Origin of the sequence: Flavobacterium sp. NLM (assembly GCF_002210235.1) — a bacterium.
Classification (GTDB): Bacteria; Bacteroidota; Bacteroidia; order Flavobacteriales; family Flavobacteriaceae; genus Flavobacterium; species Flavobacterium panici.
Map to the genome: position 1 here is coordinate 288,356 of NZ_LIAC01000007.1, position 42,310 is coordinate 330,665.

The 42,310-nt window shown below is 33.5% G+C and carries 42 protein-coding genes and 1 tRNA gene; 16 read left to right on the forward strand and 27 right to left on the reverse strand.

What is annotated here, in order from left to right; translation table 11 throughout:
* Positions 1–6: 6 nt before the first annotated feature.
* A tRNA-Pro gene (locus APR43_RS10920) sits at positions 7–81 on the reverse strand.
* A gap of 177 nt (positions 82–258) precedes the next feature.
* Between APR43_RS10920 and trxB the strand changes: the two genes are divergently transcribed.
* Positions 259–1,206, forward strand: coding sequence for a thioredoxin-disulfide reductase (trxB, locus tag APR43_RS10925; protein WP_053472378.1), 948 nt, complete (start codon positions 259–261; stop codon positions 1,204–1,206).
* A 157-nt stretch (positions 1,207–1,363) separates the two neighbouring features.
* On the opposite strand, the gene APR43_RS10930 is transcribed toward trxB, so the two are convergent.
* The 5 genes from APR43_RS10930 to APR43_RS10950 form a co-directional block, all read right to left on the reverse strand.
* Positions 1,364–2,197, reverse strand: a complete 834-nt coding sequence (locus tag APR43_RS10930) for a GIN domain-containing protein (RefSeq protein ID WP_053472377.1) — start codon at positions 2,195–2,197, stop codon at positions 1,364–1,366.
* 85 nt (positions 2,198–2,282) lie between these two features.
* A complete protein-coding gene (locus tag APR43_RS10935; RefSeq protein WP_053472376.1) occupies positions 2,283–3,020 on the reverse strand; it encodes a head GIN domain-containing protein in 738 nt (245 codons plus the stop codon).
* Between the two features lie 3 nt (positions 3,021–3,023).
* Complete coding sequence (locus APR43_RS10940; RefSeq protein ID WP_053472375.1) at positions 3,024–4,769, reverse strand: PspC domain-containing protein; 1,746 nt, start codon at positions 4,767–4,769, stop codon at positions 3,024–3,026.
* Between the two features lie 3 nt (positions 4,770–4,772).
* Positions 4,773–5,105: a PadR family transcriptional regulator gene (locus APR43_RS10945; protein ID WP_017498072.1), complete on the reverse strand. Its 333-nt coding sequence runs from the start codon at positions 5,103–5,105 to the stop codon at positions 4,773–4,775.
* 125 nt (positions 5,106–5,230) lie between these two features.
* Complete coding sequence (locus tag APR43_RS10950; protein WP_053472451.1) at positions 5,231–5,689, reverse strand: DUF4870 domain-containing protein; 459 nt, start codon at positions 5,687–5,689, stop codon at positions 5,231–5,233.
* A 251-nt stretch (positions 5,690–5,940) separates the two neighbouring features.
* On the opposite strand from APR43_RS10950, the gene APR43_RS10955 reads away from it, so the two are divergent.
* Positions 5,941–6,393, forward strand: a complete 453-nt coding sequence (locus tag APR43_RS10955; RefSeq protein ID WP_053472374.1) for a DUF4442 domain-containing protein — start codon at positions 5,941–5,943, stop codon at positions 6,391–6,393.
* Between the two features lie 433 nt (positions 6,394–6,826).
* Positions 6,827–10,222, forward strand: a complete 3,396-nt coding sequence (locus tag APR43_RS10960; protein WP_053472373.1) for a polysaccharide deacetylase family protein — start codon at positions 6,827–6,829, stop codon at positions 10,220–10,222.
* 246 nt (positions 10,223–10,468) lie between these two features.
* On the opposite strand, the gene APR43_RS24470 is transcribed toward APR43_RS10960, so the two are convergent.
* Positions 10,469–10,624, reverse strand: coding sequence for a hypothetical protein (locus tag APR43_RS24470; RefSeq protein WP_165590691.1), 156 nt, complete (start codon positions 10,622–10,624; stop codon positions 10,469–10,471).
* A 119-nt stretch (positions 10,625–10,743) separates the two neighbouring features.
* Positions 10,744–11,457, reverse strand: coding sequence for a heavy-metal-associated domain-containing protein (locus APR43_RS10965; protein ID WP_082356435.1), 714 nt, complete (start codon positions 11,455–11,457; stop codon positions 10,744–10,746).
* Between the two features lie 250 nt (positions 11,458–11,707).
* Here APR43_RS10965 and APR43_RS10970 point away from each other — a divergent pair, with 250 nt between their 5' ends.
* Entirely contained in the window at positions 11,708–11,938 is a 231-nt protein-coding gene (locus tag APR43_RS10970; protein WP_053472372.1) for a DUF2683 family protein, read from the forward strand.
* Entirely contained in the window at positions 11,914–12,195 is a 282-nt protein-coding gene (locus APR43_RS10975; protein ID WP_053472371.1) for a Txe/YoeB family addiction module toxin, read from the forward strand. Before APR43_RS10970 ends, APR43_RS10975 begins: the two co-directional genes overlap by 25 nt.
* A gap of 227 nt (positions 12,196–12,422) precedes the next feature.
* On the opposite strand, the gene APR43_RS10980 is transcribed toward APR43_RS10975, so the two are convergent.
* The 4 genes from APR43_RS10980 to APR43_RS10995 all read right to left on the reverse strand — a co-directional run bounded on the left by APR43_RS10980 (position 12,423) and on the right by APR43_RS10995 (position 14,975).
* Entirely contained in the window at positions 12,423–12,983 is a 561-nt protein-coding gene (locus APR43_RS10980; RefSeq protein WP_053472370.1) for a helix-turn-helix domain-containing protein, read from the reverse strand.
* A 2-nt stretch (positions 12,984–12,985) separates the two neighbouring features.
* Positions 12,986–13,516: a DUF3347 domain-containing protein gene (locus APR43_RS10985; protein ID WP_053472369.1), complete on the reverse strand. Its 531-nt coding sequence runs from the start codon at positions 13,514–13,516 to the stop codon at positions 12,986–12,988.
* Positions 13,517–13,687: 171 nt separating this feature from the next.
* The gene (locus APR43_RS10990) at positions 13,688–14,071 is read right to left on the reverse strand and encodes a hypothetical protein (protein WP_053472368.1); all 384 of its coding nucleotides are present in this window, start codon (positions 14,069–14,071) and stop codon (positions 13,688–13,690) included.
* 70 nt (positions 14,072–14,141) lie between these two features.
* Positions 14,142–14,975 carry an AraC family transcriptional regulator gene (locus tag APR43_RS10995; protein ID WP_053472367.1) on the reverse strand — a complete coding sequence of 278 codons (834 nt, stop codon included), beginning with the start codon at positions 14,973–14,975 and terminating at the stop codon, positions 14,142–14,144.
* Between the two features lie 103 nt (positions 14,976–15,078).
* On the opposite strand from APR43_RS10995, the gene APR43_RS11000 reads away from it, so the two are divergent.
* The 4 genes from APR43_RS11000 (at position 15,079) to APR43_RS11015 (ending at position 23,507) form a co-directional block, all read left to right on the forward strand.
* Complete coding sequence (locus APR43_RS11000) at positions 15,079–16,245, forward strand: MFS transporter (RefSeq protein ID WP_053472366.1); 1,167 nt, start codon at positions 15,079–15,081, stop codon at positions 16,243–16,245.
* A 636-nt stretch (positions 16,246–16,881) separates the two neighbouring features.
* Positions 16,882–20,094, forward strand: a complete 3,213-nt coding sequence (locus APR43_RS11005) for a SusC/RagA family TonB-linked outer membrane protein (RefSeq protein ID WP_053472365.1) — start codon at positions 16,882–16,884, stop codon at positions 20,092–20,094.
* 20 nt (positions 20,095–20,114) lie between these two features.
* Positions 20,115–21,896, forward strand: a complete 1,782-nt coding sequence (locus tag APR43_RS11010) for a RagB/SusD family nutrient uptake outer membrane protein (RefSeq protein WP_053472364.1) — start codon at positions 20,115–20,117, stop codon at positions 21,894–21,896.
* Positions 21,897–21,944: 48 nt separating this feature from the next.
* Positions 21,945–23,507, forward strand: coding sequence for a DUF5123 domain-containing protein (locus APR43_RS11015; protein WP_240514946.1), 1,563 nt, complete (start codon positions 21,945–21,947; stop codon positions 23,505–23,507).
* Between the two features lie 172 nt (positions 23,508–23,679).
* Here APR43_RS11015 and APR43_RS11020 read toward each other — a convergent pair whose 3' ends face one another.
* The 3 genes from APR43_RS11020 to APR43_RS11030 all read right to left on the reverse strand — a co-directional run bounded on the left by APR43_RS11020 (position 23,680) and on the right by APR43_RS11030 (position 25,438).
* The gene (locus APR43_RS11020) at positions 23,680–23,880 is read right to left on the reverse strand and encodes a hypothetical protein (RefSeq protein ID WP_053472362.1); all 201 of its coding nucleotides are present in this window, start codon (positions 23,878–23,880) and stop codon (positions 23,680–23,682) included.
* Positions 23,881–23,951: 71 nt separating this feature from the next.
* Positions 23,952–24,872: an AraC family transcriptional regulator gene (locus APR43_RS11025; RefSeq protein ID WP_053472361.1), complete on the reverse strand. Its 921-nt coding sequence runs from the start codon at positions 24,870–24,872 to the stop codon at positions 23,952–23,954.
* Positions 24,873–24,874: 2 nt separating this feature from the next.
* A complete protein-coding gene (locus tag APR43_RS11030; RefSeq protein ID WP_053472360.1) occupies positions 24,875–25,438 on the reverse strand; it encodes a DUF6642 family protein in 564 nt (187 codons plus the stop codon).
* A gap of 172 nt (positions 25,439–25,610) precedes the next feature.
* On the opposite strand from APR43_RS11030, the gene APR43_RS11035 reads away from it, so the two are divergent.
* Positions 25,611–26,213: a nucleosidase gene (locus APR43_RS11035; protein WP_053472359.1), complete on the forward strand. Its 603-nt coding sequence runs from the start codon at positions 25,611–25,613 to the stop codon at positions 26,211–26,213.
* 209 nt (positions 26,214–26,422) lie between these two features.
* On the opposite strand, the gene APR43_RS11040 is transcribed toward APR43_RS11035, so the two are convergent.
* The 4 genes from APR43_RS11040 to APR43_RS11055 all read right to left on the reverse strand — a co-directional run bounded on the left by APR43_RS11040 (position 26,423) and on the right by APR43_RS11055 (position 28,920).
* Positions 26,423–26,647, reverse strand: a complete 225-nt coding sequence (locus APR43_RS11040; RefSeq protein ID WP_053472358.1) for a hypothetical protein — start codon at positions 26,645–26,647, stop codon at positions 26,423–26,425.
* A gap of 370 nt (positions 26,648–27,017) precedes the next feature.
* On the reverse strand, positions 27,018–27,470 hold the full coding sequence (locus APR43_RS11045; protein WP_053472357.1) for a hypothetical protein: 453 nt from the start codon (positions 27,468–27,470) through the stop codon (positions 27,018–27,020).
* A 51-nt stretch (positions 27,471–27,521) separates the two neighbouring features.
* Positions 27,522–28,409, reverse strand: coding sequence for a DUF4145 domain-containing protein (locus APR43_RS11050; protein WP_053472356.1), 888 nt, complete (start codon positions 28,407–28,409; stop codon positions 27,522–27,524).
* Positions 28,410–28,677: 268 nt separating this feature from the next.
* Complete coding sequence (locus APR43_RS11055; RefSeq protein ID WP_053472355.1) at positions 28,678–28,920, reverse strand: hypothetical protein; 243 nt, start codon at positions 28,918–28,920, stop codon at positions 28,678–28,680.
* Positions 28,921–29,266: 346 nt separating this feature from the next.
* Between APR43_RS11055 and APR43_RS11060 the strand changes: the two genes are divergently transcribed.
* The gene (locus APR43_RS11060) at positions 29,267–30,526 is read left to right on the forward strand and encodes a putative DNA modification/repair radical SAM protein (RefSeq protein ID WP_053472354.1); all 1,260 of its coding nucleotides are present in this window, start codon (positions 29,267–29,269) and stop codon (positions 30,524–30,526) included.
* A 5-nt stretch (positions 30,527–30,531) separates the two neighbouring features.
* Positions 30,532–31,308: a TIGR03915 family putative DNA repair protein gene (locus APR43_RS11065; RefSeq protein ID WP_053472353.1), complete on the forward strand. Its 777-nt coding sequence runs from the start codon at positions 30,532–30,534 to the stop codon at positions 31,306–31,308.
* Positions 31,309–31,322: 14 nt separating this feature from the next.
* On the opposite strand, the gene APR43_RS11070 is transcribed toward APR43_RS11065, so the two are convergent.
* A complete protein-coding gene (locus APR43_RS11070) occupies positions 31,323–31,691 on the reverse strand; it encodes a winged helix-turn-helix transcriptional regulator (RefSeq protein WP_053472352.1) in 369 nt (122 codons plus the stop codon).
* Positions 31,692–31,854: 163 nt separating this feature from the next.
* Between APR43_RS11070 and APR43_RS11075 the strand changes: the two genes are divergently transcribed.
* Both APR43_RS11075 and APR43_RS11080 read left to right on the forward strand, forming a co-directional pair.
* On the forward strand, positions 31,855–32,304 hold the full coding sequence (locus APR43_RS11075) for an ester cyclase (RefSeq protein ID WP_053472351.1): 450 nt from the start codon (positions 31,855–31,857) through the stop codon (positions 32,302–32,304).
* Between the two features lie 17 nt (positions 32,305–32,321).
* Positions 32,322–32,990 carry an SDR family NAD(P)-dependent oxidoreductase gene (locus APR43_RS11080; RefSeq protein WP_053472350.1) on the forward strand — a complete coding sequence of 223 codons (669 nt, stop codon included), beginning with the start codon at positions 32,322–32,324 and terminating at the stop codon, positions 32,988–32,990.
* 73 nt (positions 32,991–33,063) lie between these two features.
* Here APR43_RS11080 and APR43_RS11085 read toward each other — a convergent pair whose 3' ends face one another.
* The 5 genes from APR43_RS11085 to APR43_RS11105 form a co-directional block, all read right to left on the reverse strand.
* The gene (locus APR43_RS11085; RefSeq protein ID WP_053472349.1) at positions 33,064–33,612 is read right to left on the reverse strand and encodes a nuclear transport factor 2 family protein; all 549 of its coding nucleotides are present in this window, start codon (positions 33,610–33,612) and stop codon (positions 33,064–33,066) included.
* Positions 33,609–34,019 (reverse strand): tautomerase family protein, encoded by a 411-nt coding sequence (locus APR43_RS11090; protein ID WP_053472348.1) that lies wholly within the window; start codon positions 34,017–34,019, stop codon positions 33,609–33,611. The genes APR43_RS11085 and APR43_RS11090 overlap by 4 nt, the downstream gene beginning before the upstream one ends.
* 52 nt (positions 34,020–34,071) lie before the next feature.
* On the reverse strand, positions 34,072–34,647 hold the full coding sequence (locus APR43_RS11095) for a Crp/Fnr family transcriptional regulator (protein ID WP_053472347.1): 576 nt from the start codon (positions 34,645–34,647) through the stop codon (positions 34,072–34,074).
* Positions 34,648–34,724: 77 nt separating this feature from the next.
* Positions 34,725–36,191 carry a glycoside hydrolase family 130 protein gene (locus tag APR43_RS11100; RefSeq protein WP_053472346.1) on the reverse strand — a complete coding sequence of 489 codons (1,467 nt, stop codon included), beginning with the start codon at positions 36,189–36,191 and terminating at the stop codon, positions 34,725–34,727.
* A 230-nt stretch (positions 36,192–36,421) separates the two neighbouring features.
* Complete coding sequence (locus APR43_RS11105; protein WP_235992008.1) at positions 36,422–37,324, reverse strand: LysR family transcriptional regulator; 903 nt, start codon at positions 37,322–37,324, stop codon at positions 36,422–36,424.
* A 59-nt stretch (positions 37,325–37,383) separates the two neighbouring features.
* On the opposite strand from APR43_RS11105, the gene APR43_RS11110 reads away from it, so the two are divergent.
* Complete coding sequence (locus APR43_RS11110; RefSeq protein WP_082356432.1) at positions 37,384–38,355, forward strand: alpha/beta fold hydrolase; 972 nt, start codon at positions 37,384–37,386, stop codon at positions 38,353–38,355.
* Positions 38,356–38,423: 68 nt separating this feature from the next.
* On the opposite strand, the gene APR43_RS11115 is transcribed toward APR43_RS11110, so the two are convergent.
* The gene (locus APR43_RS11115) at positions 38,424–39,995 is read right to left on the reverse strand and encodes a Na+/H+ antiporter (RefSeq protein WP_053472345.1); all 1,572 of its coding nucleotides are present in this window, start codon (positions 39,993–39,995) and stop codon (positions 38,424–38,426) included.
* Between the two features lie 4 nt (positions 39,996–39,999).
* Positions 40,000–40,893, reverse strand: coding sequence for a helix-turn-helix domain-containing protein (locus APR43_RS11120; RefSeq protein WP_053472344.1), 894 nt, complete (start codon positions 40,891–40,893; stop codon positions 40,000–40,002).
* A gap of 180 nt (positions 40,894–41,073) precedes the next feature.
* Between APR43_RS11120 and APR43_RS11125 the strand changes: the two genes are divergently transcribed.
* On the forward strand, positions 41,074–42,054 hold the full coding sequence (locus APR43_RS11125) for an aldo/keto reductase (RefSeq protein ID WP_053472343.1): 981 nt from the start codon (positions 41,074–41,076) through the stop codon (positions 42,052–42,054).
* Positions 42,055–42,310 lie beyond the last annotated feature (256 nt).

Here is a 42,310-nt window from a genome sequence, read left to right on the forward strand (position 1 = left end):
CTTTTGTCGGGGTGGCAGGATTCGAACCTGCGGCCTCCTGCTCCCAAAGCAGGCGCGATAACCGGGCTACGCTACACCCCGAAGATGTATTTGTTGTAGTGCCCGAAAGCGGATGCAAAGATATAAATAAAATTTGTTTACAAAAGGAAAAAATGAAAATAAATAAAACTTATTTTAACATAGCTATTTCAGATTTATTTTCGGTGTTATTTTTTATAATAAAGTTTACATTTGCATCACAAAAAAACAATACACATTATGTCAGATACAATCGAAAAAATTAAATGCCTTATTATAGGTTCTGGCCCTGCAGGTTATACTGCAGCAATTTACGCAGCCAGAGCAAACATGAATCCGGTTTTATATCAAGGTATGCAGCCTGGAGGTCAATTGACAACGACTAATGAAGTAGAAAATTTCCCTGGTTATGTTGATGGTGTTACAGGACCAGAAATGATGGTTCAGTTACAAGAACAAGCAAAACGTTTCGGAGCTGATATCCGTGATGGATGGGCAACAAAAGTTGATTTTTCTGGAGATATTCATAAAGTTTGGATTAACGATTCAATCGAATTGCACTGTGAAACTGTTATTATTTCTACAGGTGCTACAGCTAAATATTTAGGATTACCATCAGAGCAGCACTATTTAAATATGGGTGGCGGAGTTTCTGCCTGCGCTGTCTGCGATGGATTTTTCTACCGTAACCAAGAAGTTGTAATTGTTGGAGCAGGAGATTCTGCTTGTGAAGAAGCACATTACTTATCTAAACTTTGTAAAAAAGTAACCATGTTAGTAAGAAGCGAGAAATTCAGAGCTTCAAAAATTATGGAAGAACGCGTTCGCAAAACAGAAAATATCGAGATTTTAATGAATCACGATACTGTTGAAGTTTTAGGAGATTCAAATGTAGTGCATGCTATTAAAGCATTAAACAAAACTACTGGAGAAGTTATTGAAATTCCTGCAACAGGATTTTTCGTAGCAATTGGTCACAAACCAAACACAGATATTTTTAAAGATTACATCACTCTTGACGAAACTGGATATATCATAAATACACCGGGAACTTCTAATACAAATGTAGCAGGTGTTTTCGTTGCCGGAGATGCTGCAGACCACGTTTACCGTCAGGCAATTACTGCTGCTGGTACTGGTTGTATGGCTGCACTTGACGCAGAGCGTTATTTAGCTTCTAAAGAGTAAATTTTGTTTCAGGTTTCAGATTTTTTTTGTTTCAAGTTATTGGAACGTAAAACTTAAAATAAAAAATCCCGGTCTAGATTATAGACTGGGATTTTCTTTTATAATAAATATTCCTAATTTCAACTTGAAACCTGAAACAAAGAAAACCTGAAACAAATTATTTAATCTTCTTAATCAGCTTAGCTTCTTCAGAGAAACGGGTTAATTCAATTTTTGGATTTCCGAATAAAGATAATTCTGCTTTATCTCCAACGGCAATTGAAACAGTTGTTTCGGCTAAAATGCTTCCAACAGAATTGTTTTCAGCTGTTACATTAGCCTCTTTCAAAGTAAATTTTGTTCCGGTAAAAACCGAATTATTATCTAAACGTATTGTTGCTTTTTCAGCAATTCCTTCAATAGCGGCATTTGCTTTTTGGTACAAATCACATTTAAATTTAATAGCAGAAACCAAAGTTTTAATAGAAGCACTTTTGCTTAATTGTAAACTTCCATCATCAGCTTTTAAGTTTAACTCTGTTCTTGATTTGTCATCAGCAATTAAATTGAATTTTTTTGAATTGACATTCAGGTATAATCTGGAATAATCAAAACTACTAAAAGTAATATCATCTAATTGAACTTCCTGAATAGCATAAATTTTAGAATCATTTTTTGCAATTACTTTCGTTAGTGAACTCGTATAAGTAACCTTTACAGAAAGCTTTTTGAAAATTGTACTTTCTTTTGAGGTATATAAACGAAGCGTTTTATCTCTTAAGTCCATTCCAATGATTTCATGAAGATTGTCATCGGCTTCAATTTTGATTTCGTTTTTCTCTCCTTTTTCAAGATAAACTTCAATATTATCATCGGCTTCAAGAGCATCAAAACTTCCTACGTCTTTAATAGAGGTAGTTACAATTTTAGATCCTTTCACTTTTTCTCTCTTTTGAGCAAAAGTTAATGTTGTAACCAAAAGCAGTAGGAACAGGGCTGTATTTTTTTTCATTTATTTTAGATTTGATTTTGACAAATATAAAAAAATCATCCACTTTAGATGAATGATTTCTTTTATATTTAACAGTTTAAAAATGTTAGCTTTGACTAACGCTTCCTCCAGAACTTGCTGTTTTCTCGATAGTCTTAGGAACATTGTTATAGTTAATGTTTCCGCCGCTGCTCGCTTGTGCTTTTAATTTTAAAATAGGATGAACGTTTATTACTGCTCCGCTCGAAACATCGGCATCAACATCATTTGCTAATAATTTTCCGGCTTCGATTGAAGATCCGCTTGACGCTGAAGTCTGCACTTTTAATGCTTTTCCTTTGATGTCAATTGAGCTTCCGCTGCTTGAATTACAAGAAATATTATCAGACTCTACATCTACATGCATTGACGCTGCACTTGAAGTTTCTAACTCTATGTTTTCTCCCTGAAGTGTATTTTTACTTAACACACTCGCAGCGCTTGATGCTTCAACTCTGTTAACATGAGGCATTTTTACCGTTACTTTTTTCTGAGTTACATTACGGAAAGAAGAGAATTTGCATTCAATGATCAAAGTTCCGTTTTCAACTTTTGTAATGATTTCTTTCTGTAAATTATCATCAGCTTCAACAGTAATGTCTACCGAATCAGATTGCTGGATAACTAAATCTATTGCATTGCTTACTTCGATGTTTTTAAAATCTCCCTGAACAATTCTTTTTTCAGTGGTTACATTCCCGCTGCCTTCAATTGTGTTCAGGTTTAAGTTATTGCATGAAGCAAACAATAAAGCGGTAATAGTGGCAATAACAAATTTCGTAATATGAATGATTATTTTTATCATGGCTTAGTTAATTTTAATTATAACTCCGTTTTTATCAGTGGTTAGCTTTCCGTTAGTTTTTTTACCGTTTAGAATTTCTTTTCCATTTACTTTAATAGAAACTTCGTTTACAGTATCTTTTTCAATATGATTTTCTTCGTTGTAATCTTCATTATAATCTCCGTCATGATCTTCATCGTCCATTTCATCTGCAGGGCAGTTCAAACATTTAATTTTTGAACCTTCTACTTTATAGTTGTAATTCCCGCTAAAGTGTAAGTTAAAGAAATTATCATCAGTATCATCATATTCCTGTATTGATGCATCTGGTTTAAATAATTGACCTTCTGGTAAATATAAGAACACGTCTACTTCCTGACCTCTGAATTTGTTTTTAACATCTGTCAGAAAATAATTATCCAAAATTAAACGATTTCCATTAACCTGGTATTTAAAATTGATTTTTTCTGCTCTTTTTTTAGCGTTAGTTAATGAATTTCCTCTGGCGCTTTTTTCTATCTGAATATAAGGAGAAGCTTCATCAGTACGTAAAACATGTAAACGTACATCTGTTGAATAAATTAAATCATTTCCGGCTGAATCCTGTACAAATTGAAAATCTCCGTGACGATATAAATCTTTAGCGTAATAGTCATTGTATCTGAATTTTACATACAAAGTATCTTTTGGAGTAATGGCAATTATTTTCTTTTCTACCACTTTATTGTCGCGAGAGATTTCTGTAGCCTGCTTAATTCCAAAACTAATTGCGATTGCAAGAGCGATAATCCATACGGCTAATAAAGTATATTTTGTAATGTTACCGATTGATTTTAAGTTTGGAGACAACAATTTAAATCCTAATAATGTTAAGAAGAAAAACGGAATCCCAAATACAAAAAGCATTAATAAACCAAAAGACCAAATAGGATATTCTGTAAAGTTTCCGGCTTCAATAAAATTCTGCCATGGGAAATCAACAAAAGCATTCGTTCCTAAGGTAAAAACCCCAACCATTAACATGATTAAAACCGCAATACCAGACATAATTAAAACTACTCCTAAAAACTTAGCGAAGATTTTAAAAACCGTGATGATAAAGTCTCCAAATGAACTACTTATTCTCTCAGCTCCCGACTTTACCTGGTTTCCCATTTTATCATAATCTGCATTTTTAAATTTATCAGATAATGAATCTATTTCTTCACGAACTTTTTTTTCAATGTTCGAAATCGTAACCGGTTCACCTGTCATTTCTAGCTTTTCAGAAGTTGTAACAGCCTCAGGCGTTACAATCCAAAGAACGAAATAAGCTAAAATCCCAGTTCCAAAACCTGCAAAAACGAATATTAAAAATACGATTTTGATCCATACAGCATCAATTCCAAAATAGTGGGCCAAACCAGTTGCAACACCGCCAATCATACCATTTTCTTTGTCACGGTATAATTTTTTGTGACTTCTTCCACTATAATTATTAAAAGACTGATTTGATTTTTCTTCCTCGTCAATGATATAGTCTTCTGGTTGTCCCATCACCGCAATCACTTCGTCAACGTCTTTCAGTCCAACAACATGTTTCTCGCTTTTTTGTTTTTCTGTTAATAATTCAGAAACACGCATTTCGATATCTTTAATAATTTCATCCTGTCCAGACGAGTTGTTAAGTGATCTTTTTATAGCGTCAAAATAGCGTGTCAATTTTAAATATGCATCTTCATCGATGTGAAAAAACATACCGCCTAAGTTAATATTTACTGTTTTGTTCATGACTTATTGATTTTGATTGGTGATTAGTTTTACGGCGTCAGACAATTCAGTCCAGGTACCGCTAAGTTCGTTTAAAAATGTTTGCCCTATTTCGGTTAATCCGTAATATTTTCTAGGTGGTCCAGATGTCGATTCTTCCCATCGATAATTTAGTAAACCGTCGTTTTTCAATCTAGTTAAAAGCGGATAAACTGTTCCCTCAACAACTAGTAATTTTGCGTTTTTTAAAGTGTCTAATATTTCAGATGTATATGCGTCTTTTTCTTTTAGAACAGATAAGATGCAAAACTCAAGAACACCTTTGCGCATCTGTGCTTTTGTGTTTTCAATGTTCATAATTTCATTTTGTTTTTTTTAGATTGAACAATTCGTTTTTTGATTGATGATAATTGATTGATGATTGATTGTTTTTTGTGCTATAACCTTTAACCTGTTTTGTCACACTGAGCGAAGTCGAAGTGTTACTTTATAAAAGAAATCGTAAGCGGATATTTGTATAATTCTCCGTTTGAAGCTTTTATAGAAGCATAAATCACTAAAAAGAATTCAACAAATTTTAAAAGTCCAAAAAGTACTACTGCCGTAGCTCCAATACTTAAAAGGCCAATGTTTCCTTCAAAATTGAAATTTCTGATGTAGAAATCTTCATGGTCATTAAAAACAGCTTCGATTGGAAGGTTCTGTAAAAAAACCGTAACAAAAACCGGAATTGCGATTAAAGCTAAGATTAATGTGTAAAGCAATAAACTTAACTGAAAGTTCAAAGCTTGTTTTCCGTGATGATCTACAAACTCCGATTTGTCTTTATAACTTGACCAAATGATAATTGGAAAAATATAATTTCCAAACGGAATAATGTATTGACTTAATGTACTTAAATGTGCGAATGCCGAAGTATTCTTTTCTGATGATTTTTCCATGATGAGTGGTTTTGATTGAATGATTAAAAGCATATAGTAATTTCTTATGCAAATATATATCTAAAAGACAGTATCTTGTTTTGCATAGTACCAAATATTAACAAAATATTAACAAATACAAAATGAGTTTTTGAATCATAAATAATTGAAAATCATTGTTAAGTATTGATTTTACTGATGGTTTTAGAAAGTAATATCAATTTATTGTGCGTGCATAGTTTTTTTGTATTTTTACATAAAAAATATATCAAATGGCAATATCTGTATCTAAACTTAACAAATTTGTATTATTCAAATTACCGTCGGCATACTTTTGCGGCGTACGTGTAAAAGCAATCGATAAAGACAGATGTGTAGTAAGTGTAAAACACCGCTGGATAAATCAAAACCCTTTTAATTCAATGTATTTCGCTGTTCAGGCAATGGCTGCTGAGTTAACAACAGGCGCTTTGGTTATTTCACAAATTCAGCAAAGCGGTAAAAAAATCTCAATGCTTGTCGCTAATAATAAAGGGAACTTTACCAAAAAAGCAACCGGAAGAATAACTTTTGTATGCAACGACGGACATTTAATTGCCGAAGCCATTCAGCAGACAATCGCAACTGGCGATGGACAGACCTTCTGGATGAAATCTATAGGAACTAATGAAGAAGGCGTTCAGGTTTCTGAAATGGATTTTGAATGGAGCGTTAGATTGAAATAAATCTTTTTGCCACGAATTTCACGAATTAGCACGAATTTTAAAGTTTTAAATCTATGTAATTCAATTTGAACAAATAATTCGTGCTAATTCGTGAAATTCGTGGCGAAAAACAAACATAAAGAAAGACCTCAAGCAATTGGGGTCTTTTTTTTTGTATTTATTTGCTAATCAGTAAGTTTTGTTGCAATGCTTTGTTTTTTTGAGCTTTTTCTTTCGTAATTTTATTCTATAGTTTCTGCTTCCGGAAATATTTTGTCTGCTAATTTTATCTTCATTTATCAATACTAGTTTTGTATCTAAATTAAACTACATTTGTAAGATAAATATTTCATAAAAGTAAAACAGAATTTTATCAAGTTGTCTAAATCTTCAGGATTTACAAATAATGTTTTGATTTATCTTTTAATAGCATTTATCTAAAAAAGTAAAGTATATGGATGATAAAAAACAAATATTTCAGACGGTTACCCAAAAACGCTGGAAAACATTTCAATGGTCAAGCAGGCTTATTTTGTTTCTTCTTATTTTAATGATTCCTATTTTCTTTATTACTTTAAAAAGAGGATTAAAACCACCATTGCCGCTTTTGGCCAACAGCAGCCGAACCGGACATAGTCTTGAAAATCCCATTACGCCAAAAGACTTAAGTGATAAAGAACTCAAAAAGTTTAAAGGGTTTGATTATTTCTTAAGAGAAAAAAAGAAAATAGAAAAATTACGAAAACAACCTATTGTACCTAAAACAACTGAAGAAATTCGGTCAGCTTTTTATGTAGACTGGGATCCACAGAGTTTATTTTCACTCCAAAAAAATATTGACAAACTCAATATGGTAGTTCCCGAATGGTTTTTTATTGACCCAAAAACCGATTTACTCCGCACAGAAATTGATACGGCAGCATTGAAAGTAATGAAAAAAGGAAAGGTAAAAATCCTTCCGCTAATCAATAATATCAACGAATCTTTAGGCGAAGGTGAATTCGACGGCGATCTTATTCATCGCATTCTTCATGATAAAAATAAAAGAGAAAGACTAATTAATGATATTGTAAAAGCATTAAAAAAATATGATTTACAAGGAATAAATATCGATTTTGAAGAGTTTAAAGAAAATAGCGATGAACCAATAATTGCTTTTCAAAAAGCTTTATATGAAAAACTCCATCCGCTTGGCTATCTTGTTTCGCAGGATATTATGGCATCAGACGATGATTTTAATATAAAAGAATTATCCAAGTATAACGATTATATGTTTTTGATGGCTTATGATGAACATTATGCCGGCAGTGTTCCGGGAGATGTAAGCAGTCAGAAATGGATAGAACGTATTGTAGACAAAACGGCGCAGGAAATTCCATCAGAGAAAATTATTCTTTGTTTTGCCGGTTATGGTTACGACTGGCAGGAAAAACAAGAAGGCGAAACCATAACTTACGATCAGGCAATTGCCATTGCAAAGCAGCATAATGCCACGATAAAATTTGATAATAACAGCTATAGTAACTCTTTTAATTATACAGATAGTAATGGCAAAAAGCACGTCGTTAATTTTGAAGATGCAGCAACTAATTTTAATACCATAAGGTTTAGTGACGAATATGGTTTGGGAGGAACAGCTTTGTGGCGCTTAGGAAGTGAAGATCAACGTTTGTGGAGTTTTTATCAGCGCAGCTTAACAGATGAAAGCATCAATAAAAAGCCTTTCGATTTTAATGTAATGAAACGTGTCGATACCCGAATCGAAAGTCCTGCTTATATTGGAGACGGCGAAATATTAAATGTGATTGCAGCTCCTGCAGCGGGAAAAATAGAATTAGAAATCAATAATGACGAGGACATTATTACAGAACAGAAATATGTAGAATTACCCACAAAATACGTAATCAGCAAATTTGGAAACGTAAACAAACAAGTCATTTTGACTTTTGATGACGGACCGGATCCTGCCTATACACCGCAGATTTTAGATATTTTAAAAAAAGAAAAAGTACCCGCAGTATTTTTTGTGATTGGTATTCAGGGAGAAAATAATATTCCGTTGCTGCAAAGAATTTATAAAGAAGGACATGAAATAGGCAATCATACTTTTACGCATCCAAATATCGCTTTGGTAAGTCCGGAACGCGCGGCCAAAGAAATGGAAACGACCCGATTATTAATCGAAGCCGTTACCGGAAAAAGTACAGTTCTTTTTAGAGCGCCTTATAATGCAGATGCCGAACCCACAACAGAAGCCGAACTGAAACCAATTGCGTTAAGCAAAGCGCAAAATTATTATACCGTTGGTGAAAGTATCGATCCAAATGATTGGGAAAAAGGCGTAAGTGCCGATTCTGTTTACATTAGAACCATACAACAATATGAAGCAAATCCCGATAAAGGAATTATTCTGCTTCACGATGCCGGAGGAAACAGAGAAGCTACCGTTATAGCCCTGCCCCGAATTATTAAATATTTTAAAGACAGACATATTCAGTTTACGACTGTTGCTCATTTGCTTGGTAAAACAAAAGATGAAATTATGCCCGAAGCAAAAGGTCCGTTTATTTCAATTGACAATTTTATTTTTGATTTCGGATATTGGTTTGGACATTTTATTACGGCTACATTTTGGGTTGCCATTTTTCTGGGTTTTTTCCGAATTGCATTAATGGCAATTATGGCTTTTATTAAAAAATGGAAAGATCACAAATATCCGCCAATTTATAAACCTTCAAATGGAGTCCTTCCAAAAGTGAGTATTATTGTTCCTGCTTATAATGAAGAAATAAATGCGGTAAAAACAATCGAGAATTTATTGGGGCAGGATTATCCTGATTTTGATATTGTTTTTGTAGATGATGGTTCTAAAGACAAAACTTTTGCCATGATAAATGAAGCTTTTGGCAATAATCCAAAAGTGAAAATCAATACCAAACCAAACGGAGGAAAAGCATCTGCCTTAAATTACGGAATTAAATTAACCCAAAATGAGTATGTGGTTTGCATTGATGCCGATACGCAGTTAAAAACAGATGCCATTTCGCAATTAATGAAAGGCTTTAGGATTCAATTAAAAAACAATGAAGAAATTGGTGCGATTGCTGGAAATGTAAAAGTCGGAAACGAAAATACAATGCTTACCAAATGGCAGAGTATTGAATATACAACGGCGCAGAATTTTGACCGCAGGGCTTTTGATTTAATCAACGGAATTACGGTTGTTCCAGGAGCAATTGGAGCCTTTAAGAAAGAAGCAATTGAAAAAGCAGGAGGTTTTACAACCGATACTCTTGCTGAAGATTGCGATTTGACGATTCGGATTTTAAGAAACAATTACCGTATTATAAATTGTATTGAAGCCGTTGCCATAACAGAAGCTCCGGAGAGTTTGAAAGAATTTATGAAACAGCGTTTCCGATGGAGTTATGGTATTATGCAGGCATTTTTTAAAAACAGAGATGCATGCTTTAATCCGAGATATAAAGGATTGGGAATGGTTGCTCTGCCTAATATTCTTCTTTTCCAAATCGTTTTGCCAATCTTTGCACCTTTAGCAGATTTAATTCTTATTTTAAGTTTAATCTGGAATTTCAATGATCCGGACAGTCTTCATAAAATATTGGTTTATTATATCGCTTTTATGGTGGTAGATATGCTGGTTAGTGTTATTGCTTTTATTTTCGAAAAAGAAAAACTGACCAAATTAATATGGTTAATTCCGCAGCGATTTGTGTACCGACAATTGATGTATGTGATTTTATTTAGAGCATTAAGAAGAGCCATAAAAGGAGAAAGCCAAAGTTGGGGAGTACTTACAAGAACAGGAAATGTCGCAACAGTGAAATAATTTTTTTAAAGTTTTTTTGCCACAGATTAAAAGGATTAAAAAGATTTCTTAGGGAAGAACTTTGACAAAGTTGCACGAGTTTTCGCCACGAATTACACAAATTTCCACAAATTTTTAAAGTTAAAATTAAAATGCTAAAGCATTTTATAAAAAAATAATTCGTGAAAATTCGTGTAATTCGTGGCAAAAAAAACATAAAAAAAAGCCTCAAATATTTGAGGCCTTTTCAATTAATACATGTTGCGATTATTTCTTAGCGCAGCATTTTTTGTCTTTTTTTGCATCTGTTTTTTTACAGCAAGATTCTTTTTTAGCTTTTTCTTTCTTAGCAGGCGTTGTATCCTGAGCTTGTAATCCAATTGTAAATAACGCGATGGTTAAAACGGTAAATAATTTTTGCATTTTTTGTAAAATTTAATTGTTAATAATTTTCGTTTTTTGATTGAAGATGATGGTTCAAATATAATACGATTTAGTTTTGGAATTTGTCAACGATAAGTTAATATGAAAAATGATTTTAATTACAGCATGGTAATCAGCATAATTAAACTCATCAGGATCATCAAACCATCTTCAATAATCGTTACGGTACTCATAGGTAAATTGAAAACAGCTCCCAAACAAGCACACTGAATTTTCTTTTTATTTAATACCGATTGCAAAACACCAACGATACTAATGGTCATGACGATAAAGGTAATGGCATTGGTTAATAACGGATTAAAATTCAATAAATATGAAATTCCCAAACCAAGTTCAATAAAAGCATAGACATATCCCCAGGCCGGAATTTTTTTTGCCAGCACATCATACATCATATAACTTTCGGCAAAACCTTTTAGATTTAATAGTTTAAAAAACGAAAAAACCAGAAAAAATCCTGCCATAAAGTGCGGCATGGCTTGCATATAGTCAAAATGATGATTGGTATATTGTATTAATAAAGTAACTAAACTGATGTAGAAAAAAATTAGCAAAATAGGTTTATAAGTAGCAAACCATGATTTTACTTCTTCGATGTTTTCATTATGATTGACAGCTTTGATCTCGTATTTACTTTCTAATGCGTTTTGCAATTCGGCCAGTGCAACGTGCTTGTTCATCGATATTGTTGCGGTGTTGTTATCTTTAGAAACGGTAACATCGGTCACGTTATCTACAAGCTGAAGCGCTTTTTTTACTTTGTCTTCGCAGCTTGTACAAGTCATTCCGTTAAGTTGATATGTATGGGTCATTGTTTTATTTATTATATATTACAATGCAAATTTCCGAAGTAAGATCTACAACGGTTTGTATAATTTTGAGAATGATTTGTAACATTTACTAAAAGTGGTTTTTTACCGCAAAGGGCGCTAAGGTTTTTTGATATGCTGAGGTTTGTAAAAACGCAAAGTTCGCAAAGCCTTTCCTAAAAAACTTTGTTAAACTTGCGTAAACCTTTGCGGTTAAATTTTTTTGTACCTTTGTAATAATAAAATTAAGATTATGACAACTATAACTATAAATGAAAAAACAAAAGCTGGCAAAACATTGCTTGAGCTTGCGAAGTTGTTAGCTGTTACAAATAAAGGAGTGAAAATAGAAGAGAATGAAAGTCCTTATAATCCTGAATTTGTTGCTATGATAGAAAAGCGTTATGCAGATTATAAAAGTGGAAAATCTAAAACAATAACGGTTGATCCGAATGATGTATGGGGAAGTTTAGGGTTGAAATAATTCCAGAAGCAAAAAACGATATAGCAAAGCATTTAAAATCAGGTAATCAATCTAGCATAAAAAAAATTGCAAAAATTCTTGAAGAGCTTAGCGAAACTCCATTTGAAGGGGTTGGGAAACCAGAAGCGCTAAAACATCAGTTTTCAGGATTTTGGTCGAGAGAAATAAATAAAAAAGACAGACTTATATATAGTGTTGAGGAAGAAATTGTAACGGTTGTTGTGATTTCAGCTATGGGACATTATTCAAATAAATAAAAAAAACGTGCTAATAATTTTAGCACGTTTTTTTTAAGACAAAGTAATTCGTCATTTTTGTCATTTCGAGGAACGAGAAATCGCACTAGAAATTCCTTTCCTAAAAGCGTCAATCTTTGTCAATTTACGAGTGCGATTTCTCGTTCCTCGAAATGACAAACTAGATGCTTAATTGTTAACTTAAAAAAAACTTTGCGCTTTTGCGACTTTGCGAGAAATAGACTCTTTTACAAATTCTCGATCTGAATACGTTTCTTATCTTTAAGCTGTTTGAAATAAGTAGGCGTGAAGCCCGTAATTTTCTTAAATTGATTGCTTAAATGTGCTACGTTACTGTAGTTTAAAAGATCAGCAATTTCACTTAACGAAAGTTCATTATAAATCAACAGTTCTTTTACCTTTTCTATTTTCTGACTGATAAAATACTTTTCAATTGTAGTATTTTCAATTTCAGAGAAAAGATTGCTTAACGAATTATAATCCTGATGAAGGTTTTCGACTAAATAATCAGATAAATTGATTTTGAGTTCGTTGTTTTTATGATGAACCAAATCGACAATAAGATTTTTAATTTTCTCGATGGTTTTGGTTTTTTTATCATCCAATAAATCAAAACCTAAAGTCTGCAGATTTTTAAGTAAGAGTTGTTTTTGAGAATCGTTGAGATCATCTTGCAGTTCGACTTCGCCCAATTCAACAGAAATAGTCTGAAGTCCGAGTTTTTCAAACTCAGACTTCACAACCATTTTACAGCGGGCGCACACCATGTTTTTGATGTAGAGCGTCATATTTATTTGATGGTTTCTACCACGTTTCCGCAAGTTAACATCGAAGAACCGTAATACGGATTCTTAACTGCTTTTTCTTTGCTTAACCAATCTGCATCAGCCATTGGGCAATATTGTTTGTAAACAACTTCGCTTGATTTTGAAACTTTAATTAAAGTGTATGTGTTTTTTGAAAGAGATTTAAAAGTCTCACGTTGCTTTTTTAAATCTGTTGTAGTCGAAATACTTTTGGCATCGGCAGTTAATTTTTTTACCACTTTCATCCAGGCAGTATGTTCGTCAGTTTTTAATTTGTCCATTTTTATAGCAGTAATGGCATCTAATAAATCTTTGGCTTTCGCCGAAGTTGCTTTTGCATCGCTTTTAATTAAAGCATCTTTTACAGTAAAATATGCATCATAAACAGATTGTAACTGACTTAAATCAGCGATTTCAATTCCTGTTTCTGTTGTTTTTATTGTATTTGCCTGAATCGTGTTTGCAGTAAATAATAATGTAATTATTGCTGCTATAGTTGATATTGAGTTTTTCATTGTATGTAAATTTGATAGAGAATGTAATTTTTCTCTAAGTTAAATAATTTTAATTTTTTATAGGATGTTTTTAATTTCACAATCCCGATAGCTATAGGGAGCAAAGTTTTATATTTCTTCGAGCCTTTGTGCCTTAGCGGCAAAACACTATTATGGCTGTCAGAAATAGAATTACTTTATTTTAGGAATTAACCAAATAGAGGTGAAACCATCAGAAATACTGGCGGTTTTATAGTAAGAAATAGATTTCTCAGACGAGAAATTAAAGAGATTATTTTCGAATTCAAATTCGTTTGTAGTAATTAAACTAAATTGCAAAGCAGTAGTTGTACAACTCGAATGATCGCATTTTCCGCTGCAGCCGTGCTGATCTTTAGAATCATGGCCTTTCTTGCAACAATCTTCCTGACAAGAATGAGAACTCTCTTTTTTAGAAACAGCTTTCTTTTCGCATGAGGTTTTTTCAGAAGATTTTCCACACGCATAACCTGAATTCGACATCAAAAAGAAGCCAAGAGTTAAAAAGAAAAACAATATGTGGATTTTTTTCTTCAATGAAAATGCTTTGGAATTACAAATTTAGATATTTTTTTTAAGAGCCGTTACTTATTTAAGATTTCTAATTTTAAGATTTCTTAAAATCAGTCGGTTTCATGTTTTTCTTCTTTTTAAAATAATTCGAAAGATGGCTTTCATCGGTAAAACCAAATTCGTAAGCAATTTGTTTTATAGAAAGTTTGTCGTTATGAATCCGTTTTTCGATTAAAGTCGTTCGCAGGTTATTGATATAATCACGATAACTGATAGAAAAAGTCCTTTTAAAATAAGCACTAAAATAAGTTTCGGCAATATTAAAATGACTGGCAATGACTTTTATCTGAACCAATTTCGGGTTGTAAATATTCTGATGAATATAAGTCGCAATTTGTTCGTTGTCGATATGCGTCGATTCCATTCGCAGATTCATACATTTTATAGTTTCTTTGATTACGCCAAAAATCGAAAGAATCTGATAAAAGATAATAGGTGAAGTCGAAACATCGGTTTTACAATTATAAGCCGTAATATTTTCAATTGTATTTTTTAGAATCGTTTTGCACGGATCGTCTAATTTTAAAACGGTTTCTTTTAATAATTTATCCCGCATAAAATTTTCAGGCGTGTGAATTAAGAATTCATCGCAGGTTAAATTTTGTTTCGAATTAAAATAATTATCCGTGAATTTGATATAAACAAAGCGTGTTGATTTTTTAATATCAAAATAATGTTCGTCTTCTGGCGAAATCACAAATAAATCTCCCGATTTATAAGGAAGAAGATTATTGTTGAGGTGATGAACGCCGCTTCCTTTCTTTATATAGATGATTTCGTAATAGGTATGTGTATGCGGCGGAAGATGAAATTTTTCATCTTCAAACTCATGAATCACAAGAGTTTCAAACTGATTTAATTTCGGCATGTTTTATTATTACAAGTTTATGTTGTAAATGTACAACTTTTTTCTTGCTTAATGGTGTTAAATTTGCAACGTAGAAAGTCTTTCCCTTTCTCATCCAATCAAAATGAAAAAAAGTCTTATTGCACTCTCTTTTGGAGGCTTAACAATTGGTATAACCGAATTTGTAATGATGGGTCTTCTTCCTGATATCGCTTCAGATATGAAAGTTAGTATTCCTGTTGCCGGATATTTAATTTCTGCTTATGCACTTGGAGTCGTTATTGGCGCTCCTTTATTAGTAATACTTGGAAGAAATTTTCCACCTAAAAAAATGCTTTTAATTTTAGCTTTAATGTTAACGGTTTTTAACGCGCTTTCGATTATTGCACCTTCTTATAATTTTTTATTTGCTTCGCGATTTTTATCGGGATTACCGCATGGAGCGTTTTTCGGAGTGGGTGCGGTAGTAGCAAGCCGTTTAGCCGATAAAGGAAAAGAAGCTCAGGCGATTGCAATTATGTTTTCGGGTTTAACCCTGGCTAATTTAATTGGTGTTCCTATCGGAACTTATATTGGGCATAACTTTGTCTGGCGTTATACTTTTGTACTAATTGCCATTGTGGGGCTGTTAACCTTTTTACTTATTTCTTTATGGATGCCAAAGCTGGATAAAGGAGAAACAGTAAATATGAAAAAACAATTAGAGTTTTTCAAGAGAACCGAAGCTTGGTTAATTATCGGAATCACTGCCATTGGTTTTGGAGGATTATTTGCCTGGATTAGTTATATCGCTCCTTTATTAATTAATGTTTCGAAATTTGGCGAAGGCGATGTTTCGTATATTTTAATTCTTGCCGGACTTGGAATGGTAGTTGGAAATTTTGCCGGAGGAAAACTGGCAGATAAATATTCTCCCGCACCAACTACTTTAGCCTTGTTGTTTATCATGTCAATCGATTTGATTTTAGTTTACTTCTTTTCATCAAATCAATATGTTTCTTTGTTTTTAACATTCTTAACGGGTGCTATTTCTTTCTCGGTTATTGCGCCAATTCAAATGTTGATGATACGAACTGCAAAAGGAGCAGAGATGATTGCTTCAGCTTCTTTACAGGGAAGTTTTAATATCGGAAACGCTCTTGGAGCTTTCCTTGGCGGATTACCTTTAACAGCCGGATACAGCTACGAATCTCCAAATCTTATTGGAGTTGGAATGTCGATTGTTGGAATGCTTATCACAGTGACTTTAATTAAAATGCGCAAAAATGATTTGAAGCTTCAAAACGCATAAATTTTATATTTCTATAAATATCAAACCCTTAGATTATTTCTAAGGGTTTTTTTATGCCCAAAAAATATTTTAGGATTTGTTTAGGGTTTTGAGTGCTTGTTTAAGGACTGTAGTAGAAGTTTAAAAACAAGTTGTAGGTTTCTTTTTTGAAAGAAAACTTGTTAAAAATGACATGAGTTAAAAATTTTATTTAATTTTTTCATCAATTTTAAATGTTAAAAATACACTTAAAAATTTATTAAATTGTAAGCTTGTAATCGATTGTTTTTTTAGATAAAATCGTAACAAATTATCAAATTACGATAATATATTTAATATTTATATATCGGTAAAATTACAGAAGTCGTATAAAAAAGCTGTTTTATTTTTGATATATAATTCTATTTATGAAATTTTTATGAATTTTTTATGAATTTTAATTTTTTATATTAAAAAAATATCTATGTTTGTGTAATCGATTACAACTTTTTTAAGCTTTGTTAATAGAAGTTTCGATTCTTACAAAAACAGAATGATTAAAATTCCAAAATAGTGTAGACCTAATCTTTGTGAATAATTGCAGAAACTGGGCTGACAAACAAAAAAAGAAACCACAAAAACCACTTTTAAACAATTTACTAACTTAAACAAACAACCATGAATTTTAAAGATTTATTAAACAAGGGAGCAAATCATTGCTTTGCATTTGTTTTTTTATTGTGCTTGCTGTTGAGCAATCGAGCGAATGCTCAGACAGTGACAATAGAAGGAACCGTTAAGGATGCAGCCGGACTTTCTTTGCCAGGGGTTAATGTACTGGAGAAAGGAACGAAGAACGGGACTTCTACAGATTTTGACGGCCACTATAAATTAAAATTAACCAATCCAAAAGCGGTTTTAAGCTTTTCATTTATAGGATTTAAAACTATTGAAATACCTACAGAAGGAAAAGCCAAAGTAAATGCAACTATGTCTGAAGATTCAAATAACCTAAACGAAGTTGTTGTAATTGGGTATGGAACTTCAAAAAAATCTGATTTAACGGGTGCGGTAGCGACATTTTCTGGAAATGAAATGCGTAAAATTCCTGTTCCTAACGTAGCAGAAGCCTTAACGGGACGTATAGCGGGAGTTCAGGTAACTTCTTCGGAAGGTTCACCGGATTCAAACGTGCAGATTAGAATTCGTGGAAACGGTTCTTTAACGCAGGATGCTTCACCGTTATACATTGTAGACGGATTTCCGGTAAATAATATTAATGACATTTCTTCTTCTGACATTGATACGATGACAATCTTAAAAGATGCGTCATCTACGGCAATTTATGGCTCAAGAGGTGCGTATGGAGTTGTTATTGTTACGACTAAGAAAGGTAAAGATGGAAAAATCTCCGTAAACTACAATATGTTTTACGGTATGAAAAAAATAGCCAATACAATTGATGTTACAGCTCCGGAAGATTATGTCAAATGGCAGTATGAGTACGCTTTGCTTAAGGATAGTGCTAATTTAAACTCTTATGAGAAATATTTTGGTTCATGGAATGATTATGACATGTACAAAGGCATGAAAGGTAATGACTGGCAAAGACAGGTTTTTGGGCGTACAGGTGAAGTTCAAAGCCGTGACTTATCGATTCGCGGCGGTTCAGATAAAATGAACTATAATTTCAATTATGCTCATTATGATGAAAAAGCAATCATGGACGGATCAGATTTTAATAGAAATAACTTGTCGCTGGCTTTAAACAGTAAAGCTTCTGATAAAGTTGATTTGAGTTTTACAGTTCGTTATTCAGATACAGAAATTAATGGTGGTGGAATGAACGAGCAAAATGAAGTTTCATCGGCAGATTCTCGTTTAAAAAATATTGTGGGATATGCTCCAATTCCGGTTCCGGGTTTAACAACTGATGATACTGATGAAGCAGTTTCGGATAATTTAACGCATCCTTTTGTGGCTATTGCTGACACTGACCGCCAGCAGTTTAGAAAAAACTTTAATATGCTGGGAAGTTTTTCATGGAAACTTACTTCAGATTTAATTTTTAAAACAGAATTAGGCTGGGATAATTACAATTATTTAGACTATCGTTATTTTGGACGTTCTACTTATTATGTAAAAAATAATCCGGCGGCAGAAAGACAAGGTATGCCGGCTATGATAATGGGAGACAGAAAAGATACTCGTTTTAGAAACGCCAATACGCTGAATTATGATTTGAAAAAATTCGTTGGAGAAAATCATAGTTTAAAATTACTTTTTGGTGAAGAATCTATTGAATACAAAAGAAATGATGTAAATACTGCTATTCATGGTTACCCATTAACTTTTGGTTTGGATCAGGCAAAAAAATTAACGACTCAGGGAACACCGGTTTCTGTGGATAATTTCTATTTCCCGGATGATAAATTGCTTTCATTTTTTGGTCGTTTAAATTACGATTATAAAGATCGTTACCTTTTTACAGCAACGTATCGTGCGGATGGTTCAAGTAAATTTTTAGGCGATAATAAATGGGGATTTTTCCCGGCGGCTGCGGCAGCGTGGAAAATTTCAGGAGAAGAATTTATGAAAAATGCTTCATGGATCAATTTGCTTAAACTTAGAGCAAGTTATGGTGAAGCAGGAAATAACAATATCCCAACAGGACAAATGGTTCAGAGTTTTACCTCTACAACATCTACCTGGATTAATGGTGTTGATAATTACTGGGCGCCTTCTAAAACAATGGCAAACCCGGATTTAAAATGGGAAACCACTGTGACGCAAAACTTAGGTTTAGATTTCGATTTGTTTAAAAACCGTGTTACAGGTTCTGTTGAGGTGTATAAAAACGTTACAAAAGATTTATTGATCAACTTCCCAATTTCAGGAGGATATGATTTCCAATACAGAAACATGGGTGAAGTTCAAAACAGCGGAGTTGAGGCCACTTTAAATCTTAACCTAATCGAAAGAGAGAAATTCGGCGTAAGCTTATCGTTTAATGCCGGATTCAACACCAATAAAATCAACTCACTTGGTGTAATGAGCAACTTTGGTGCAAGTTCCGGATGGGCTTCTACTGCGATTGGAAATGATTATTTAGTAAATGTAGGCCAGTCAATAGGTGTGATGTACGGATATAAAAGTGACGGACGTTACGAAGTATCTGATTTCAATTATAACGCAGGAGCTTACACTTTAAAAGCCGGAGTACCAGATGGCACTACAATTGTTGGGCCTATGAAACCGGGTGCAATGAAATTGAAAGATATTAATGGTGATAATAAAATAGATGCAAATGATCTTACGGTGATTGGAAATGCAAATCCAAAAACGACAGGAGGTTTTGTATTGAATGCGAATGCATATGGATTTGATCTTTCTGCAGCATTTAACTACAGTATTGGGAATGATGTTTACAATGCCAACAAAATTGAATTTTCTACTTCAATTCCAAATGGACAATATAGAAATTTAAATACTGAAATGGCTGACGGAACAAGATGGACAAACTTTGATCCTAACACAGGACAATTAGTAACGGATCCTGCGGCACTGGGGGCTTTAAATGCAAATACTACAATGTGGTCACCTTATATGCCGCGTTATGTTTTTAGTGACTGGGCAGTTGAAGACGGGTCTTTTTTAAGACTTAATACTTTGAGTTTAGGTTATACTACACCAAATGATTTGACTTCTGCTTTAGGCGTTTCTAAGTTAAGATTTTACTTAACTGCCAGTAACGTATTTGTCTGGACAAAATACACCGGGCAAGATCCTGAAGCTTCAACAAGAAGAAATACACCGTTGACTCCTGGGGTTGATTATTCAGCTTATCCAAGAAGCAGACAGTTGATATTTGGTTTAAACCTTAATTTTTAATTCAGTAAAACTTTCACAAGATGAAACATAAAATAGTAATAGCAGGAATGTTTGTTGCAAGTCTTTTTTGTTCTTGCTCAGATGACTACTTAGATGCTCCGGCACAATCAACATTAGACGAATCAGTTATTTTTTCCAGTCCTGATTTAGCTGCGGGAGCAGTAGACGGAATTAAAATTCCGTTTGCAGAAACTAACTCTTACAGAGGTCGTTTTCTTCCTTTTTATGGATTAAACACAGATGTTGAATGGTATAATTCTTCACAGACCGTAAGTGATGCATCAGATTTATGCACCTATGATGCAAAGTCAAATAACTCACAAATGAACACAACCAATAATGCCTGGGCAATGATGTATTCAGGAATTGAACGTGCCAATCTTTGTGTTCGCGGTTTACGTACTTATGGAAACCCAACACCGGGATCTGACTTAGGATATTTATTAGGTGAAGCTTTAACTTTAAGAGCTATTTATTATGCTGATTTAATAAAAGCCTGGGGAGATGTTCCGTACCGATTTGAGCCATTAACAAATGAAACACTTTACATAGGAAAAACAAGCCGTGACGAAATTTACAAACAACTGCTTAAAGATTTAGGTGAAGCAGCAACATTAGTGCCGTGGCCTGGAGAAACTACCGCAACAAGCAGTGTTGAAAGAATCAATAAAGCATTCGTAAAAGGTTTCCGCGCGCGTTTAGCAATGGCTGCGAGCGGTTATCAGCAATATCCTGACGGAGTAAGAAGAAGTACAGATCCGCAGCTTTCTGTTGCCAATATGTACGCATTGGCATTAGCAGAATCCCGTTCGGTAATTGAAAGCGGATCTGCACATTTAGAATCTTCTTTCGAAACATTTTGGAGAAAATACAATCAGGAATATTTAGTTGCAGGCGGAGAATCGCTGTGGGAACTTCCATTTTCAGAAGGAAGAGGGCGTATGCTGTTTACATTTGCAGTACGTCATACTACAGATGATCAATTTCATGCAAACGGACCAAACCGCGGGGGAACTGCAGGGCCGCTTCCTTTCGTTTTTTACGACTACGATCAGGCAGATACACGTAGAGATGTAACCTGCGTTCCATACAAATATGGAACAGCGGTAAACAATATTGCAAAACAAGAATTAGGAGCTTTAAATACCTGGTATTTTGGGAAATACCGTTACGAATGGATGACCCGCAGAGTTACTTCGACAAACGATGATGGTGTTAACAAAATTTATATGCGTTATGCAGAAGTTCTTTTAATAGCAGCAGAAGCAGCTAACGAATTAGAAGGGCCAAGTGCAGCAGCACCTTATTTAAAAGAAATCCGAAGAAGAGCATTCCCGGCCGCAGTTCAGCCAGTAAAAGTAGATGCTTATGTAAGTGCCTTAACCAGCAAAGATGCTATGTTTAAAGCATTGGTAGAAGAAAATAAATTTGAGTTTACAGGAGAAATGGAGCGTAAACAAGCCCTAATTCGCTGGAATCTTCTTAAAACAAAACTAGACGAAGCCAAAGTCAAAATGACCAACTTATCGCAGCGTTTGGGTGAATACGCTACAGTGCCAACAACCTTATATTATAAATTTAAAGCTGATAATGTGAGCTTAGATATTTACGGATTAAACCGTGGAGAAACGGCTAATCCGGGAGCTGCTTATACTTCTTTTGAATGGACATGGACAGGCGCTGCCACCGATGCAAAAATCAATAGTTTGTATAAAGCCGGCGTGAATCCTGATAACAGACAATTCTGGCCAATCTGGCAAGTATTTATTGACGGAAGTAACGGTAAATTAACTAATGATTAGGGTTATTAATCTCATACAATTATTTATTAATTATAAGGCATCATGTTTATGAAAACAAAATATATAATAAAAGGATTAATAGCTTCAATCGTATTGACAGCTGTTATTTCGGGCTGTGAAAGTTATAACGAAGAAGTTATAGACAGCATAAATGCAAGCAGGGAATTTTCTCCAATTGGATTAACAGCAAAAGTTAGAAACCAGACTACAGTTGAGTTAAACTGGACTGTAAAAGAAGAGGAAAATCCAGATCATTATGTAGTTGAATTTAGTGCAGATGACCCGGACTTTAAAACGATTTTTAAAACCATTAACGTTACACCCGAGCAATTGCCAATTCAGGTTGCATTAGAGGGTGAAACCGTTTATTCAATTAGAGTAAAAGCAGTTGGTTCAACAGGATTAGAAGACTCAAAATGGTCTGTGGTAACAGCAACTACGCTTTCAGAACAAATTTTCTTTCCGGTTCAGGATGCTGATATCGATGCTAAATTTGTTACTTTGAGATGGACACCAAATAGTAACGTTACACAAATTTCTGTTGCTCCGGGCAATATCATTCATACGATAACGCCTGCAGAAAAAACGGCTGGAGCTGCAATCGTAAACGGACTAACTGGTGAAACAGCTTATACAGCAACATTATTAAACGGAACGAAAACAAGAGGAACTGCCACTTTTACAACCGGAATCGATATTACAAATGGAATTGTAGTGAATCCGGGAGATGATTTAGCAGCAAGTATTGCAGCCGCACCTGCTGGTTCAAGATTATTATTAATGCCGGGAACTTTTAGTACAACTGGAGAAATAATCTTAAATAAATCACTTATTATAAGAGGATTTAAAACAGGTGATAAACCAAAACTGAATGTCAAGTTTACAGTCAATCCGGGAGTTACAAATCTTTCTTTAGTAGATTTAGATTTGAATGGAACAGGGTTAAACAATGCAGCTGTAATAGCAATCAGCGGAGCTGCATCAACTTATGGAGATATTTTAATCAGTAAAAGTAATGTTCATGATTATACTCGTGCTTTAATTTCTGCTAACGTAACAAATGCAAAAGTGACATCATTTACGGTTGATAACAGTATTGTTAAAAATGTAAATACAAATATTGGTGCTGATTTTATCGATTTCAGAAATACCTACATTGCAAGCATAGTGCTTAAAAACAGTACATTCGACAGTTGCTCTGCATCTCGTGATTTTATTAGAGCAGATGCGGCAGCTAACTTATCCGGTACAGGTTTAGTAACTAATAGTATGATTGATAAATGTACCTTGTATAATGTATCAAATTTAGCAGCTCCAAAAAGAATTTTATATGTTAGATTTTTAGATAATGCTTCAACAGTAAAAAATACTTTGATAGCGGGAACAAGCGCTATTTATACCAATCAGGCTAATACTGAGCAGCCAGTATTTAGTAAAACCTATTATTACAATGCTCCAGGTTTTATGGATGCAGCGATTCCTTTAAATAAAATCGATGCATCAGGAACTAGTGCAGACCCACAGTTTGTAAATGCAGCAAGCGGCGACTTTACAGTAAAAAATCAAACCCTGATCGACAATCAAATTGGAGATCCACGTTGGTTGGATTAATAATTCATTTTTTTTCTTTTTTTCATTGGTTTAAAAGGGATGCAAAACAGCATCCCTTTTTTTATAAAATAAATCTATTTAGATTCGTTCAAACCTGTGAAAATCCGCGTGCCAATTACACACAAATGTAGACTGAAAACTGCGACTGAAAACTTATTCAATGAACATGATTTTATTCTAATTCGATACAATCAAAAATGCCATTGTTTTGAATTAAATTAGGAATATCAAGTTCGCTGTCGATTCTTAAAATATTATCGCAGTCCTCAAGATCAAAATTCCATAACGTATTTGGCAGTAATTCCTGAAGCAGGGCAGAAGCCGACTCAAACTTGGATCGATTGTCAACAGAAGTTTTAAAAACATAAATCATAATATGCATTTTTTTGAGATGCAAATTTCAGAAAAATGTATTGTTATTTATTAGGATGCAATAATCAATAATTAGGATTTATCAATCATTTTTCGATATTGAATAGGACTAATTCCTTCATTTTTTTTGAAAAACCGACTAAAGTACGATTGGTCTTCAAGTCCCACTTGTATTGCGATTTCACTTACAGAAAGCGTAGTTTGAAACAACAGGTATTTAGCTTCAAGCAATATGGTCTCGTCAATCCATTTTGCTGTCGATTTTCCGGTAACCGTTCGAACAGATTTATTCAAATGGTTTGGCGTGACATTTAGGAGCGAAGCATAATAATGAACAAAATGATTGGTTTTAATATGCTCGTGAATCAGTTCTTTGAACTTATTTGTAATAATCTCTGCGGCCGAAATACTTTTAGTACTCTTAACCAAATTTTTATTCATTTCATAAAACAAAGCAATCAAATAGGATTGCACAATATTCAAATTCGCACTCTCCGTTTCTGAATATTCTTTTTGCAACCGATTCAAAATAGCGGTAATATCAGGAACATCTTTGCTGGCAAAAGCAACTTTCGGATTACCAGAAATTTTTATGAAATCAAATTCATTAAGCATTTCACGGCTGCCGTATTTCCCAATTAAAATATCAGGATGAAACTGGCAGATAAAACCTTTGTGTATACTGTTTACATTATCAAGAGAGAAAATCTGACCCGCCGGAACCATAATCATTTCGTTATCGGTAGTAATGTATTCCTGATAACCTAATTTCATAACATGCTGACCAGAGGTAATAAAAATTAAAGTATGACAAGAATGTTTAGAAGGCGGAACCGGATATTGCATCTGCATGATTTCCTCAATCTCCAAACAGAAAAAATGATCAGAATTTGATTTGAAAAGCAAATGGATAGGATTGTCCTCTCCCAGAAATTTCTCCCGAAACCTTGAAGGATTATACGTTTTTATTTTTTCGGTTGTTTTGGCGCTCATACTTAATAATACAATCTAAAATCAAGTAATTTGCAAAGCGCATAATGTTTTTGGTACAAATCTTCTACCACTTCTGTTAGGTCGTCGTTTTCCTGATACAAACTAAAAAACGCTTTGTCGATTGTACTGCAGCTGGCAATTTTATTATAAGTAGATCCGTAACCCGAAATGGCGCGCGCTCCGGTAATGTCCAGAAAATATTGCGCTTCTTCGTCGTTGAGGTCCAGTCTTTTTTTATTGGCAAAATGAATAATCTTTCCTTTCATTTTTCCCTCAAAAAGTTCGGCTATTTCTTCGAGGCTGTAGTAATAATCATGAAGACAAATGTTGTTTTCCTGTCCCGGCATTACAAGATAAATGATTTCATAATCTTTAAAATTATGATCGTCATAAAGCAGCGTATTCAAACTTTCTTCTAAACCTTCAATCGTATCGCAGGCTTTATAAATACTTGCAATTCCCTGGTCAATAGCAATTTCTTCCAGATTTTTAACCACATCAGTAGTCGTAACGGTATCTACGTCCTGTACGCCTTCGAGGCAGAAAATAAATTTTTCATTATCCATACAAAATGTCTTTTCGGTTCTAAGGAAAACTGCTTTTGACAAATATATTTTTTTAAATGGAAAAACTGTTATTTGATTGGGATTTTAACGTGTTTTTTAGAATTAGAAGAAATATCTTAAATAGAAAAACTTTTTTAAACGTATTTTTGCGGACTAAAAACTCAAATTATCCATGATCCAAATTAATCAAAACCAATCTTTTTCCATCGACGATATATTATTCTCTTTTGCTCTTGAAGCAGAAGCGGCAGAAGTTTTTAAAAATTACAATACATTGATTACTGGGATTGGAAAAGTTAATGCAGCATATGAATTGTCTAAAGCTATTCAGAATAAAAAACCTTCATTAATAGTTAATTTAGGATCTGCGGGAAGCAGCTTTTTTCAAAAAGGAGACGTTATCTGTTGTACTAAATTTGTACAAAGAGACATGGATGTTCAGGGATTAGGTTACGCACAATATGAAACGCCATTGTCGGGGCTGCCTACAGTCTTGGAATACGGTTTGAAAATGGATAACCTGAAAGAAGGTATTTGCGGAACAGGCGATAATTTTGAAATGGGACATTGCTCTGATGCCTACAATGTTGTAGATATGGAAGGCTATGTTTTAGCCATGATCGCAATGAAAGAGAACATCCCGTTTTTATGTCTTAAATACATTTCTGATGGTGCCGATGATAATGCTGCTGAAGACTGGTTTGTTCAGGTTCATAAAGCTGCCGTAGCTTACGGTAAGATTTTAGGATTGAATAATGAAGAGGTTTTAGTGTAGTTTTAAATTAAAGTTTGTTAGTCTTTTTAAAAATAAAAAGTTGTTGATTCTTTGATTTAGTTTATTACAAATAACTTTGAATCTTACGAATGTTTGAAATAGGTTGAAGCTTTTGGTAAATATATTTTATATGCAAAAATGTTATTTGATTCGGATTTTAACGTGGTTTTTGGATATGTATAGAATTTTCTCTTTTAATATGTATTATTTTATTTATCAAGGGGATTGATTTTTTCAAATACTTTTTCTGTTATTGTTGATTGTAAGTTTTCAGGATCTTTATTACTATAACCTGTTGGTTGATGTGAGAAAATGGCGTTTGCTGCATTTGTTAAAACTTCATCTTTAGCTTTTTCAGAATATAATCTTTCCAACAATCTTATTGATGCATCTAAAGAATTAGCTTTATGTTTATTCACAGTATAATTATGCATAGATGCATTATAATTTTTTACACAAAAATTTAAAATATATAAAAGTGAGGATATGATAAATAAGCGAAATATTACAGCTTTAAATATTTCTAAGTACAAAATTAGGCGATTACAATCCTCGCAAACTTTATTGTAATCTAAATCTTTAATATTGCTAAAACAATTTAATTCAAAACAAAATGATTTAAAAATTATTATAATTGTAATTATAAGTGCTATTATAGTAAAGATGATTGCTTTAATCCAATTAGCGGAATTTTTTAAAAATTTTTCAGCTTGTTCATTAAAAACAGTTACTTGTTCTGTTATTTCAGCTTTTTGAAATGTTGGGGTATATCTTTTTTCAAAGTCATCAACTTCATTAATTAATCTATTTTTTAATTTCTTCAGAATCTTCCTCCGTTTGCTTTATAAGTTCGGAATACTCTCGTTCAATACTTGATTTTTGATTTTCATTCTCAAGTTCATGAATCATTCCGACGATTTTTGACCAGACAGTAATAAATCTATTATTTATCTCTTCAAATTTCGCTTTCAATTGAATTTTTTGGGCTAAAAAAGTGCTGTCGTCATATTTAATTATGTCTTTTAAAACAGAACTTGTTTCTTCAAAAATCTGAGAGAACTCTATAATTGATGTTTCGTCTAATAATTCTAAATATGGAATAATTCTTAAAACTATTTTAGAAAATTTATCAATTATCGGTTTAACTTCAACAAATGCTCCAGAACCTAGATCTTCTCTAGTAACCTTTTTTAAATTAAATGAACTTAAGTCATCATAAGAAAATTTAAAAGCCTCAATAGCGTTTCGTGTAGCCATAAATAATTAATCTTTTTAAATAAAAAACACTTTAAATTTATTTTTGTACAATTAAAAAATATATGATACGGATGGTACTTTTATAATCTCATAATAATTTATGCCATCTTCATTTTCTGATTTAATAAAATCGTATTTAGAATCATTTATTTCGTCAATAAACTTTTTTTCATATTCAAGTATATTTTCTTTAGAAAGAAGTTTTTTTGATTTGCCCAAAACTTCTAAAAGAGTTAATTTTTTTTCAACTATTTCAACAGTAATTTTTGTTTTTAACAGCCTTAAAAACTCATCATAATTATCAATTAAAGTTTCGACTTTACCTTTAATTATCTTATCGTTAATAAACAAATTTGCTAACAAGTGATTGATGATTTCTAATAATAAGAATAAATGATCTTTATTTGGTTTTACAATTTCATGTAATGCATCATTTCCCATAAATCTTATGGAATGCAATCTTTTAGATTCACTTAATGTTAGATGCCCTTTTTTGTGCAATAAGTCAATTCGGACAGATAAGTTGTCGTTTTTTATTTTTAAGTGATTACATAAAGCTTCTATTATTGCTCTTAAACCTCCAGCAGTTAAAATGGACAAATCCGCCTTGAAAGCAGATATGGTCTCAATATAAATACCTCTTATATTTTCAGGAATAAAATTTTGTAATTCAAGTTCTCTTCCTTTTGATAAATATGGAGGAAAGATCATTTTATCATAATAATATTCAGGACTACCATGTTCATCATAATCAACCATTTCGGTATCTCCATAAATTTTTAAAAATGAAATTGTTTCGCATCCTAAGCACTCAATTATTGAGTATTGTTCAAACCAAATAAAAAAATCATCATCGTCTTCGCTTCTTAATTTTTTTGTATGAAGTTCTTTGTGATTTCGTAATCCTTTACATGTTCTGCAGAAATGTTTTTCTTCCATAATTTTTTTCTTAAAAATTACTTTAACTAAAAGACAAACATCAACATAATTATAAAATAAATACTAAGTATAAATACCTGATTTTAAAACTAAATAAGCCTAAATCAGTATAATCTTAAAACAATTTTAATAGAATCAAGAATAAAAAATCCTAACCTTGTCTCTCAATCAAAATCCTAATTTTGAAATGATAAAAATTTATTCCAAAAAATAAGAAAGGTAGAAATGATGAAGGAGGAAATGAAAATTTCATTTTAGTAAAAAGCGTTTAAGCCGCTTTCTGCACACATACCTTTTGCTCTAAAAGCTTAATCTGATCCTCTGTACAAAGAATTTGTTCCCTAAGATCATTTCTATAGACTTCAATCAAATAATGAAAAGTCATTTCTTTCATTGCAGATTTTTTGATAAGTCCCTTTTTAAAATCTAATTTTCTTTCTAATACAATAGCCCTGTAAGATCTCCCGCTTAAAGTTGTGTAGGATACATCTTGTCCTTTTTCAAAATTCATTGCTTTAGCTTTTTTTATTTCTTAAATTTTATTCGCTAATACAGTAGTCTCCATTTTATCAAAAAAAGAATTGAAAAATAATTTTAAAGGGGGCTAAAAAAACTTTCTAAACTGTTAGCGCAATGTATAAATATTCAAAAATTTTGAACCACGTATTTATACCTGTTTTTAAACTTTAACTATTTTATCCTGAGTGAGATAATTATTAAGAAAAGCTTTGTTATTGTTGATTTTAGCTTGAAAATTTGATACAATTTAGAACATTAATTCCCGACCCTTCTCAATGCCAAATCCCTAATTTTGAATTGATAAAATTTTATTCCAAAAACAAATAAAAAAGGTCAAAATGGTACACGAAAGAGTGATGGAGAAATTGGCAATTTTAGCCGATGCAGCAAAATATGATGTTTCGTGTTCGTCCAGCGGCAGCAAACGGGAAAATAAAGGCAAAGGACTTGGCGATGCATTGGGAAAGGGAATTTGTCATGCGTATACCGAAGACGGACGCTGTGTTTCGCTGCTTAAAATTTTACTGACCAATCATTGTATTTTCGATTGTGCGTATTGTGTGAGCAGAAAAAGCAATGATGTAAAACGGGCCGCTTTCACCGTGCAGGAAGTGGTGGATTTGACCATTGGTTTTTACCGAAGAAATTATATTGAAGGTTTGTTTTTGAGTTCGGGTATTTTTGATAATCCCGATTATACAATGGAACGTTTGGTGAGAATCGTAAAGAAACTTCGGTTAGAAGAAAACTTTAATGGATATATTCATTTAAAAGCGATTCCGGGTGCGAGCGACGAATTACTAAAAGAGGCAGGACTTTATGCCGATCGTTTAAGCGTAAATGTAGAAATGCCAACAGAACAAAGTCTTAAATTACTAGCCCCAGATAAAAATCATATCGATGTGATCAAGCCAATGGAATATCTGAAAAATGAAATTGTTGGTCATAAAGAAGAAAAAAAGCTAAACTACAAAGCACCGCTTTTTGCTCCGGCGGGTCAAAGTACACAAATGGTTATTGGCGCAACCAGAGAAAATGACATGGAAATTCTAGGAATGGCGAATTATTTCTACGAACAAATGAACATGAAACGCGTTTATTATTCGGGATATGTGCCCATAAGTTACGACAATCGGCTTCCTGCAATTGGGACACCAGTTCCTATGATTCGGGAAAATAGGTTGTATCAGGCCGATTGGTTAATTCGATTTTACGGATTTAATGTAAATGAAATTGTAGGTTTCGATCAGCCGAATCTGGATTTGGATATTGACCCAAAACTGGGCTGGGCTTTGCGAAACTTAAACCAATTTCCGGTTGATATCAATACTGCCGATTTAGAATTAATTCTCCGAATTCCCGGAATCGGAGTTAGAAGTGCTTATAAGATTGTCGCCGCCAGAAAATTTAAAAGATTGCAGCCCGAAGATTTACAAAAATTAGGAATCGCCTACAGCAGGTCAAAATATTTTTTGGCTTTTGCTTCGCCTTTTCAATTGCAGCGGGATTTGACTTCCATCCAAATAAAAGATCATATTTTAAATACGCAGAAAAGTAAATACAAAAACGATTTTTCAAATCAGCTTTCTTTATTTTAAACCCAATGACACAAATAATTTACGATAGTACTTTTGAAGGCTGGCTTTCGGCTGTATTTGAAATCTACGAACTTAAACTCGAAGATGTGGTTTTTGCTAAAAGCGAAGTTTCAAATGCTTTGCTTTTTTCGAATAAACATTTGGTAGCAACAGATTTAGTAAAAGCAAAACGGGTTTTAAACGGATTAAAACAAAAGTTGTCAAAAGAAGGTTTTGCCAATATTTACAGAGCATTTTTATCTGAAAATGATAAAATTGACGAAACCTTATTTCAATACGTAAAATATATTTTTTCAAGTTCCATAAATGTGGAAGGTGATTTATCTAATTCACCAGTTTTAGAAGTTAGAAAAGCCGCTCATTTAACCGGAAGAGAAAGCCACCGGATGGAAGCTTTTGTTCGGTTTAAATTGACCAAAGACAATTTGTATTACGCAATCGTAGAACCAGACTGCGATGTTTTGCCTTTGATAGAAAGACATTTTAAAAACCGTTATGCCGATCAGCGTTGGTTAATTTATGATGCCAAACGCAAATACGGCATTTATTACGATCTCGAAAATACAACATCGGTACAATTAGAGTTTACTGCTGATTCCAATTCCTCTAAATTTTTAGCCGAAATATGTGACGACGATGAGGAGTTTTTTCAGAATCTCTGGCGTCGTTATTTTAGCAGCGTTAATATCGAATCGAGAAAAAATACGAAACTGCATTTACAGCACATGCCAAAACGTTATTGGAAGAATTTGACAGAGAAAATCCCGAATTTAAAAAGATAATAATTTGGGCGAATTTAATCTTCTAAAGGCAAAACTATTTTACAATCCATAAACGAAATTTCCGGATTCCATTGAATCGTCCAGTCGCACATTTGTTTTAAAACCGGAAGAAAAGATTTTCCTTTTTCTGTTAAGGAATATTCTACTCTTGGCGGTACTTCTCCAAATTTCTGTCTCAAAATAAAACCATCCTCTTCAAGTTCACGAAGCTGATCGGTTAATACTTTTCTCGAAACACCTTCCATAAAGAAAAGGAGTTTTCCAAAACGTACGCTTTTATTAGCCAGTAAATACAGGATAAGCGGCTTCCATTTAGTGCCAATTATATTTATTGTGTGAAGCATTGAACAAGAATCTTTATTCTCAAGGAGTTTTCGTGCCATAAGTTACTTTTTAGTTACCGCAATTTTTCTTAAATCAAACTGCATTAGTTGCAAATATAAACTATTGATAGTTTATTTGTAGAACTATTGGAAACAAAAGTAGTTAAGAAATAATAATGAGCCATTTTTCTGCAGAAAAAACGACTGAAAAACATGAAAAATTATGGAGACAAATAAAGAAGAAATGGTGAAAGGATTAACAAGATCCGAAATAGAATCGATTAAAACCTTTTATGCAATTTGGGGAACAAAACAACCTGAATTATTAGATGAAATCTGTACGCCGGACTGGAAAGATATGCCGCTTTTGCCCAATCAGGCAGCAGGCCCAAAAGGTTTACAAGATATTATTAAAGGTTTTACAACTGATTTTCCCGATATCGAAATCAATATTTTAGAAATCTTCGGAACGCATGAACGTGCGGCGGTAAGAGCTGAAATTGTATTTACACACAATAAAGAATTGATTGGCATACCGGCAACGGACAAAAAAGTGTCTGTCGCAATACATGAATTTCATTATTTAAAAGATGGAAAAATAACACATACCTGGCATTTAGAAGACTGGTTTGGTTTACTAATGCAAAGCGGCGGATTTAAACCCAATAATTAATTTAAGATAAAAACGAAATGAACAAATTATATAAAACAGCTGTAATAACAGGAATAAGCAGTGGAATAGGTTTAGCCTTGACAAAAAAATTACTAAACGAAAATTATAATGTAATAGGAACAACAAGATCTGGAAAGTTAGATGAATTTTCGCATTCGAATTTAAAAGTGATTCCATTAGAAGCTACCAATCAGGAAAGTAGAGAGAACGCTATTAGTGAAATTTTAGCCATTACGACAGATATTGATTTACTGGTAAATAATGCCGGGATTGCTCCCGATGCTTTTTCAAATCAACCTGATTTTGATTCCTTTACCGAAACCATTAATACAAATGTGACGAGTGTAATTTTCTTTACAGAGTCGTTATTAAAAAATATTAAAACGGGCGGAAAAATTACTTTTATTTCAAGCAGTATGGGATTATTGAAAAATGCAGCTCCAAATGGAACAGCTTATCGATTGTCAAAAAATGCCATTAATATGTATGCGGCAATGCTGGCAACCAGAGTAATTGATAAAGAAATTATTGTTACGCCAATTCATCCGGGCTGGGTTCAAACTAAATTAGGCGGAAACCAAGCGCCATTTACTACAGAAGATTCTGCAGACGGAATTTATAATGCTATTCTTTTAAACACAGCATCAGGTAAATTTTGGGATATTACCATTCCTGGTTTAGATTAATTATTCTGAATTTTAAACTATAAAACCCTTAAACAAATCAATGTTTAAGGGTTTTGTTTTTCTGATTCAAGGTTTATAATAATTGTAATTTCTTCTCTTTTTTTCTGTCTATAAGCGAAGGCTGTTTAAAATAAGAAGTAAGCTCTAAGGAATAAATGACGCTGGTAATTTTCCATTTACCGTCTCTTTTTATTAACGTTAAATATTTACCGCCAAAATTGGTCATTTTATTATCTGCCCAAAAACTATAATCCATTGTTACGGCGGCGACAGTTCCATCTTCAATAATATGAATGTTGTCAAACTTATCTTCGGTAGATTGATGACGGAATAAACTTCTCATAAAACCTTTATAAGTCCCGGAAAAATAATTCGATCGGGCTTTTTCTTTTCCGTTTGTTTTTATTTCTTTATTTTGTGATTTATCCATAAGCGCGGCGCACCAGGTCACAGTTCCGTCATTAAATAAATCGTAAAACGCAATGGAATCTCTTTTAATCACACTTTCGCTGTACTTTTCTATAATGACATTTATTTCTTTTTTGTTATCTGTTTTTTGCTGTGCATTTGTATTTTGAATGAAAATCAAACAGCCCAAAATCAATGGTTTTATATATTTCATTTCTCTAATTTTATACGATTATGAATCAGTTTGTATTCAATAGTTAATCCTTCATAACCGTACGCATCAGCCTTCATTTCTTCGATTGCCGTATAACTTACCGGATGAATTCCACCTAATCGAAGTGTCAATGCTTCGTGAACAGCATCGATATAATTGGCTTTATCGTTTTTTAGATTGGTAGAATCAGAAATTTTAATTGTAAGATGAAAACTTTTTGTTTGTAAATCTTCCAGCGATTCAGAATTAATAAACCAAAAATTTTCTGGAACAAATGAAACCGTTACAACCGTAACTTCGGGTTTTTTATTCAGCACCTTTTTGGTAAGGCCGCTAATAATTACCGCTAATTCTTTTGCTAAAGCAGCGTCTTCTTCGCCGCTGACTTTTAAATTTATAATAGGCATACTTCAAATATTTAATAATTAATGAAGTACAAAGCTCATTATAACAACAGACTTATTTATTGATGTATGTTAAGAGTTTTATTCGGCTTAAAGATTCCGGCTTAATTCCTAAATAGGAGGCAATGTGATATTGCGGTACTTTCTGCTCAATTTCAGGATAAAGCTTTCGGATCATTTCTAATCTTTCGGCAGCAGAATTTTTTAGGAAAGAAGTTTCTCTTTTACATTTTCTGATGAAATAATTATCAGATATATATTTGGCAAGTTTTAAGTAATTAGTGTCTTTTTCGATCAACGAATGAAACTGCTTATGCGTGATGTAATATAATTCAACATCGGTTAAAGCTTCTATATTACAGTTTGTTGGCATTTGCGTTAAAAAACTCGTGTACGCACTTGCAAAACTATTTTCGAGATAAAAATCATTATTGAATTCTCCGTCATTATTTTGCACATACGATCTCAAGGTTCCCGAAATTACGATAGCAATAAAATCGCAAACAGAACCTTCCTGAATTAAATGTTCTTTTTTCTTCAGTGTTTTAAGATGTAATTCTTTTAAGAATTCTTCAAAATGATCGGAACTCAATCCTAATGTTTCGGTAAAAATAGCGCGTAGTGATTCCATTACTAATTGATGTACAATAATCTAGGTAAAGATAACGTAATCTCACTTTAGTACTGATTGAATAAAAGATAAATTTTTTACTTACTCTTCTTCAAAGCATCCAACAATTCCACCATATCAACCACACCATAAGTAGATGAATAATCAGAAACAGCATACGGTAATATCAAACTATTATTGTGAATAATTGCCCCGCAGGAATACACCACATTTGGAACATAACCTTCACGTTCATCTTCTAATGGAGAAAGTAACGGTTCGCTAAGTCTTCCAATTTCTTTTGACGGATCATCAAGATCAAATAACGACGCGCCAATGCAGTAACGACGCATTGTACCAACACCGTGTGTAATAACAAGCCAGCCTTCCTCGGTCCAAAGCGGAGAACCGCAATTTCCTATTTGGGTAAGTTCCCAGGTATAACGCGGCTGCTGTAATAAAACGGGATTGTTCCATTGCGTTGCGCGGTTCGAATACATAATGTAATTGTTTACACCATCAATTCGGGCAAGCATCGCATATTTTCCTTTTATTTTTCTTGGAAACAAAGCGAGGTTTTTATTTTGGGCGCCTTCTCCGTGTAAAGGCATTACTCTAAAAGAATAAAAATCTTCTGTAGAAATTAGTTTTGGTAAAATAGCGTGACCATTATAGGCAGTATAAGTTGCCATTACACGAACAGAGTCATCGTCATCGGTAAAACGAACAAAACGTGCGTCTTCAATTCCGCGGCTTTCAGAATCGGATATTGGGAAAATAACACGCTCCGTAATATCAGAATCGTGTTTGAATTGCAAATCGTAAAACGAATTGGCCAGCCAAAGAATTTCTTCAAGAGCAACTCTTCTTTCCTGGCGAATCAACGGATCGCCCAATGCTGTGGTTAATAAACTTTTAAGGACAGCAAACTCAAATTCATCCGGTAAACCCTGCATAATTTGATCGATGTATTTGTCCTGCGTATGCATTTCGATCAGCTTGGTCAAAAATCGCTCTTTATTGAATAAAGTTTTATGTTCAATTTCGGCCTTATCAATATGATGACCAATTTTCATGATCTGAAGATTGTTGTCTCTGTCCAGAATTCCTCTTCTAAAAACAATAGATGAAATATGCCCTTCGCCCGTAGCACGAAAAGAAATAATAACTCGTTTTTCGCCAACTTCGAGACCCGACTGATCAAAATCTTCTACAATTGAGGGATTAAAAATAGCAGCAGATTCAATCGCATATTCCATAGTGCAATAAGAACCAATAAGCATTTTTCGATTCAAAGACATCGCTTCATAATCGACTTGCATGGATTCGATAATAGGCCTTATTTTTTCGCAGTGTCTAAAAAATATAGCCGAAATATTGCGATGGCGTCTGGCAAATTCACGAAGAGTCTGCTCTAAAGTTTCCAATACTTGTTTTTCATCCAATGTCATAATCCGAAGCACCATTTGCTGGGTTCGCTCATAACCATTCATAAAATATCGGGCAACAACTCTTCTGGAATCTGGGGTGAATTTTATACTTTTTCGGACTACTGATACTCGCATAGTTTTTGGTTTTTTAGCACAATGAGTAATTGTGTTTTCTAATGTTAGAATGATTACTTCGTGTATAATTTGTTTTGAAAAATTTTAGAAATAAACCTCATAAATAAGGGGGTATTAGTTCTAATTCTATAACAAGTTAATGATTTTGGTCACTAAAAAAAACTTTTTTATGAACTATTTGGCTGTATTTCCTTCTCTATTTATTTTAAAAGGAAGTCAAGGATCAAAGTTTAAACTGCTGCAGGTTCTCTGTATTGTTCAATAAAAGCATTTAGGGCTTTAGAATGGAGCTCTTCATTTCGATAAATTAATAAAGTTGTCATCGTATTTAACTCCTTGCTTACCGGAAAAGTTTTTATATTTCTGCCGCTGTAATAGGTGTTAATTACTTCTTCGGGAAGAATGCTGATTCCTAAACCTGCTTCAACAAAATTGATAATTCCTTCAATAGAATTAAGTACGGTGCTTTTGTAACGTGTGATTCCTTTTGAGCTTAACCAGGTTTCAAGTCGGGACCTAAAAACACAGCCTTTTTCAAAAACTACAATTTTTAAAGGATCTTCTTTAAGAATATCTTCTAATTTATTTGTTCCCGGTGGAGAAAGTATAAGAAGCTTTTCGTTGCGCACAACTACTTGTTCCAGTTCTGGAATATTTATAGGCGCTATAACAAATGCGGCATCCAGTTTATAATTTAATACATCGTGAACAAGTGTTGATAATGCCGCCGAATGAAACTCAAGTTCAACCGCCGGATAAATTTCGCTAAAATTATTAATAATATCAGGTGCTTTTAATGCCATCGTGGTTTCAATACAGCCAATGCGTACCGTTCCTCCAATTTGATCTGAATTCTGAATATCATTTTTTGCATCATTTAATAGGTTTCCTATTTTCTTCGCATATTTTAATAATGTTTCGCCGGCTTCCGTAAGTACAACCTTTCGGGAAACTCTTTTGAAAAGTTCGGTTTCAAATTCTTCTTCCAGACTTTTTATGCGTGCCGTAACATTCGATTGTACAGTAAAAGTAGCTTCTGCAGCTTTTGTAAAGCTTCCGAGTGTTGCGGCAGCTTCAAATATTTTAAGATCATTGCTATTCATTGTATCATTATTAGTGATTAATATGATCATAACATATCATATTTAGATATCAAAAATACAAAGTAAATTTGTATCAAACAATTGAAAATATGAAAAACACAATTAAATCTGCAGCGCTAATATTAACCTTAACAGCGCTATCCGGAATAGATGCAAATGCACAAGAAAAATCTTTTGCAGCAAAAAGTAATACTGAAATTCAGACCACACATTTTAATACCATAAAGGTAGACGGACTGAATATTTTTTATCGTGAAGCTGGGCCAAAAGATGCTCCAGTTGTACTATTGCTTCATGGATATCCAACTTCATCGCATATGTACAGAAACCTGATTCCTATTTTAAGTAAAAAATACCGTGTGATTGCTCCAGATTTACCTGGATTTGGTTATTCTGATGCGCCAGATCATACACAGTTTGCTTACACTTTTGATAATTTGGCTAAAACGATGCAGGGCTTTATCGATCAGCTTGGTTTAAAACGTTTTGCGATTTATGTATTTGATTACGGAGCGCCAACTGGTTTTAGACTTGCTTTGGCAAATCCGGAAAAAATTACAGGGATTATATCCCAAAACGGAAATGCTTATGAAGAAGGTTTAAGCAGCGAATGGAATCCAATTCAGAAATATTGGAAAGAGCCAACTCAAGCGAATCGCGACGCACTTAATATTTTTGTTTCTAAAGAAGTTACCCAATTTCAGTACTTTCACGGAGTAGCTGATAAAAGCCTGATAGCTCCCGAAACTTATACACTGGATCAGCACTTTTTAGATCGTCCGGGAAATATTGAAATTCAGCTTGATCTTGTAAAAGATTACAGAACGAATGTGGCGCTTTACCCAAAATTTCAGGAATATTTTAGAACCAAAAAACCAATGATACTGGCTGTTTGGGGAGATAAAGATCCTTACTTTTTACCAGCCGGAGCAAAAGCGTATAAAAAAGACAGCCCAAATGCTGAGGTAAAATTTTATGATACCGGACATTTTGCACTTGAAACACACGTAAACGAAATAGGAAATGATATTTTAAAATTTCTTGCTAAACTTCCTAAATAAGACGAAAACAACTTTTCAGTCTTAATAAAAAAACAGCCCAATTCGAGGCTGTTTTTTTATGGTTAAATCTAAAGATATCTCAATTTTTCTTCTTCAATATCCAGATAATGCATTTGTCTGCGAATAATAGATTCATCTAAAGTCTGATCTTCTTTATTTCTGTTGATGAGCCATTGTCTTTGCTGATTTAATAAATCGAGATAAATATGTTTAAGATCCTGACTTATCGATTCATCGTCGATTCCTTTAATATGCTGTTCCCATTTTTGAATAAGATGCTGCAATGAAGTATTATTTTCTACCTGACCGTCATAATTTGTCTTTAAATAGTGTAAAGCAAATTCAGCTAATTCTTGTCGTATTTGATGATAAGCTTCTTCACGTGGTACATCGTAGATATTAGGCAGTTTAATTTTTTTAATAAAATAAGGAAGTGTTAATCCCTGAATTAATAATGTCAAAAGAATCACAATAAAAGTGATAAATAATATAAGATTTCGTTGCGGAAATCCGTTGCCATTATTTAAATAAACGGGAATAGATAATGCTGCTGCTAATGAAACCACGCCGCGCATTCCAGTCCAGCCCAAAATAAAAGGCGTTTTATAACCGGGATGCCTTCTGTCTGCAACTGTGATAAAATTTCGGGCAATTAAAGTGACAATTACCGCACCGTAAGATGATATCATTCGGCTTACAATCAAAACAAGCGTAATTAATACGCCATATACAATTGCCGTTAAAAGGCTTACGCCTTCAAGTCCTTTTGTAATTTGGGGTAAATCTAACCCAATCAGCATAAAGACCAATCCGTTTAAAATAAAGCATAAACTTTCCCAGACATTTACACCTTGTATCCGCGATCTGCTGCTCAAAAAACGATGTCGGTTATTAGACAAAAGCAATCCGCAACTTACAACCGCCAATACTCCGGAACTATGGACTTCTTCGGCAGCGAGATAAATAATATAAGGCGTTAATAAGGACAGCACAATATCAGCATTAGCATCTGTTGGCAAATATTTATGCGCTTTCATAAAAAGCCAGCCAATTAATAAACCAATGGCAACGCCGCCAAAAATCATCCAGCTAAAACTTATTGCTGCTTTGTAAAATATAAACTGCTCGGTCGCTACGGCAATCATCGCAAATCTGAAAATAATAAGGGAAGATGCGTCATTCAATAAACTTTCGCCTTCTAATATGGACGAAATGGTTTTGGGAACTTTAACAAATTTTAAAATCGCTCCGGCACTTACGGCATCCGGCGGCGAAACAATTCCGCCTAAAACAAAACCTAAAGCCAATGAAAATCCGGGAATAATATAATTAGCCACTAACGCAACTGAAAGTGCCGAGATAAAAACGACAATAAAAGCAAAACTTGTAATAATGCGTCGCCAGCGCCACAACTCTTTCCATGAAATTGTCCACGCTGCTTCATATAATAAAGGCGGAAGGAAAATAAAAAAGATAAGTTCCGGCTCAATGTTTATAACGGGAATGCCCGGAATAAAACTGATCACCAATCCCGCCAATACTAAAAGTACAGGATAAGCTACTTTTATTTTATTGCCCAGCATAATGAGCAGCAAAATGATAATTAAAAGACCGAGGTAAAATGGAAAGTCGTCCAGCATTCGTTTAGTTTAGATTTCTATATTCAATTGGTGTGTAACCGGTATTCTTTTTAAACATTCGATTAAAATGCTGCGGATATTTAAACCCTAATTCTGAGGCAATCTGACTAACTGATTTTTCTGCATCAAAAATTCGTTCTTTGGCCAGATTTATCAACTTAAGATGAATGTGTTCCTGCGCTGATTTTCCTGTTTCTTTTTTGATTAAATCTCCAAAATAATTAGGAGAAAGATGTAAATGATCTGCAAAATAGCCAACAGAAGGCAAACCGGAATCTTGTGCCATTTCTGATTGAAAATAATCGTTTAACAAATTTTCAAACTTTGATAAAATATCAGAATTGATGTTTTCGCGAGTTATAAATTGTCTGTCATAAAAACGCACGCAATGATTTAAAAGCAGATCAATTGTATTGCTTATAATATTTTTACTGTGTTTATCAATAGACTGGCTTAATTCGTAGTCTAATTTACTGAATAAATCTTTTATGATCTGCTGTTCTTTTAAAGATAAATGAAGCGCTTCGTGCGAATCATAAGAAAAAAACGAATATTGATTTATATTTTTAGCCAGTGCAGTTCCTTTTATCAAATCAGGATGAAAAAGTAGTGTTAAGCCTGTCGATTTATAATTATCTGTATTATTAACTTCAAGTACTTGTCCGGGTGCTACAAAAACCATTGTACCATCATCGTAATCATAATTATTACGTCCGTATTTTAATTCACCGCAATGACCGGCTTTTAAAAATACCGCATAAAAACCAAAATGCAGGCGCGTATTATTAGGTAATGCGTTACTATTAGAATTATCAAAAACACTAATTAAAGGATGCTGCGTTTCAACACCTTTTAACTGATTATACTGTGTAACTTGTTCGAGTTTTAATTGGTCCATGATGTATTTGAAAAAAAATATCTACACAAATATACTATTCAGATTCTTAATAACTTAGCGTGATTATTCAAATCAGTAAAAATGGTAATAATAGCAGTAATCTGTATTATATACGACTGGTTTTATTGAAGGAAATTTGTACTGTTAAAAATAACAATAAACTTTTATATAAATAAAATTATGGAAAAGAGAATATTAGGAACACAAGGATTAGAGGTTTCTGCATTAGGATTGGGCTGTATGGGATTGAGTTTTGCTTATGGTACAGCGTTAGATAAAGAACAAGGAATAAAATTAATTAGAGAAGCATACGAACAGGGAATTAATTTTTTTGATACTGCCGAAGCTTATGGTATTGCCAATGAAGAGTTGGTAGGAGAGGCTCTGGCTCCGTTTCGAAAAGATGTTGTTATTGCAACCAAATTTGGTTTTAAAGGCGGACAAGCATTCAACGGACAAGACAGCCGACCAGAAAATATCAGGGCTGTTGCAGAAGAATCTTTAAGACGTTTAAAAACGGATGTTATTGATTTGTTTTACCAGCATAGAGTAGATCAAAATGTGCCAATTGAAGATGTTGCCGGAACGGTTAAAGATTTGATTCAGGAAGGAAAAGTAAAATACTTTGGAATGTCTGAAGCGGGCGCAGCATCAATAAGAAAAGCGCATGCGGTTCAGCCGGTATCTGCTTTGCAAAGTGAATATTCTATTTGGTGGAGAGAACCGGAGTTAGAAGTTTTACCGGTATTAGAAGAATTAGGAATTGGTTTTGTGCCGTTTAGCCCATTGGGAAGAGGATTTTTAACTGGAGCAATTACTGAAAGTACCAGTTTTGAAGCGACGGATTTTAGAAATAATTTACCTCGCTTTAGTGAAGAAAACAGAAAAGCCAATCAAAAATTAGTTGATTTATTGTCTGCAATTGCTTCTCAAAAACAAGCAACTCCTGCACAAATTGCATTAGGCTGGCTTTTGGCTCAAAAACCATGGATTGCTCCAATTCCGGGAACAACAAAATCACACCGATTAACAGAAAACATCGGCGGCGCTTCAATTCATTTATCTGCAGAAGATGTTAAAAATATCGATGATGCTTTTGCTCAAACTACAATTAAGGGAGATCGTTATCCCGCTCAATTTCAGCAAACGGTAGGGAAATAATCTTTGAAAAAGGGCTGTCTCAACTTTTGAGACAGCCCTTTTTATTTTATATATTTCTTGTTCCGTAGGAACATTTCATAGGTAGAAGATTATATCGTTATCATGGCTTGCGTTCCGTAGGAACGTTTGAATTAGCATCATTTTTTAATAATCTAACATAAAAAGAGGCTGTCTCAAAAGTTGAGACAGCCTCTTTTTATGTTACATGTTTATTTGTTCTGTAAGAACATTTCATCGGTAGAAAAATTATATTGTT

Excerpts from the sequence above, each read along its gene's own strand:
- trxB (WP_053472378.1), top strand. The coding sequence starts at position 259 with ATGTCAGATACAATCGAAAAAATTAAATGCCTTATTATAGGTTCTGGC.
- APR43_RS10930 (WP_053472377.1), bottom strand. The coding sequence starts at position 2,197 with ATGAAAAAAAATACAGCCCTGTTCCTACTGCTTTTGGTTACAACATTA.
- APR43_RS10935 (WP_053472376.1), bottom strand. The coding sequence starts at position 3,020 with ATGATAAAAATAATCATTCATATTACGAAATTTGTTATTGCCACTATT.
- APR43_RS10940 (WP_053472375.1), bottom strand. The coding sequence starts at position 4,769 with ATGAACAAAACAGTAAATATTAACTTAGGCGGTATGTTTTTTCACATC.
- APR43_RS10945 (WP_017498072.1), bottom strand. The coding sequence starts at position 5,105 with ATGAACATTGAAAACACAAAAGCACAGATGCGCAAAGGTGTTCTTGAG.
- APR43_RS10950 (WP_053472451.1), bottom strand. The coding sequence starts at position 5,689 with ATGGAAAAATCATCAGAAAAGAATACTTCGGCATTCGCACATTTAAGT.
- APR43_RS10955 (WP_053472374.1), top strand. The coding sequence starts at position 5,941 with ATGGCAATATCTGTATCTAAACTTAACAAATTTGTATTATTCAAATTA.
- APR43_RS10960 (WP_053472373.1), top strand. The coding sequence starts at position 6,827 with ATGGATGATAAAAAACAAATATTTCAGACGGTTACCCAAAAACGCTGG.
- APR43_RS24470 (WP_165590691.1), bottom strand. The coding sequence starts at position 10,624 with ATGCAAAAATTATTTACCGTTTTAACCATCGCGTTATTTACAATTGGA.
- APR43_RS10965 (WP_082356435.1), bottom strand. The coding sequence starts at position 11,457 with ATGACCCATACATATCAACTTAACGGAATGACTTGTACAAGCTGCGAA.
- APR43_RS10970 (WP_053472372.1), top strand. The coding sequence starts at position 11,708 with ATGACAACTATAACTATAAATGAAAAAACAAAAGCTGGCAAAACATTG.
- APR43_RS10975 (WP_053472371.1), top strand. The coding sequence starts at position 11,914 with ATGGGGAAGTTTAGGGTTGAAATAATTCCAGAAGCAAAAAACGATATA.
- APR43_RS10980 (WP_053472370.1), bottom strand. The coding sequence starts at position 12,983 with ATGACGCTCTACATCAAAAACATGGTGTGCGCCCGCTGTAAAATGGTT.
- APR43_RS10985 (WP_053472369.1), bottom strand. The coding sequence starts at position 13,516 with ATGAAAAACTCAATATCAACTATAGCAGCAATAATTACATTATTATTT.
- APR43_RS10995 (WP_053472367.1), bottom strand. The coding sequence starts at position 14,975 with ATGCCGAAATTAAATCAGTTTGAAACTCTTGTGATTCATGAGTTTGAA.
- APR43_RS11000 (WP_053472366.1), top strand. The coding sequence starts at position 15,079 with ATGAAAAAAAGTCTTATTGCACTCTCTTTTGGAGGCTTAACAATTGGT.
- APR43_RS11005 (WP_053472365.1), top strand. The coding sequence starts at position 16,882 with ATGAATTTTAAAGATTTATTAAACAAGGGAGCAAATCATTGCTTTGCA.
- APR43_RS11010 (WP_053472364.1), top strand. The coding sequence starts at position 20,115 with ATGAAACATAAAATAGTAATAGCAGGAATGTTTGTTGCAAGTCTTTTT.
- APR43_RS11015 (WP_240514946.1), top strand. The coding sequence starts at position 21,945 with ATGAAAACAAAATATATAATAAAAGGATTAATAGCTTCAATCGTATTG.
- APR43_RS11020 (WP_053472362.1), bottom strand. The coding sequence starts at position 23,880 with ATGATTTATGTTTTTAAAACTTCTGTTGACAATCGATCCAAGTTTGAG.
- APR43_RS11025 (WP_053472361.1), bottom strand. The coding sequence starts at position 24,872 with ATGAGCGCCAAAACAACCGAAAAAATAAAAACGTATAATCCTTCAAGG.
- APR43_RS11030 (WP_053472360.1), bottom strand. The coding sequence starts at position 25,438 with ATGGATAATGAAAAATTTATTTTCTGCCTCGAAGGCGTACAGGACGTA.
- APR43_RS11035 (WP_053472359.1), top strand. The coding sequence starts at position 25,611 with ATGATCCAAATTAATCAAAACCAATCTTTTTCCATCGACGATATATTA.
- APR43_RS11040 (WP_053472358.1), bottom strand. The coding sequence starts at position 26,647 with ATGCATAATTATACTGTGAATAAACATAAAGCTAATTCTTTAGATGCA.
- APR43_RS11045 (WP_053472357.1), bottom strand. The coding sequence starts at position 27,470 with ATGGCTACACGAAACGCTATTGAGGCTTTTAAATTTTCTTATGATGAC.
- APR43_RS11050 (WP_053472356.1), bottom strand. The coding sequence starts at position 28,409 with ATGGAAGAAAAACATTTCTGCAGAACATGTAAAGGATTACGAAATCAC.
- APR43_RS11055 (WP_053472355.1), bottom strand. The coding sequence starts at position 28,920 with ATGAATTTTGAAAAAGGACAAGATGTATCCTACACAACTTTAAGCGGG.
- APR43_RS11060 (WP_053472354.1), top strand. The coding sequence starts at position 29,267 with ATGGTACACGAAAGAGTGATGGAGAAATTGGCAATTTTAGCCGATGCA.
- APR43_RS11065 (WP_053472353.1), top strand. The coding sequence starts at position 30,532 with ATGACACAAATAATTTACGATAGTACTTTTGAAGGCTGGCTTTCGGCT.
- APR43_RS11070 (WP_053472352.1), bottom strand. The coding sequence starts at position 31,691 with ATGGCACGAAAACTCCTTGAGAATAAAGATTCTTGTTCAATGCTTCAC.
- APR43_RS11075 (WP_053472351.1), top strand. The coding sequence starts at position 31,855 with ATGGAGACAAATAAAGAAGAAATGGTGAAAGGATTAACAAGATCCGAA.
- APR43_RS11080 (WP_053472350.1), top strand. The coding sequence starts at position 32,322 with ATGAACAAATTATATAAAACAGCTGTAATAACAGGAATAAGCAGTGGA.
- APR43_RS11085 (WP_053472349.1), bottom strand. The coding sequence starts at position 33,612 with ATGAAATATATAAAACCATTGATTTTGGGCTGTTTGATTTTCATTCAA.
- APR43_RS11090 (WP_053472348.1), bottom strand. The coding sequence starts at position 34,019 with ATGCCTATTATAAATTTAAAAGTCAGCGGCGAAGAAGACGCTGCTTTA.
- APR43_RS11095 (WP_053472347.1), bottom strand. The coding sequence starts at position 34,647 with ATGGAATCACTACGCGCTATTTTTACCGAAACATTAGGATTGAGTTCC.
- APR43_RS11100 (WP_053472346.1), bottom strand. The coding sequence starts at position 36,191 with ATGCGAGTATCAGTAGTCCGAAAAAGTATAAAATTCACCCCAGATTCC.
- APR43_RS11105 (WP_235992008.1), bottom strand. The coding sequence starts at position 37,324 with ATGATCATATTAATCACTAATAATGATACAATGAATAGCAATGATCTT.
- APR43_RS11110 (WP_082356432.1), top strand. The coding sequence starts at position 37,384 with ATGAAAAACACAATTAAATCTGCAGCGCTAATATTAACCTTAACAGCG.
- APR43_RS11115 (WP_053472345.1), bottom strand. The coding sequence starts at position 39,995 with ATGCTGGACGACTTTCCATTTTACCTCGGTCTTTTAATTATCATTTTG.
- APR43_RS11120 (WP_053472344.1), bottom strand. The coding sequence starts at position 40,893 with ATGGACCAATTAAAACTCGAACAAGTTACACAGTATAATCAGTTAAAA.
- APR43_RS11125 (WP_053472343.1), top strand. The coding sequence starts at position 41,074 with ATGGAAAAGAGAATATTAGGAACACAAGGATTAGAGGTTTCTGCATTA.